The sequence below is a fragment of the Pseudomonas sp. Root71 genome, assembly GCF_001429045.1.
In the GTDB taxonomy this organism is placed as follows: Bacteria; Pseudomonadota; Gammaproteobacteria; order Pseudomonadales; family Pseudomonadaceae; genus Aquipseudomonas; species Aquipseudomonas monachiensis.
Window position 1 is genome coordinate 403,306 of sequence record NZ_LMHY01000012.1, and the last position, 57,671, is coordinate 460,976.

Below are 57,671 nucleotides of genomic sequence, written 5' to 3' on the forward strand. Positions count from 1 at the left end.
CGGATGAAGTCACGATCGATCCAGTCTTCCCACAACAGCAGATGCAAAATCCCATGGAACAGGGCGACATCGGTGCCCGGCAAGATCGCCAGGTGCAGGTCAGCCAGATCGCAGGTGTCTGTGCGACGCGGGTCAATGACGATGACCTTCATCTGTGGCCGGCGGGATTTGGCGGCTTCCAGCCGGCGAAACAGCACCGGGTGGGCGTAGGCCATGTTGCTGCCGACGATCATCACGCAATCGCTCAGCTCCAGGTCTTCGTAGCTGCAGGGCGGGGCGTCGGCACCCAGGCTGCGCTTGTAGCCGACGACTGCCGAGGACATGCACAGGCGCGAATTGCTGTCGATGTTGTTGGTGCCTACCAGGGCACGTGCCAGCTTGTTGAAGGCGTAGTAGTCCTCGGTCAACAGTTGCCCGGAAATGTAGAACGCCACGCTGTCCGGGCCATGCTCGGCAATGGTTGCGGTAAATACACTGGTGGCATGATCGAGGGCGGTATCCCAATCGGTGCGGTGACGGGCCAGGCCTCTACCGAGGCGCAGTTCGGGGTACAGCGCCCGCGCCGTCAAGTCGCCGGTCAGGTGCAGGGTCGAGCCCTTGCTGCACAGTTTGCCGAAATTGGCCGGGTGCGCCGGGTCGCCGCTGACGCCGAGGATGCGCTCGCCGTCGTGCTCGATCAGCACGCCGCAGCCGACCCCGCAGTAACAGCAGGTGGATGCAGTGATCTGGCGGTCCATCAGCCTGCATCCCGCAGGGCCAGCATCACCCGGCCATTTTCCACCCGGGCGAGATGGTGGTGGGCACAGCCGATGTCCGGGGCCAGGGCTTCGCCGCTTTCCAGGTCGATTTGCCAGTTGTGCAACGGGCAGGCCACCCGCTTGCCGTAGACCAGGCCTTGGGACAACGGGCCGCCCTTATGCGGGCAGCGGTCGTCAAGGGCGAACACTTCGTCGTCGCTGGTACGAAAAATCGCGATGTCTCCCTTTGGCCCGGCGATGATCCGCGAGCCCAGGGCATTGATCTCTTCCAGTGCGCAGATATCCAGCCAGTTCATGCCAGCACCTCCAGGTTTTTCACGGGGATGACGTCGAATTCTTTTTTCAGCTGGGGCTGTTCCAGGCGCTCCTTCCACGGGTCCTGTTCGAACGACAGGGAGAATTGCAGGCGATCATTGAGCGCCTTGCGCCGCTCCGGATCTTCCAGCACGGCTTTCTTGATGTGTTCCATGCCGACCCGTTGCAGGTAGTGCACGGTGCGTTCGAGGTAGAAAGCTTCTTCGCGATAGAGCTGCAGGAATGCACCGTTGTATTCGCGCACTTCTTCGGCGGTCTTGAGCTTGACGAAGAACTCCGCGACCTCGGTCTTGATCCCGCCGTTGCCACCGATGTACATCTCCCAGCCGGAGTCCACACCGATAATTCCCACATCCTTGATACCGGCTTCCGAACAGTTGCGCGGGCAACCGGAGACAGCCAGCTTCACCTTGTGCGGCGACCACATGTTGAACAGGTCATGTTCCAGTTCAATGCCAAGTTGTGTGGAGTTCTGGGTACCAAAGCGGCAGAACTCGCTGCCGACGCAGGTTTTCACCGTGCGGATGGATTTGCCGTAGGCGTGGCCGGACGGCATGTCCAGGTCTTTCCAAACCCCTGGCAGGTCTTGTTTGCGAATGCCCAGCAAGTCGATGCGCTGGCCACCGGTGACCTTGACCATCGGCACGTTGTACTTGTCGGCGACGTCGGCAATGCGCCGCAGCTCTGAAGGATTGGTCACACCGCCCCACATCCGCGGGACTACCGAATAGGTGCCGTCTTTCTGAATGTTGGCGTGGGCGCGTTCGTTGATCAGGCGCGATTGTGGATCGTCCCTGGCTTCCCCTGGCCAGGTGGAAATCAGGTAGTAGTTGAGCGCCGGGCGGCAGGTGGCGCAGCCGTTGGGTGTGCGCCAGTTCAGGTAGCTCAGGGTGCCGGCGATGGTCAGCAGGTGCTGCTCGCGGATGGCCTGGCGGATTTGCCCGTGATTGAGATCGCTGCAGCCGCAGATGGCCTTTTCGCTTTTCGGTTTGACGTCCGCCGCGCCGCCCACGGTATTGATCAGGATCTGTTCGACGAGCCCGGCGCAGGAGCCGCAGGAGCTGGCAGCCTTGGTGTGTTTCTTGACGTCGTCGACACTGAACAGCCCGTGTTCCTGAATGGCCTTGACGATGGTGCCCTTGCACACGCCGTTGCAGCCGCAGACTTCGGCGGTGTCGGCCATGCTCATGGCTTTGTCCTGGCCTTGATGTCCTACGTCGCCTAAAGCGTTTTCGCCAAACATCAGATGATCGCGGATCTCGCCAATGGCGTGATTCTCACGGATCTGCCGGAAATACCAGCCGCCGTCTGCCGTATCGCCGTACAGGCAGGCGCCGACCAGCACGTCATCCTTGATCACCAGTTTTTTGTAGACCCCGCCGATCGGGTCCGAGAGGGTGATGGTCTCGGTGCCTTCACCGCCCATGAAGTCGCCGGCGGAGAACAGGTCGATGCCGGTAACCTTCAATTTGGTCGAGGTCACCGACCCCTTGTAGGTGGCAAAACCGAGTTGGGCGAGGTGGTTGGCGCAGACCTTGGCCTGTTCGAACAGCGGCGCCACCAAGCCATAGGCGATGCCGCGGTGGCTGGCACACTCGCCGATGGCATAAATCCGTGGGTCGTAGGTTTGCAGTGTGTCGTTGACCAGAATCCCGCGGCTGCACGGAATGCCGGATTTCTCCGCCAGTTCGGTATTGGGGCGGATGCCGGCGGCCATCACCACCAGGTCGGCGGGGATGATGTCGCCGTTCTTGAATTGCACCGAACCGACCCGGCCGTTGCCCGCGTCGTGCAAGGCCTGGGTTTGCTCGCACAGGCGAAAATGCAGGCCGCGAGATTCCAGCGCGGATTGCAGCAACTGGCCGCTGGTCTTGTCCAGTTGCCGTTCCAGCAACCACTCGCCGATATGCACCACGGTCACGTGCATGCCCCGCAGCATCAGGCCGTTGGCGGCTTCCAGGCCGAGCAGGCCGCCACCGATCACCACGGCGTGCCGATGGGTTTTCGCGGTGTCGATCATGGCCTGGGTGTCGGCGATGTCGCGGTAGCCGATCACGCCTTCAAGGGTGTTGCCGGGAATGGGCAGGATGAAAGGTGTCGAGCCGGTGGCGATCAGCAGGCGATCGTATTCGGCTTCGCTGCCGTCTTCGGCAATGACCCGGCGCTTGACACGGTCGATCTCCACCACCTTGCGGTTGAGCAGCAGCTTGATGTTGTTTTCCAGGTACCAGTCCAGGTCGTTGAGCACGATCTCTTCGAAGGTTTGTTCGCCCGCCAGCACCGGCGACAACAGGATGCGGTTGTAGTTGGTGTGCGGTTCAGCACCGAAGACCGTGATGTCGTACAGCTCAGTGCTCAGTTTGAGCAGCTCTTCCAGGGTCCGGACCCCGGCCATGCCGTTGCCGATCATCACCAGTTTTAGTTTTTTCATCAGGTTCTCCGGGGAGCTCAGGCCTGCCTCATCAGGGTTCAGGCCATGCTCGACAAATTTTGCGCAAACAAAAAAAGGCGTCCCGCTAGTTGCCTAGCGAGGACGCCTTTGTCCTGGTCCCGTTCTCTCGGGAAGTGCAACCTTCGTCGTTGAAGCCTGCGCTGTATGTCTGTTGCAAGAGGTAATGCAGCGGTTATGCCAAGTCGCTCAAAACCCGTGTTTGTTGGCTTTTTCCCCGTTCACAAGGGCGGATACCTGAGGGAATGCACCGATTCAAGGCGCTTTGCCCGCTAATGGAGCGCAACCACCAGCAGCACCAGGTTCAGCAGCAAGGACACCAGCGCCAATGTCCGCCAGACTTTCAGTGGCTCGCGTTCCAGCAAGGGCTTGGGACGCACGCTCAAGCTGCGGCGTTCGCCCTGTTCCATCAGCAGCAGCCATTCTTCCGCCGTTTCGAAACGCTGGTCGGGGGCCGCCGCCACGGCGCGTTCCAGGCTATGGGCGATCCAGTCCGGCAGGTCGGGCCGGTAGCGGCTGGCGTTGACCGGGAGGCCAAACCTGGGGCGTTGGAACGCTTCGATTTCGCCATAGGGATAGTGCCCGGTGAGCAGGAAATACAGGGTCACACCGACGGCGTACAAGTCCTGCCGTGGCGTCGGTACTTCGCCGCGAAAGGCTTCGGGTGCAATGTAACTGGGTGTACCCGGCAGCGCCCAGGGCAGGTCTTGCGAGAGACCGGGGCAGTAGGCCAGGCCGAAATCCAGCAGGCGCAACTCGCCATCGTCCCCCAGCAGCAGGTTCTCCGGCTTGATATCGCGATGCAGGATCTGCCGCCGGTGCAACAGGCCGACCGCTCGCAGCAAGCGTTCGGCGATGTCTTGCCACTGGGGCAACGGCAAGGGGCCGCTTTGCTCATGCCGTTGGGCCAGGGTAGCGCCCGAATATTCTCGCATCACGTAGTACAAATGCTGACGCTGACTGGCGGCATGGACTTCAGGAAAGTGTCGACCGGCCACGCGTTTGAGAAACCATTCCTCCGACAGTAATGCTTGCCCGGCCTGGTGATCGTCGTGCAGGCGCCCGGGCAGGGTTTTCAGCAGCCAGGGTTGTTGCTGGCTGTCGCGAATGCGATAAAGCAGCGATTGCTGGCTCTGTGCGACGATCCCCTCGACCTGCCAGCCCTCGAACGCCTGACCCGGTTTCAGGGCGGGCGGCAGTGGCCATTGCTGCAAGTGCATCAATGCATCGCCAATGCTCGCTTCGCCCAAGGCATCGACCCGTACCAGCAAGGCGCTGGCGTTGTCCTGGCTGCCCGCCAGGTGCGCGGCATTGACCAGGGTTTGCGCAGCGCTGTGCAAGTCCGGTTGGTCCCGCAGGATCGCGGCAATGGCGGTATCGCCCAGGACGGCCCAGACGCCGTCGCTGAGCAGGACGAAGCTTTCATCGGGGCGCAACTCACCGTCGAGAAAATCCAGCACCAGGTGTTGATCGAGCCCCAGTGCCCGTTTCAGCACATGCTGCATGCCCGGCTGGTCCCAGACGTGATCCTCACTGATTCGCTGCAATTGGTCGGCGTGCCAGCGATACACCCGGCAATCGCCGACATGGGCCAGGGTAAAACGCCGGCCACGCAGGACCAGCGCACTGAGGGTGGTCAGCAGCGGTTGTCCGCCGCCATTGGCCTGCAACCAGCGGTTCTGCGCCAGCAACAGACGATCGAGCGCCTGTGCGACGCTCCAGGTTTCCGGCGTGGCGTAGTAATCCAGCGCCAGGGCCTGCAGCGTCGAACGGGCGGCCAGACCGCCATCGACGCACTGGCTGACACCGTCGGCAATCGCGAACAGGTAACCCTTGCTCGCGGCCAGCGCCGGAGCCGGCGTGACCAGGCGCAGGGCATCCTGGTTTTCCTCGCGGGGACCGATGGCACTGGCTTCGGCGAAACTCAGTTGCAGGCTCATCGAGGCCTCAGACCCGCGCAGCCGTCACGGCGGCCGAACCCCAGGTGGTTCTCCAGCGACGTTTCACGCCGTGCAGACCGAACCAGGCCAGGACGCCGAGGCTGGCGAACAACCACAGCGCCAGTTGATAGCTGCCGGTGCTTTGCTTGATCGCGCCCATGCCGGCCGCGAGGGCAAACCCGCCGATACCGCCGGCCATGCCGATCAGGCCGGTCATCACGCCGATTTCCCGGCGAAAACGCTGGGGCACCAACTGGAATACCGCGCCATTGCCTGCGCCCAGACCGAGCATGGTGCAGACGAAAAGTGCCAGGGCGGCGTAGGAACTCGGCAGGTTGAAGCCGACCACGGCAATGCAGGTCGCCGCGACGGTGTACATCGCCAACAGGGTCCGAATGCCGCCAAACCGGTCAGCCAGTGCACCACCCAGGGGGCGCATCAGGCTGCCACCGAACACGCAGGCAGCGGTGTAGTAGCCGGCAGTCACCGGGTTCAGGCCGTACTGGTCGTTGAAATAACCGGGCAGGGCGCTGGCCAGGCCGATGAAACCGCCGAACGTCACGCTGTAGAAAAACATGAACCACCAGCTGTCACGATCACCCAAGGCCTTGAAGTAGTCGGCCATGGATTTGGCTTTTGGCCGCTCGGGGGCATTGCGGGCCAGCCAGGCGAAGACGACCAGGGTCAGGATCAACGGAATCAGGGCAAAGCCGAACACGTTGCTCCAGCCAAACGCCGCCGCCAGCACCGGAGCGATCAATGCCGCGAGGACCGTGCCCGAGTTACCCGCGCCGGCGATGCCCATGGCCTTGCCTTGATGCTGCGGCGGATACCACTGGGAGGCCAGGGGGAGGGCGACGGCGAACGAAGCGCCGGCCATGCCGAGGAACAGGCCCAGCAGCAAGGCTTGCTCGTAGCTGTGGATCCCGAGTTTCCAGGCGCCGAACAGGGCGCAGATCACGATGACCTGGCCGATCAGGCCGGCGGTTTTGGGCGACAGGCGATCAGCCAGCATCCCCATCACGAAGCGCAACACCGCCCCGGCCAGAATCGGCGTGGCGACCACCAGCCCCCGTTGCTGTGTCGTCAGCTGCAGGTCAGCGGCGATCTGCACCGCCAAAGGACCGAGCAGGTACCAGACCATGAAACTCAGGTCGAAATAGAGGAACGCTGCGAACAATGTGGGTGTATGGCCGGATTTCCAGAAGCTTGAATTCATTGCGCACCTCAGCTGTGAAGAGTCTCGAAAGGAGTCATGAGCTTGCAGGTGGGGCGCCGATACGGCCGCACCACCGGCCCCGTGCTCTGGGGCCAAAACGAAAAAACGCCGCCACCCGATCCGCCAAGGGCAAATGAGGTGAGCGACGTCTTTGTCGTAGGTGGGGCAACCGCCGTTGGTTACCTGTAGTGATTACCTAGCCAGATCTGTGCCATATCGGAAATTTGTGTAAAGCAAAAAGATCGCAGCCTTCGGCAGCTCCTACAGGGGAATCTGTGCACCCCGTAGGAGCTGCCGAAGGCTGCGATCTTTTGTTGTTCAACCCAATAATTCACTCATGGCAATAATCTGCTCCGCCACTTGAATCAGCTTCTGCTGGCGGCTCATCGCCTGGCGGCGCATCAGTGTGTAGGCCTCTTCCTCGTTGCAGTCCTTCATTTTCATCAGCAGCCCCTTGGCCAGTTCGATGCGCTTGCGCTCGGCCAATTGCTGGTCGCGGGCATGCAACTGGGCGCGCAAGGCCTGGTCACTCTCGAAGCGTGCCATGGCCACATCGAGAATCGGCTGCAGGCGTTGTGCGTGAATGCCTTCGACGATGTAGGCACTGACCCCGGACTTGATCGCCTGGCGCATCACATCGGGGTCGTGTTCGTCCGTGAACATCACAATCGGGCGTGGCTGGTCGCGCGTCACCAGCACCACTTGTTCCATGACATCGCGGCCCGGTGACTCGGTATCGATCAGAATTACATCCGGACGCACCGTTTCGACGCGTTCGGGCAAGTCGATGGTCAGGCCGGATTCATCGATCACTTCGAATCCGGCTTCGGTCAGGGCGGCCTTCAGGCGTCCGACTTTTTTGGCGGTGTCGTTGATCAGCAGGATACGCAGCATGTTCGTGGTCTCCTGTCAGCGGCTGGCGGATCGGTGCGAGCTGTCGCTCATTGCATGCAGTTTGAAACTGCGGGCATAACCGGCCGGGTCCGAGCCGTCCCAGATTTTGCCGTCGATCAACTGACTGCTGCGCATTTCCCCGGCTGACGAAGCGACGCCGACGGCACGGGCGGCTTCACGGTAGAGGTCCAGTTGCTGGACCTGCCGGGCCACCGCGAGATAGTCCGGGTCATCGCGCAACAAGCCCCAGCGGCGGAACTGGGTCATGAACCACATGCCGTCGGACAGGTACGGCAGGTTGACCTCGCCGTCCCCGTGCAGGCGCAGCGCGTGCGGGTCTTGCCAGCGGTGGCCAAGGCCGTCGGCGTATTCGCCCAGAAGGCGCGGTTCGATGCAGTCCAGTGGTGCGTCAAGGTACTGCGCGGCACTGAGCAGTTGTGCGGTGCTGCGGCGATTTTCGGTGCTTTCTTCGATGAAGCGGCTGGCTTCCAGAATCGCCATCACCAACACCCGGGCGGTATTGGGGTATTGCTCGACGAACGCACGGGTGCAGCCGAGGACCTTTTCCGGATGATCGGGCCAGATGGTCTGGGTCGTGGCCAGGGTGAAACCGAGGTCCTGTTGCACGGCGCTGGCGGACCAGGGTTCGCCGACGCAGAACCCGTCGATACGCCCGGCCCGCAGGTGCGCGACCATTTGCGGTGGCGGCACCACCACGCTGTCGACATCCAGCAGCGGGTGAATGCCCTGGCTGGCGAGCCAGTAATACAACCACATGGCGTGGGTGCCGGTGGGAAACGTCTGGGCGAAGGTGAGTTTTGAGCGAGTTTGGTGCACGTGCCGATCCAGTGCTTCAGGACTGGTCACTCCAAGCGCCTGCAGGCCGTGGGACAGATTGATGCTCTGACCGTTCCGGTTCAGGCCCATCAACACGGCCATGTCGGTCGCGGCCACGCCACCGATGCCCAGGTGAACGGCGTAAATCAGGCCATAGAGGCTGTGGGCGGCATCGAGTTCGCCGCTGACCAGTTTGTCCCGCAGGTTGGCCCAGGACGATTGCCGCTTGAGGTTCAGGGTCAAACCGTGGGGCTGGGCGAAGCCCTGTGTGGCGGCGACAACCACAGAAGCGCAGTCGCTCAGGGCCATGAAGCCGAGATTGATTTCGGTTTTTTCCGGGGCATCGCTGCCATTGACCCAAGCCAGGGGGCCGGCTGACGGTTCGTTCATCGCGTGTTCACCTTGCAAAAAAAACGTCGTCCCGAGTTCTTGCTTGAGCAGGCCGGGGACGACGCCATTGTCTTTGCACACATTCGGTCGTTGGCATGGGTGCTGGTGCCCAGAGTGGTGCAAGGCATATGCCATTATCCGTTGATTTGATCACGCGCCTCGCTTGCCACCCCGTTGCCCGGCTATAATCGCCGCCTCAATTCGCCGCCAATCGAGTCAAATCCGCCCATGTACACCCTGGCCCGTCAGCTGTTGTTCAAACTCTCCCCGGAAACCTCCCACGATCTGTCCCTGGACCTGATCGGCGCGGGCGGGCGTCTTGGGCTCAACGGCTTGCTGTGCAAGGCCCCGGCGAAGCTGCCGGTGAATGTCATGGGCCTGGATTTCCCGAATCCGGTAGGTCTGGCCGCCGGCCTGGACAAGAACGGCGCAGCCATCGATGGTTTCGCCCAGCTGGGTTTCGGTTTTGTCGAAATCGGCACCATCACGCCGCGTCCGCAGCCGGGTAACCCGAAGCCACGTCTGTTCCGCTTGCCGGAAGCCGAGGCGATCATCAACCGCATGGGTTTCAACAACCTCGGTGTCGATCACCTGCTGGCCCGCGTGGCGGCGGCCAAGTACAAAGGCGTGCTGGGCATCAACATCGGCAAGAACTTCGATACGCCGGTCGAGCGTGCCGTGGACGACTACCTGATCTGCCTGGACAAGGTCTATGCCCACGCCAGCTATGTGACGGTCAACGTCAGTTCGCCGAACACGCCGGGCCTGCGCAGCCTGCAATTCGGTGACTCGCTCAAGCAGTTGCTGGCCGATCTGGCCGAGCGCCGCGCGGAACTGGCATTGCGTCATGGCAAGCATGTACCGCTGGCGATCAAGATCGCGCCGGACATGAGCGACGAAGAAACCGCACAAGTTGCGCAAGCGCTGATCGAAACCGGGATGGATGCCGTCATCGCCACCAACACCACCCTGAGCCGCGCAGGCGTCGAAGGCATGGAGCATGGCGAAGAAGCCGGTGGCCTGTCCGGCGCACCGGTTCGTGACAAGAGCACCCACACCGTGCAAGTGCTGGCGTCGGAGCTGGGTGGGCGTTTGCCGATCATTGCGGCGGGCGGCATTACCGAAGGCAAGCACGCGGCCGAGAAAATCGCAGCGGGCGCGAGCCTGGTGCAGATCTATTCGGGCTTCATCTACAAAGGCCCGGCGCTGATTCGTGAGTCGGTAGACGCAATCGCAGCGCTACGCTGAACCCCTGTAGGAGCTGCCGAAGGCTGCGATCTTTTGATTTTAGAAATCAAGGTCAAAAGATCGCAGCCTTCGGCAGCTCCTACAAGGTAATGGGGTATATGGGACAGGCATAAAAAAGGGCTCCATAAAGGAGCCCCTGGGCCGGAGCCCGCCGTCCGGATGGGACGTGCGTGGTTAATTCAGTACAAAGTCAGATTGTCGTGTCGGAGTGTTGTGCCCTGTAATTAGCCGACGGCGTGAAGTTCGTTGAGTCTGTGGATTCCCGCAGTGCCGGTCATACCGTCCCAGTTGTCGCCGCGTCCTTCTCGCCAGCCGTTGATCCAGGCTTGACGTACCGACGGTAGAGTAAATGGGCAAAGCTCACGGGATTTACCACCAACGCCATATTGATATCCGCGCAAAAATGCTCTTTCCAACGGATCACGCTTAAGTCTTCTCATAGGGTGTTGCCCTCACTTGTTGACTGTATTTATCGCGTCGACCTCTATTGAGGTCTGGCAGAAAAACTCTGCCGTTGGGGGCTCGTTGCCGGCGTGACGAGCCAAGGTGTTGGCGTCATTGCGGCGCCAACCTGTATTGAGTTCTAACCAATGCGTCACATCGAGGGAATGATCGTTTTGTCATAAGGACGTAACCGTTCATGTGCTAACGCCATAAGTAACAGAGCAGTTGTAGCGTATTTATTGGCCAAACCCCGGTATGATCGGCTCTGCGCTGGATGATGGGCTTAATCCTTTACTGAGAATGGCTCCCGTTGCCGGGAAGCACTATTCGACGAAGGGTCGACTTATGACATTTTGTTGCATCAACTTTTTTATCTGTCCTTGCATCTAAGCTCATTTAACCCGGGCAGCAGGGGTGGAACGGCACACCTTCGTGCCACGCGGGCGTTCTTCGAGAAAAGCGCCTGATTGAAAACCGGACCGGCAATGCGTTGCGCGGTCACTCAGCTAAAGGTTCTGGAATTCCCATGTCCGATCGTTTCGAACTCTTCCTCACTTGCCCAAAAGGCCTTGAAGGCCTGCTCATCGAGGAAGCCGTCGGGCTAGGCCTTGAGGAAGCGCGGGAGCACACCTCTGCCGTGCGTGGCATGGCCACCATGGAAACCGCTTATCGCCTGTGCCTGTGGTCGCGCCTGGCCAACCGCGTGCTGCTGGTGCTCAAGCGCTTCCCGATGAAGGACGCCGAAGACCTGTACCACGGCGTGCTGGACATCGAGTGGCAAGACCACATGCTCAATGACGGCACCCTGGCCGTCGAATTCAGCGGCCATGGCTCGGGTATCGACAACACCCATTTCGGCGCGCTGAAGGTCAAGGACGCCATCGTCGACAAACTGCGCACCCCGCAAGGCGACCGTCCGTCCATCGACAAGCTCAACCCGGACCTGCGTATTCACCTGCGCCTGGACCGTGGCGAAGCCATTCTGTCCCTCGACCTGTCGGGTCACAGCCTGCACCAGCGCGGCTATCGCCTGCAGCAAGGTGCGGCACCGCTCAAGGAAAACCTCGCGGCCGCCATCCTGATCCGTTCCGGCTGGCCACGTATCGCGGCCGAAGGCGGCGCACTGGCTGACCCGATGTGCGGTGTCGGCACCTTCCTGGTGGAAGCGGCGATGATCGCTGCCGACATCGCGCCGAACCTGCGTCGCGAGCAGTGGGGCTTCACCGCCTGGCTCGGTCACGTCCCGGCGCTGTGGAAAAAATTGCATGAAGAAGCTTCTGAGCGCGCAGCGGCCGGCCTGGCCAAGACACCGTTGTGGATCCGCGGCTACGAAGCTGATCCGCGACTGATTCAACCGGGTCGCAACAACGTCGAGCGTGCCGGCTTGAGCGAGTGGATCAAGATCTACCAGGGCGAAGTCGCAACTTTCGAGCCGCGTCCGGACCAGAACCAGAAAGGCCTGGTGATCTGCAACCCTCCGTACGGCGAGCGTCTGGGCGATGAGGCGAGCCTGCTCTACCTCTACCAGAACCTCGGCGAGCGCCTGCGTCAGGCCTGCCTGAACTGGGAAGCAGCGGTGTTCACCGGTGCGCCGGACCTGGGCAAGCGCATGGGCATCCGCAGCCACAAGCAGTATTCGTTCTGGAACGGCGCCTTGCCGTGCAAGCTGCTGCTGATCAAGGTGTTGCCGGACCAGTTCGTCACCGGCGAGCGTCGTACTCCGGAACAGCGCCAGGTCGAGCGCGAGCAAGCCGCCTATGATCAGGCGCCGAACGAACCGCAAGAACGCAAGTTCAACAAAAATGGCAACCCGATCAAACCGACGCCGGCACCGGCTCCGGTGGTCGAGCAGCCGCGCCTGAGCGAAGGCGGGCAGATGTTCGCCAACCGCCTGCAAAAGAACCTCAAGGCCCTGGGCAAGTGGGTCAAGCGTGAAGGCATCGACTGCTACCGCGTCTACGATGCCGACATGCCGGAATACTCCATGGCCATCGACCTGTATCACGATTGGGTCCACGTCCAGGAATACGCCGCGCCGAAATCCATCGATCCGGAAAAGGCCTCGGCGCGCATGTTCGATGCCCTGGCGGCGATTCCGCAGGCGTTGAACATCGACAAGAGCCGTGTGGTGGTCAAGCGCCGCGAGCGTCAGAGCGGCACCAAGCAGTACGAGCGTCAAGCCGCTCAGGGCAAGTTCGTCGAAGTGAATGAAGGCGGCGTGAAGCTGTTGGTCAACCTCACCGATTACCTGGACACCGGGTTGTTCCTCGATCACCGGCCGATGCGCATGCGGATTCAGAAAGAGGCCGCTGGCAAGCGCTTCCTCAACCTGTACTGCTACACCGCCACCGCCAGTGTTCATGCGGCCAAGGGCGGAGCGCGCAGCACCACCAGCGTCGACCTGTCGAAAACCTATCTGGACTGGGCGCGTCGCAACCTTTCGCTGAACGGTTTCTCCGACAAGAATCGTCTGGAGCAAAGCGATGTGATGGTATGGCTCGACGCCTGCCGTGACGAGTTTGACCTGATCTTCATCGACCCGCCGACCTTCTCCAACTCCAAGCGCATGGAAGGTGTCTTCGACGTGCAGCGCGACCAGGTGCAACTGATCGACCTGGCCATGGCGCGCTTGGCGCCTGGCGGCGTGTTGTACTTCTCCAACAACTTCCGCAAGTTCGAACTGGAAGCCAATCTCGGCGAGCGCTATGCGGTCGAGGAGATCACCGCGCAGACCATCGATCCGGATTTTTCCCGTAATGCCAAGATCCATCGCGCCTGGAAAATCACGGCGCGTTGACACTTGATTTGATTGGATCCACAGAGCCTTGATTTTCAAAGGCTCCTGGATCCCATCAGTGCTGGTCAAGTTAGTGGCTAATGGCTATAACTCAACTCACGACCAAAGGGCTTTCCCGCACCTGGCGTTTTGAGTTGCGTTCTATGTCGTTGCATGCCGTGCGCCCCAGGATCCTGGGTTTTATCAGCGAAGATGCCTCGGCCTGGTTGGTCGCGCTGCTGGTATTGCTGGTCGGCGGGGTGCTCACCGGGTTGCTGGCGTGGTCGACACTTAATCTGTTTCACCATCAATTGCGGCAACGCTTCCAACTGCTGGCCAGTGAACGTTACAGCCGTATCGAAGAGCGTTTCGAAGATCAGGAGCAGCGCCTCGACGGCCTGCGCCGGTTTTTCGCCAATTCCGATTCGGTGTCCCGAGCGGAGTTCGATGGTTACACCCAACCTTTGCTGCTGCGAACCCAGGCGTATTCCTTTGCCCAACGGGTCACTCGTGATGAGCGGGCGGCGTTCGAGCGTCGGGTGCGTGACGAAGGCTTGAGCGGCTTCACCCTGAGAGAACTCAACGCCGCCGGCCAATTGCAACTGGCCGGCGAGCGAGATGAGTACGTAGCGGTGCTGTATAGCCAGACGCAAAGCAAACTCGGAGCACCCCTCGGTTACGACTTGCTGGCCCAGCCGCTACGGCGTGCCACGCTCGATCGGGCCGATCAACATGGCGCCATGGCGGTGTCGCAACCGATGCATCTGGTGAGTATCGAGCCGGCTTATGCGCGTGGTGTGCTGCTGGTTGCACCGGTCATGCAGCGCAACAGTCAGGGCCACAGCGCCATGAAGCCCTTCGGTTATGTCATGGCGGTGATCAGCATGCGCCAGTTGCTGGCGGATGGACTGCCGGAAGCGGGCCGCGACTATCTCTCGGTGCGCATCCTCGATTTGTCGATCGACGAGCAGCACGAGGTGCTGTTCGAGTCGCCCAACCCGCCGGCCATCAGCGACCTGTCGTCCACGCGCCTGTTGCGCATGGCCGACCATGACTATCAAGTCGATATCCAGCCCAGCGCCGCGTTCGTCAAGGCCAACCATTCCTCCGTCACCAGTGTGGTGGTGTTGGGTGGGTTGCTCAGCGTGATGCTCAGTGCCTTGCTGTATGTGTTGGTCAGCCAGCGGCAGCGGGCGTTGAAACTGGTCGAGCAACGCACCCAGGAACTGCGCGACCGAGAGCAGGAACTGCGTGGCACCCATGGTCAGTTGCGTGGCGTGCTGAATGCCGCCACCCAGGTCGCGATCATCGCCACCGACCTGCGCGGCGTCATCAGCACTTTCAATGCGGGTGCCGAGCAGATGCTTGGCTACTCCAGCGCCGAGGTGGTGGGGCATATGACCCTGGAGAGTCTGCACCTGCCCCGGGAACTGGTTGCTCGCTCGGCCGAGTTGAGTGCGCGCTATGGCAAACCGGTGCCGACCTGCCAGGCGATGCTGGTCGAAGGCGACGCGCAGGGCGACCATGAGGCACGGGAATGGACGCTGGTGCGCGGCGATGGCAGCCATTTGATGGTCAACATGCTCGCCACGCCGATGCTCGATGAACAAGGCCTGTGGGTCGGGCACCTGGCGGTGTGCATCGACATCACCGAACGCAAACGGGTCCATGAGGCGCTCGCGGCGCGGGATCTGTTGTTGAAGAAACTCAGCGCCCACGTCCCCGGCGGGATCTACCAATTCAAGATGGAGTTCGACGGGCGTTTCAGCGTGATCTATGCCAGCGACGGCATTCGCGAGATCTACGAGCTCGAACCCGACGTGCTGCTGCTCAATGCCGAAGCGATCTTCACCCGGATTCACCCCAAGGACACCACCCGTGTCCGCGCCTCGATCCGGGCCTCGGCCGACACCCTCAGCCCCTGGCGCGAGGAGTACCGCGTGCAATTGCCACAACGGGGTCTGCGTTGGGTACGTGGCGAGGCCACGCCGGAGGAACTGCCCGGTGGCGGTGTGCTGTGGCACGGCTACATCTCGGACATTTCCGATATGAAGCGGGTGGAAGAAGAGTTGCGCGCGCTGTCGGTCACCGACTCGCTGACCGGTATTCACAACCGGCGTTATTTCCAGGAACGCCTGACCACCGAAATGGCCCGGGTCGAGCGCGGCGGTGGGGATCTGTCGGTGATCATGCTCGATATCGACCATTTCAAGCGCATCAATGACCTGCATGGCCATGCCGTCGGTGATCGGGTGTTGCAGGCCGTGTGCCAACGGATCGGCCACCGGCTGCGTCGCACCGATGTGTTCTGCCGCCTGGGCGGAGAGGAGTTCATGGTGTTGTGCCCGGATAGCGGCGGCGAACATGCCTATATGTTGGCCCAGCAATTGTGGCAAGGCTTGCGCAGCTCACCGATTGAAGGTGTCGGTACGGTCACCGCCAGTTTCGGGATTGCCAGTTGGCGGGTCGGGGAGGGCGCCGATGCCTTGCTGTTGCGCGCGGATTCGGGGGTCTATGCGGCGAAGCAGGCGGGAAGGGATAGGGTTGAGGGGGAGATGAATTAATCTGCGGTGAGCTGAAAAGATCGCAGCCTTCGGCAGCTCCTACAAGGTTATGTGTATACCTGTAGGAGCTGCCGAAGGCTGCGATCTTTTGATTTGCCGGGTTACAACACCGAAGCCGTTTGTGGCACTTTCGGTTGGCGGTACAGGTCCAGCAGCACCTGATCGAGCACCGAAGATGCGCCGAACGGAGCCTTGTCGTTGAGGATCGCCACCACCGCCCAGGTGTTGCCATTGACGTCGCGACTGAAACCGGCAATCGCCCGCACGGTGTTCAGGGTGCCGGTCTTGACGTGGGCTTCACCGCGCATGGCAGTGGTCTTCAGGCGTTTGCGCATGGTGCCGTCGGTGCCGGCAATCGGCATCGAACTGATGTATTCGGCGGAATACGGGCTGTGCCAGGCCGCTTCGAGCATCGAGGCCATTTCCCGGGCGCTGACACGCTCGGCACGGGACAGGCCGGAGCCGTTCTCCATCACCAGGTGCGGCGCGGTGATGCCCTTTTTCGCCAGCCACTGACGCACGACACGCTGGGCGGCCTTGGCGTCGTCACCATCGGCATCGGTACGGAAGCGTTGGCCGAGGCTCAGGAACAACTGCTGGGCCATGGTGTTGTTACTGTACTTGTTGATGTCGCGGATGATTTCCGCCAGGTCCGGCGAGAACGCCCGGGCCAGGACCTTGGCGTCTTTCGGGGTTGGCGCCAGCACATCCCTGCCCTGAATGCTGCCACCCAGCTCTTTCCAGATCGCGCGGACGGCGCCGGCGGTGTAGGTCGCGTGGTCGAGCAGCGACAGGTAAGTCTGCGAGCTGCAGCCTTCACCCAGTTGACCGCCGACCGTCACGGTCACACTGCCGTCGGCCTGTGCCACCGGGTTGTAACGCACGCCACCGGTGCATTGCCTGGAGTTGAGGGCCTTGACCTGGTTGTCGATGCGGATGCTCGCAATCGGCGGTTCCACCGAGACCAGCACCTTGCCCGAGTCATTGCGTGCGACGAAGCGCAGCGCCTTGAGGTTGACCAGCAGCGAGTCGGGTTTGACCAGGAACGGCTTGTTCTCGTCGTTGCCGTCGTCATTGAACTCCGGCAGTTGCGGTTGTACGAAGAAGGTTTTATCCAGCACCAGGTCGCCGGTGACCTGGGTGACGCCGTTGGCACGCAGGTCGCGCATCAGCAGCCAGAGTTTTTCCATGTTCAGCTTCGGATCGCCGCCACCCTTGAGGTAGAGGTTGCCGTTGAGAATGCCGCCGCTCAAGGTGCCGTCGGTGTAGAACTCGGTTTTCCACTGGTGGTTCGGGCCGAGCATTTCCAGCGCCGCGTAGGTGGTGACCAGTTTCATGGTCGACGCCGGGTTGACCGACACGTCGGCGTTGAACACCGTCGGGGTGCCGGGGCCGGTGAGCGGGATCATTACCAGCGACAGGGCGTTGTCCTGCAACTTGCTGGCTTTCAGGGCTTTTTCAACGTTGGGCGACAACGCGGTATTGACGGGAGCGGCGCAAACGGGAAGGGCCAGGGGGAGAAGAAAACCGGCCAACAGCAATGGACGCAAAGATTTGATCATCTGAAATAAAACCCTACAGCCGAGGGGAAAAAAGATGAGGGCATGGAGATAAATTCCCTCAATGGTCATGAAAGTGTCGGCATTATGCCCCAAGGTGTCACAGCTTGTGCCGTGCGCAGGCATTCTGATCGGCTATTTTTTTACCGACGGTAGGCGTGGTGGCCCAGAGAGTCAGGCAATCGGCGGCTTAAACTGCTAAAGTGCCGCCCGTTATTACTTAAGAGGATTGTTCCAATGGCGACTAACCGTTCCCAGCGTCTGCGCAAAAAACTGTGCGTCGATGAATTTCAAGAGCTGGGTTTCGAACTGAACCTGGATTTCAAAGAAGATTTGGCTGATGAAGCCATTGATGCTTTCCTCGACGCGTTCCTCAAAGAAGCCATGGAAGCCAACGGTCTGGGTTATGTTGGCGGCGACGACTACGGTCTGGTTTGCCTGCAGAAGCGTGGCTCGGTCAGCGCTGAACAGCGCGCTGCCGTTGAAGCCTGGCTCAAAGGCCGCACCGAGCTGACCAGCGTTGAAGTCAGCCCGCTGCTGGACGTCTGGTACCCGGAAAAGCCGATCAATCCGGTAGCTTGATGTTCCAGTAAAAACGGCGACCCAAGGGTCGCCGTTTTTTTTGGCCCGGTTTTGTGTATTTCAGGCCTTGCGCCAGTTCAGAATCACCAGCGTCACCACCCCGGCGACAATCCCCCAGAACGCCGAGCCGATGGAAAACAGCGTCAGCCCCGATGCCGTGACCATGAAGGTGATCAGCGCCGCTTCACGTTCCTTCACTTCGCTCATGGCGATGCTCAAGCCGTTGATAATCGAGCCGAACAGCGCCAGCGCCGCAATCGACAACACCAGTTCCTTGGGCAGCGCGGCAAACAACGCCGCGAGCGTCGCACCGAACACGCCGGCGATCCCGTAGAAAATCCCGCACCAGACCGCAGCGGTATAGCGCTTGTTGCGATCCTCATGGGCGTGCGGTCCGGTGCAGATCGCTGCGCTGATCGCCGCGAGGTTGATCCCGTGGGAGCCGAACGGTGCCAGCAGCAAACTGGCGATGCCGGTGGTGGTGATCAGAGGCGAGGCGGGCACCGTGTAACCATCGGCGCGCAATACGGCGATACCGGGCATGTTTTGTGAAGTCATGGCGACGACAAACAGCGGGATGCCGATGCTGATGGTTGCCGCCAGGGAGAAGTGCGGCGTGGTCCAGACCGGCGTGGCCACTTCCAGGTGGAAATCGCTGAAGTCCAGCAGCCCCATGAAGCCTGACAATGCCGTGCCGATCAGCAATGCCGCCAGCACCGCATAGCGCGGCGACAGGCGCTTGACCACCAGATAAGTGACGAACATCCCCAGTACCAGGGCGGTGCGGTGTTGTGCCGCGACGAAAATCTCGCTGCCGATCTTGAACAAAATCCCCGCCAGCAGGGCGGCGGCCAGGGAGGCCGGAATCTTTTTCACCAGTCGTTCGAAGCTGCCGGTCATCCCGCAAATCGTCACCAGCACCGCGCAGGTGATGTAGGCGCCAATGGCCTCGCCGTAAGACACGCCGCCGAGACTGGTGATCAGCAGTGCGGCGCCGGGGGTCGACCAGGCAATGGTGATCGGCGTGCGATAGCGCAGTGACAGGCCGATGGAGCACACCGCCATGCCGATCGAGATGGCCCAGATCCACGAAGAAATCTGCCCGCTGCTGAGGCCCGCGGCTTGCCCGGCCTGGAACATCAGCACCAGGGAGCTGGTGTAGCCGGTCATCATGGCGATGAAGCCGGCGACGATGGCCGAGGGCGAGGTGTCGGCCAGCGGGCGGATTTGCGTGTGGGTGGCGTCGTTCATGACGGTGGTGTTCCTTTTACAGATGAAGATGTCCGCAGCAACGCTGCACTCTGTGGGAGCGGGCTTGCTCGCGAAGAGGACGTGTCAGTCAATATTGATTTAGCTGACAGACCGCATTCGCGAGCAAGCCCGCTCCCACAGGAATTACGTTACGAAGGCGGATTCTGCGAACAAGCCTAAACTCAAAAGTAATAAGGCGTTGCGATACAGCCGAGGCAACATTCAGCCGTACAGTCGTGTTGCCACCTTCCATTGTGTACAATCGCAGTGTTTTTTACGCGATACTTGCCAGCGACCCACTGTGCCGTATTACAGTCGCGGTCAATTCGCCGCAGTTCTTCCGACTCGAGTGCCCATGAACGAACAGTTGCAACCCCTAAAGAAACAACCGCGAGCAGGCAAAGCCGGCCGCAGCGGTACCCAGGACGATATTGTCTACGCGCATATCTTCGAGGCCATCCTCGAACAGCGTCTGGCGCCCGGCACCAAGTTGAGCGAAGAAGCGCTGGGGGAAATTTTCGGGGTCAGCCGCACCATCATTCGCCGTGCCTTGTCGCGCCTGGCCCATGAAGGCGTGGTGCTGCTTCGTCCGAATCGTGGCGCCGTGGTCGCCAGCCCGAGCGTCGAAGAAGCCCGCCAGGTGTTCATGGCCCGCCGTCTGGTGGAGCGAGCGATCACTGAGCTGGCCGTTCAGCACGCGACCGCCGAGCAGATTGCCGAATTGCGCCAGATGGTCAACGACGAACGCGACAGCTTCTCCCGTGGCGATCGTGGCGCCGGCATCCGCCTGTCGGGTGAATTCCACCTGAAACTGGCCGAAGCTGCGAAAAACGCGCCGCTGATCAGTTTCCAGCGCAGCCTGGTGTCCCAGACGTCGCTGATCATTGCCCAGTACGAAAGCGGCAACCGTTCCCATTGCTCCTACGACGAGCACACCCAGTTGATCGACGCCATCGAAAAGCGCGACGCTGAACTGGCGGTGAACCTGATGATGCATCATATGGATCACATCGACAGCAAGCTCAACCTCGACGAGGAAAGTGCTTCGGATGATCTGCATGCGGTGTTCTCGCATTTGTTGCAGACCAAGAAGCCGGGGCGATCGACCGCGAAGCTCTGATAGAAAAAGATCGCAGCCTTCGGCAGCTCCTACAAGGGTGTGCGTACACCTGTAGGAGCTGCCGAAGGCTGCGATCTTTTTTCAGGCAATAAAAATCCCCCGGGCTGAAAAGCGCCGGGGGATTTTTTTATGCCCGCAAAAAAACTAGCGCTGATGCACCAGATTTCCCGCCGCATACGTCTGCTGAACAGTCCGGTCATCCCCCAGGGTCATCAACACAAACAACGTTTCGGCGATGTTGTTGGCCTGCTTCAGGCGATAGCTCAGCAGTGGCGTGGCGTGGTAGTCCAGCACCAGGAAGTCGGCGTCGGTGCCCGGTTGCAGGGTACCGATCCTGTCTTCCAGGCGCAGTGCGCGGGCGCCGCCGAGGGTGGCCAGGTACAGCGACTTGAACGGGCTCAGGCGTGCACCTTGCAGTTGCATCACTTTGTAGGCTTCGTTGAGGGTTTGCAGCAGCGAGAAACTGGTGCCGCCGCCCACATCGGTACCGATGCCGACATTGAGCTTGTGCTTCTCGGCCATCGGCAGGTTGAACAGGCCGCTGCCGAGGAAGAAGTTCGAGGTCGGGCAGAACGAGATGGCCGAGCCGGTTTCCGCCAGTCGCGCGCACTCGTCATCGCACAGGTGCACGCCGTGGGCGAACACCGAGCGCTCGCCGAGCAACTGGTAGTGGTCGTAGACGTCCAGGTAGCCCTTGCGCTCCGGGAACAGCTCCTTGACCCACTCGATTTCCTTGAGGTTTTCGCTGATGTGGGTCTGCATGTACAGATCCGGGTATTCGGTCAGTAACTGGCCGGCCAGGGTCAGCTGTTCCGGGGTGCTGGTCGGTGCGAAGCGTGGGGTGACCGCGTAGTGCAGGCGACCCTTGCCGTGCCAGCGTTCGATCAGCGCCTTGCTTTCGACGTAGCTGGATTCGGCGGTGTCGGTCAGGTAGTCCGGGGCGTTGCGGTCCATCATCACCTTGCCGGCGATCATCCGCAGGTCGAGCTGTTCGGCGGCTTCGAAGAACGAGTTCACCGATTGCGGGTGCACGCTGCCGAATACCAGCGCAGTGGTGGTGCCGTTGCGCAGCAGTTCCTTGATGAAAATGTCCGCGACCTGATCGGCGTGGGCCTTGTCGGCGAACTGGCTTTCGCACGGGAAGGTGTAGGTGTTGAGCCAGTCCAGCAATTGCTCGCCGTAGGCGCCGACCATGCCGGTTTGCGGCAGGTGGATGTGGGTGTCGATGAAGCCGGGGGTGATCAGTGCGTCCTGGTAGTGGGTGATTTCGACGTCAGCCGCCAGGGTCGGCAGCAATTCGCTGGCGTGGCCCAGGGTGCTGATCTGGCCGTTATCCACAACCAGCAAGCCGTCTTCGAAATACTCGTAGGAGGCTTCGATGCCCACGACGGCTGGGTCGGCGATGCTGTGCAGGATGGCGGCGCGGTAAGCTTTGCGAGTCAAAGGCATGTGAGTTCTCAATTGGAGGCTTGACTGCGGCGTGACGCAGGCAGCAGTTTGGCAATCGATCCGGCGCTGGCGGTGTGCTGACCGAAGTTCGCGTTATAGGTGGCGATGATTTCGCCGGCGATGGAGATGGCGATTTCCACAGGCAGCTTGCCTTTGACTTCGCCGATGCCCATCGGGCAGCGCATGCGTTGCACGACGCTGTTGTCGAAACCGCGGTCGCGCAGGCGATGTTCGAACTTCACCCGTTTGGTCTTCGAACCGATCAGGCCGAAGTAGGCGAAGTCGTTGCGCTTGAGGATCGCGGCGGTCAGTTCGAGGTCGAGCTGGTGGTTGTGGGTCATCACGATGCAGTAGCTGCCGGCCGGCAGGTCATCGATTTCATCCACCGGTTCTTCGCTGACGATCTTGCGCACGCCATGGGGGATCTGCTCGGGGAACTCATCTTCCCGCGAATCGATCCAGCGAACCCGGCAGGGCAGGCTGGCCAACAGTGGCACCAGGGCGCGGCCAACGTGGCCGGCACCGAACACGGCGATCTGCGCTTGAACCTGGCCCATCGGTTCGAACAGCAAAACGGTTGCACCACCGCAGCATTGGCCAAGGCTGGCACCGAGGCTGAAACGCTCCAGATGGGTGTCCTGCTTGCCGCTGGCGAGCATCTCGCGGGCGATCTTCATGGCCTTGTATTCCAGGTGCCCGCCACCGATGGTGTCGAAGCTCTGGTTCGCACTGATGACCATCTTCGAGCCAGCGTTGCGCGGCGTCGAGCCGAGCTCTTCGATGATGGTGACCAGCACGCAGGGCTCACCCCGGTTTTGCAGGTCGGCGAGGGCGTCGATCCAGTTGTACATGTTCACCTCGACATCTGTGTGTCTGTTAGTCCGCCATCGCGAGCAAGCTCGCTCCCACATTGGATTTGTACAGGTCCATCAGTCAGCACATAACCCTGTGGGAGCGAGCTTGCTCGCGATAGCCGCACCTCGGTCTTAGAGCGAAGCCATCTCGGTCTCAGCCCCGACAGCTTTTGCCGCCTTCAACTGGCGCATCTGCTCACAGCCCCACAACACTCGCTCCGGGGTTGCCGGGGCGTCGATTTTCGGTTGATGTCTGTAATCGCCCAGGCTCGCCACGGCGTCCTTGATCGCACACCACGAGGCGATACCGAGCATGAACGGCGGCTCGCCCACGGCCTTGGAGTGGAACACCGTGTCTTCCGGGTTCTTGCGGTTCTCTACCAGCTTGACCCGCAGGTCCAGCGGCATGTCCGCCACGGCCGGGATCTTGTAGCTGGCCGGGCCGTTGGTCATCAGCTTGCCCTTGTTGTTCCACACCAGCTCTTCCATGGTCAGCCAGCCCATGCCCTGGATGAAACCGCCCTCGACCTGGCCGATGTCGATGGCCGGGTTCAGCGAGGCGCCGACGTCGTGGAGGATGTCGGTGCGCAGCATCTTGTATTCGCCGGTCAGGGTGTCGACCAGCACTTCGCAGCACGCGGCGCCGAAGGCGTAGTAGTAGAACGGCCGACCACGGGCCTGGCTGCGGTCGTAGTAGATTTTCGGGGTCTTGTAGAAGCCGGTGCTCGACAGCGACACCTGGGCAAAGTACGCCTGCTGGATCAGTGCTTCGAAGGTCAGGATGTGATCGCGGACCCGTACGTGGCCGTTGTGGAATTCCACGTCTTCTTCGCTGACCTTGTACTGGCGCGCCGCGAATTCCACCAGCCGTTGCTTGATGGTTTCGGCAGCGTTCTGCGCGGCCTTGCCGTTCAGGTCGGCACCGCTGGAAGCAGCGGTTGGCGAAGTGTTCGGCACTTTGTCAGTGTTGGTCGCGGTGATCTGCACGCGGTCCATTTCCACCTGGAACACTTCGGCCACGACCTGCGCGACCTTGGTGTTCAGGCCCTGGCCCATTTCGGTGCCGCCGTGGTTGAGGTGGATGCTGCCGTCGGTGTAGACGTGCACCAGGGCACCGGCCTGGTTGAGGAAGCTGGCGGTGAAGGAAATACCGAATTTCACCGGGGTCAGCGCCAGGCCTTTTTTCAGGATCGGGCTGTTGGCGTTGTAGCGACGAATCGCTTCGCGACGCTCGGCGTACTGGCTGCTTTCTTCGAGTTCGGCGGTCATCTCTTCGAGCATGTTGTGCTCGACGGTCTGGTAGTAGTGGGTGACGTTGCGCTCGGTCTTGCCGTAGTAGTTGGCCTTGCGCACGGCCAAAGGATCCAGGGCCAGATGGCGAGAAATGGCGTCCATCACTTCTTCGATGGCGACCATGCCTTGCGGGCCGCCGAAACCACGGTAGGCAGTATTCGACGCGGTGTTGGTCTTGCAGCGGTGACCGTTGATGGTCGCATCGCCCAGGTAGTACGAGTTGTCCGAGTGGAACATCGCCCGGTCGACGATCGACGCCGACAGGTCAGGCGAGCAACCGCAGTTGCCGGCCAGCTCCAGGTTGATGCCGTGCAGGCGGCCGGTGCTGTCGAAGCCGACGTCGTACTCGACATAGAACGGGTGACGCTTGCCGGTCATCAGCATGTCTTCGACCCGTGGCAGGCGCATCTTGGTCGGCTGGCCGGTGAGGTGCGCGATCACCGCGCACAGGCACGCCGGGCTGGCCGCCTGGGTTTCCTTGCCGCCGAAACCGCCGCCCATGCGACGCATGTCGACGACGATCTTGTTCATCGACACGTCCAGCACTTCGGCCACCAGCTTCTGCACTTCGGTGGGGTTTTGCGTGGAGCAGTAGACGATCATGCCGCCGTCTTCGGTCGGCATCACCGAAGAGATCTGGGTTTCCAGGTAGAAGTGCTCCTGGCCGCCGATGTGCAGCGTGCCCTGGATGCGATGTTCGGCAGTGGCCAGCGCCGTGGCCGAATCGCCGCGTTGATGGGTGTGGCTGTCGAGTACGAAGTGGCGCTTGCGCAGGGCTTCGACCACGTCCAGCACAGGTTCCAGGTCTTCGTATTCGATGATCGCGGCCATGGCCGCCTTGCGCGCGGTTTCCAGATCTTTCGCCGCCACGGCGATCACCGGTTGACCAACGAACTGCACAGTGTCGATGGCCAGCAGCGGATCGCCCGGTAACAACGGGCCGATGTCTTTCAGGCCCGGTACGTCTTCGTGGGTGATGGCGATGCGCACGCCTTCGAAGGCGTAGCAGGGCGAGGTGTCGATGCTGATGATCCGGGCGTGGGCGCGGTCCGACATGCGCGCATAGACGTGCAACTGGTTCGCAAACTCCAGGCGGTCGTCGATGTATTGCGCCTCACCGGCCACATGCTTGGCGGCGCTGTCGTGCTTGACGCTGCGGCCGACACCGGTGGTCAGGTCCTTGGCGAACAGTTCAGCCAATTCGGCTTGGGTCTTCTCTACGGCGTGATGATTAGACATAAGCGGTCACCCGGGTCTCGATGTGCGGTGTTTGCAGTTCGATGAAGTATTTGCGCAGCAGGTTCTGCGCGCTGAGCAGGCGATATTCCTTGCTGGCGCGGAAGTCCGAGAGCGGCGTGAAGTCTTCGGCCAGGGCAGCGCAGGCGCGTTCGACAGTGGCGTTATTGAATGGCGAGCCGAGCAACGCGGCTTCGCAGGCAGCGGCGCGTTTCGGGATGGCCGCCATGCCGCCGAAGGCGACGCGGGCTTGAGCGACGATGCCGTTTTCCAGGCGAATGTTGAAGGCGGCGCAGACTGCCGAGATATCGTCGTCCAGGCGCTTGGAAACCTTGTAGGCGCGGAACAGTTTATCGACGCTGGCGCGGGGCACGATGATCTTCTCGATGAACTCGCTTTCCTGGCGCGCCGTGACGCGGTAATCGATGAAGTAATCTTCCAGCGCCAGGGTGCGGCGGGTCTCGCCTTTGCACAGCACGATCTGCGCGCCGAGGGCGATCAGCAGGGGCGGCGAGTCACCAATCGGCGAGGCGTTGCCGATGTTGCCGCCCAGGGTGCCCTGGTTGCGGATCTGCAAGGACGCGAAGCGGTGCAGCAATTCACCGAAGTCCGGGTACTCGGCGTTCAAGGCCTCGTAGCAATCGGACAGGGACGTGGCGGCGCCGATTTCCAGGCGATCGTCAAAACGGTCGATGCGCTTCATCTCGGCGACGTTGCCGACATAGATCATCACCGGCAGGGTGCGGTGGAACTGCGTGACTTCCAGCGCCAGGTCAGTGCCGCCGGCCAGCAGGCGGGCCTGTGGATAAGCGTCGTAGAGATCGGCCAGGTCGGCCACGGTCAGCGGCACCAGGCAGCGTTTGTCGCCGCTGTTGAGTTCGCCGATATCGGTCGGGGTAATGGCTTTGAGGCGTGCGATGGTGTCGGCCTCGCGGGCGTCGAACTGGTCCGGTTGCTTGGCGCAGCAGGACTGCTCGGCGGCTTCCAGGATCGGCCGGTAGCCGGTGCAACGGCAGAGGTTGCCGGCCAGTGCTTCGTGGGCCTTGGCATGATCCGGTGCATCGCTGTTCTTTTGCAGGGCAAACAGCGACATCACGAAGCCGGGGGTGCAGAAGCCGCATTGCGAGCCGTGGCACTCGACCATGGCTTTCTGCACGCTGTGCAGTTCACCCTTGTGCTTGAGGTCTTCGACGCTGATCAGTTGTTTGCCGTGCAGGGACGACACGAAGGTCAGGCACGAGTTGAGGCTGCGATAGCGAATGTGTTCGCGGCCGTCATCATCGGTCTGCAATTCGCCGACCACCACGGTGCAGGCGCCGCAGTCACCGCTGGCGCAGCCTTCTTTGGTGCCGGGCTTGCCGACATGGTCGCGCAGATAATTGAGCACGGTCAGGTTCGGGTCCAGGGCGTGCTCGCTACGGAGTTCCTGGTTTAGTAAAAACTGGATCACGGAAGGCCTCGCAGACTCATTATTGTTGTTAACCGATAGGAACTGAATTTAGCAGGTCTGACTTTTCGGTCAATGGTTTTCTGACTTAAAGGTCAGGAAATTACAATTTGTCGATCAACCACCTGTTCCTTAATTATTGTCGCTGGTTCGATAGCCTGCCTTTTTGCTTGAATTTGCTTGAATCGTGCCAAAAACCTCCGGGCAGGCACTCCGCCCTGACGCAGCAATTGCGCTACACTGCGCCGCTTGTACAGATCAAAGAGTTTGAAGGACAACCATGACGTTCAAGGCGCCGGACAGCCTCGCCGAGCAAATCGCTCACCACCTCGCCGAACGCATCATTCGCGGCGAAATGAAGCCCGGGGAGCGCATCCAGGAACAGAAGGTCACGCTGGCCCTCAATGTCAGTCGTGGTTCGGTCCGCGAGGCCTTGCTGATCCTCGAGCGTCGCCATTTGATCGCGATCCTGCCGCGACGCGGTGCCCACGTTACCGAGCTCACGCCACACAAGGTGCAGAGCCTGTGCACGCTGATGAGCGAGCTCTATATCCTGCTCGGCAACTCAGTGGCCAGCGGCTGGAAAACCCAGGCCGACATGGCGCCTTTCGTACAGATCCAGCAACGCCTGACGGCCAGCTACGAGCGTCAGGACATCCGCACGTTCGTCGACGACAGCTTCAATGTGATGCGCGCCGCGTACCCGTTCGCCAACAACCCGTACTTGCAGGAGACCGTCGAGAATCTGCAGCCGGCCATGAGCCGTGCGTATTTCCTCGCGCTGGACCTGCGCAAAGCGTCGATGAGCGAATTCCTCGAGCTGTTCGAACGCTTGCTCGCTGCTGTGCTGGCCCGTGACTTTGTGCAGATTCGTGAAGTGCTGACGGCTTACGCCCAGCGCAGTTGCGATCTGGTGATCTCAGCACTGACGGACGCCTGAGGGTGCGGCTCAAGTGCATCAAGCTGGCGGGGTTCAAGTCCTTCGTCGACCCGACCACGGTGAACTTCCCCAGTAACATGGCGGCGGTGGTCGGGCCCAATGGCTGCGGCAAGTCGAACATCATCGACGCCGTACGCTGGGTGATGGGCGAGAGTTCGGCGAAGAACCTGCGCGGCGAGTCGATGACCGACGTCATCTTCAACGGCTCCACCAGCCGCAAGCCGGTGAGCCAGGCGAGCATCGAACTGGTGTTCGACAACTCCGACGGCACCTTGCTCGGGGAGTACGCCGCCTACGCGGAAATCTCCATTCGCCGCAAAGTGACCCGCGACAGCCAGACCACTTATTACCTCAACGGCACCAAATGCCGGCGCCGCGACATCACCGACATCTTCCTCGGCACCGGGCTTGGCCCGCGCAGCTACTCGATCATCGAGCAGGGGATGATCTCCAAGCTGATCGAGTCCAAGCCCGAAGACCTGCGCAACTTCATCGAAGAAGCCGCGGGCATCTCCAAGTACAAGGAACGCCGGCGCGAGACGGAAAACCGCATCCGCCGCACCCACGAAAACCTCGAGCGCCTGACCGACCTGCGCGAAGAGCTTGAGCGGCAGCTCGAACGCTTGCACCGCCAGGCCGAGGCCGCCAAGAAGTATCAGGAATTCAAGGGTGAGGAGCGTCAGCTCAAGGCCCAGCTGTCGGCCCTGCGCTGGCAGGCGCTGAATGATCAGGTCGGCCAGCGTGAAGCGATCATCGGCAACCAGGAAGTTTCTTTCGAAGCCCTTGTGGCCGAACAGCGCAATGCCGATGCGAGCATCGAGCGCCTGCGTGACGGGCACCACGACCTCTCGGAGCGCTTCAACCTGGTGCAGGGGCGCTTTTACTCGGTCGGCGGCGACATCGCCCGGGTCGAGCAGAGCATCCAGCACGGTCAGCAGCGTTTGCGCCAGTTGCAGGATGACCTGAAAGAGGCCGAGCGCGCGCGCCTGGAAACCGAATCGCACCTGGGTCACGACCGCACGTTGCTGCTGACCCTCGGCGAAGAGCTGGACATGCTCACCCCGGAGCAGGAAGTCACCAGCGCCGCCGCCGAAGAGGCCGCCGCCGCGCTGGAAGAGTCCGAAACCACCATGCACGGCTGGCAGGAGCAGTGGGATACGTTCAACCTCACCGCCGCCGAGCCGCGCCGTCAGGCCGAAGTGCAGCAGTCGCGGATCCAGCAGCTGGAAACCAGCCTCGAGCGCCTGGCCGACCGCCAGAAGCGTTTAGGCGAAGAGCGCGCCTTGCTCTCGGCGGACCCGGAAGACGCGGCGATCATGGCGCTCAGCGAGCAGCTCGCCGAATCCGAAGCGACCCTTGAGGATTTGCAGACCAGCGAAGAAGCCCAGGTCGAAAAGCTCGAGCAGTTACGTCAGGAGTTGCAGCAGGCGCTGACCGCGCAGCAGCAGGCACAAGGCGATTTACAGCGCCTCAACGGTCGGCTGGCCTCCCTCGAAGCCTTGCAGCAAGCCGCGCTCGATCCGGGCACCGGCACCGCCGAATGGCTGCGCGAGCAGAATCTTGCGAATCGCCCGCGCCTGGCCGAAGGCCTGAAGGTTGAGGCCGGTTGGGAGCTGGCGGTGGAAACCGTGCTCGGCGCCGACCTGCAAGCGGTGCTGGTGGATGATTTCAACGATTTCGATCTGTCGGGCTTTGCCCAGGGCGATCTGCGTTTGCTCAGCCCGGCCAGCGATGGCGTCCGGATGCCGGGCAGCTTGCTGGACAAAGTCGAGGCGCAACTCGATCTGTCGCCATGGCTGGGGCAGGTCAAGCCGGTCGACAGTCTGGAACAGGCCTTGGCCTTGCGGGGGCAATTGGCTGCCGGGCAGAGCCTGATCAGTCGTGACGGTTACTGGGTCGGACGGCATTTTCTGCGGGTGCGTCGGGCCAGTGAGGCGGAAAGCGGCGTGCTCGCCCGGGGGCAGGAAATCCAGCAACTGGGCCTTGAGCGTGAAGAGCGCGAAGCCGCTGTCGAAACCCTGGAAACCCGACTGCAGAATCTCAGGGCGCAGCAGCGTCAGCAGGAAAACGGTCGCGAACATTTGCGCCGTTTGCTGCAGGACGAAGCGCGTCAGCAAGGTGAATTGAAGGCGCAATTGTCCGCCGGCAAAGCCAAGGCCGAACAATTGACCCTGCGCCGTACCCGTCTCGACGAAGAGCTTGTCGAACTCGATGAGCAGCGCGCGCTGGAACACGAAAACATCGGTGAGGCGCGCCTGCAATTGCAGGAAGCCCTCGACAGCATGGCGCAGGACACCGAGCAGCGTGAGTTGCTGCTGGCCCAGCGCGACAGCCTGCGCGAGCGCCTGGATCGTGTGCGTCAGGAAGCGCGGCAGCACAAGGATCACGCCCACCAGCTGGCGGTGCGCCTGGGTTCGCTCAAGGCGCAGCATGATTCGACACGCCAGGCGCTGGAGCGTCTGGAGATGCAGTCCGAACGCCTGACTGAAAAGCGCGAGCAACTGAGCCTCAATCTGGAGGAGGGCGAAGCACCGCTGGAAGAGCTGCGCCTGAAGCTCGAGGAGTTGCTCGACAAGCGCATGACCGTCGACGAAGAACTCAAGACCGCGCAGATCGCCCTTGAAGACGCCGACCGCGAATTGCGCGACGCCGAGAAGCGCCGTAGCCAGGCTGAACAGCAATCGCAGTTGATTCGCAGCCAGCTCGAAACCCAGCGCATGGAATGGCAAGCCCTGACCGTGCGCCGCAAGACCTTGCAGGACCAATTGCTGGAAGACGGCTACGATCTCCACGGCGTACTCGCGACCTTGACGGCCGAGGCCAGCGAGAAGGATGCCGAGGAAGAGCTCGAGCGCATCGCCGCCAGGATCCAGCGTCTGGGCGCGATCAACCTGGCGGCCATCGATGAGTACCAGCAACAGTCGGAACGTAAACGTTATCTGGATGCCCAGAACGACGATCTGGTGGAAGCCCTTGAAACCCTTGAGAACGTGATTCGCAAGATCGACAAGGAAACCCGCAACCGTTTCAAGGATACCTTTGATCAGATCAATGGCGGTTTACAGGCGCTTTTCCCAAAAGTTTTCGGTGGCGGCCGCGCATATTTGGAACTGACGGGCGAAGATTTACTCGATACAGGGGTAACAATCATGGCGCAGCCGCCCGGAAAGAAGAACAGCACCATCCATTTGCTCTCCGGCGGCGAAAAAGCCCTGACCGCATTGGCCCTGGTTTTTGCGATCTTCAAATTGAACCCGGCGCCGTTCTGCATGCTCGATGAGGTTGACGCGCCACTGGATGACGCTAACGTTGGACGCTACGCGCGATTGGTAAAAGAGATGTCACAGACAGTGCAGTTCATCTATATCACCCACAACAAGATCGCCATGGAAATGGCCGAGCAACTGATGGGGGTGACGATGCACGAACCCGGTTGTTCACGCCTGGTGGCGGTGGATGTCGAGGAGGCGATGGCGATGGTGGACGCCTGAGTCGTAGTTGTAGGAAAGAGGCTTTACGGTGTGTAGGACTCTTTTCCTGGCTTCGACTTGCTGGCCAATCGACATATTCGCGTCAGCCAAGGCGGTAGACGGTGTAAAGTTGCCTTTGGTCGTGCTAGTTTAATGTCAATTTTTCGTATGCGTGGGCAAAACGCCTGTCAGAACATAGAGTTGGCGCCACGTTTTAAAGCGGTTTGCAGGTTGTAAACCCCTTATTTTTCAGCATTTTTTATAGAGGCACGGGATTACATGGAAATCGGTCTGCGCGAGTGGCTGATCGTCATCGGCATTATTGTCATTGCCGGTATTCTTTTCGATGGCTGGCGCCGTATGCGCGGCGGCAAGGGAAAACTGAAGTTCCGTCTTGATCGAAATCTGTCCAATCTGCCGGACGAGGACAGCAGCGCCGAGTTGCTGGGCCCGCCGCGCGTGCTGGATGCACATAAAGAGCCGCAACTGGATGAGCAGGACCTGCCTTCGGTGAGCATGCCGGCCCGCGAGCCTCGCGAGTCGGGCTCCAAGCGCGGCAAGCGTGGCCACAGCGAGCCTTCCCAGGGCGACATGAACCTCAGCCTGGATCTGGACGGTGGCCCGAGCTTCAGCAGCCGCGACGACGATTTCCCGGACGACACCAAGTCCGCGCCAGCGGTCAACGACAAGGATCAGCCGCAAGCCGAAGAAGTGCTGGTGATCAGCGTGATCTGCCGCGACGCTGCCGGCTTCAAGGGCCCGGCGCTGTTGCAGAACATTCTGGAGAGCGGGTTGCGTTTCGGCGAGATGGACATTTTCCATCGTCACGAAAGCATGGCCGGTAACGGTGAAGTGCTGTTCTCCATGGCCAACGCGGTCAAGCCCGGCGTATTCGACCTGGACGACATCGACCACTTCAGCACCCCGGCAGTGAGCTTCTTCCTCGGTCTGCCAGGCCCTCGCCATCCGAAGCAAGCCTTCGACGTGATGGTGGCAGCGGCACGTAAATTGTCCCAGGAACTCAACGGCGAACTGAAGGACGACCAGCGCAGCGTACTGACCGCCCAGACGATCGAGCATTACCGTCAGCGCATTGTCGAATTCGAACGCCGCGCCCTGACCCAGAAACGTTGATTGAAATGGTTATTCCCGCGCGGTGCGCGGGATGATCGGCAAAACAGATTGAGCAGCCTCGGCTGCTCTTTTGCTTTATGAGAGAACACCCATGACCGCCGCCAAGAACCGTATTTTAGAGCTGCGCGCTGAGCTGGATCAGCACAACTATCGTTACCACGTGCTCGACGAGCCGAGCATTCCGGACGCCGAATACGACCGTTTGTTCAACGAGCTCAAGGCGCTGGAAGCGGCCAATACCGAACTGATCACCAGCGACTCGCCAACCCAGCGAGTGGGCAGCGCCGCGCTGTCGGCGTTTACCCAGGTGCGTCACGAAGTACCGATGCTCAGCCTCGGCAACGCCTTCGAAGAAACCGACATGCGCGAGTTCGATCGCCGGGTGACCGAAGGCCTGGACCTGCCGGCCGGCGATCTGTTCGGTGGCGGCGCAACCGTCGAGTACAGCTGCGAGCCCAAGCTCGATGGCCTGGCCGTCAGCCTGCTGTATCAGGATGGCATCCTGGTGCGCGGCGCCACCCGTGGCGACGGCACCACCGGCGAAGACATCAGCGTCAACGTGCGCACCGTACGCAACATCCCGCTCAAGCTGCACGGTACTGGCTGGCCGGCGACCCTGGAAGTGCGCGGCGAAGTGTTTATGTCCAAGGCCGGTTTCGAGCGGCTCAACGCCACGCAACTGGAAGTCGGCGGCAAGACCTTCGCCAACCCGCGTAACGCGGCGGCAGGCAGTTTGCGCCAGCTGGATTCGAAGATCACCGCCAATCGCCCGCTGGAGTTCTGCTGCTACGGCATTGGCCAGGTGTCGGCGGACATTGCCGATACGCACATCGGCAATTTGCAGCAGCTCCAGGCCTGGGGCATGCCGATCAGTCATGAGTTGAAGCTGGCGCACGGTATCGCCGAGTGCCTGGATTACTACCGCGACATCGGTGAGCGTCGCAGCGCGCTGCCGTATGAAATCGACGGCGTGGTGTTCAAGGTCAACAGCATTGCCTCCCAGCGCGAACTGGGCTTTCGCGCCCGTGAGCCGCGCTGGGCCATCGCCCATAAATTCCCGGCGATGGAAGAACTCACCGAACTGCTCGATGTGGAATTCCAGGTCGGCCGCACTGGGGCGGTGACGCCGGTGGCGCGTCTGAAACCGGTCAAGGTCGCTGGTGTCACGGTGGCCAACGCCACACTGCATAACATGGACGAAGTCGCGCGCCTGGGCCTGATGATCGGCGACACGGTGATCATCCGCCGCGCCGGTGACGTGATTCCGCAGGTGGTGCAAGTGGTCATGGAGCGCCGTCCGGAAAACGCCCGGCCGGTGCAGATTCCGGAACAGTGCCCGGTGTGCGGTTCCCATGTCGAGCGCACGCAACTGATCAAACGCAGCAAGGGTCGCGAGACGGTCAGCGAAGGTGCGGTATATCGCTGCGTCGGTCGTCTGGCCTGCGGTGCGCAGCTCAAGCAGGCGATCATCCATTTCGTTTCCCGTCGCGCCATGGACATCGAAGGCCTGGGTGAGAAGAGCGTCGAGCAACTGGTCGACGAAGGCCTGGTCAGCTCGCCGGCCGATCTGTACGCCCTGACCTTTGAGCAGATCGTCGATCTGGAAGGCTTTGCCGAACTGTCGAGCAAGAACCTGCTCGGCGCCATCGAAGACAGCAAGAAGCCGGGCCTGGCGCGGTTCATTTACGCCCTCGGGATTCCCGATGTCGGCGAAGAGACGGCCAAGGTCCTGGCGCGCTCCCTGGGTTCGCTGGAGCGGGTGCAGCAGGCCTTGCCGCAGGTACTGACGTACTTGCCGGATGTTGGCCTGGAAGTCGCGCACGAGATCCACAGCTTCTTCGAGGACGCGCATAACCGGCAGGTGATCGCTGATTTGCTCAAGCATGGCCTGCAGATTCAGGATCAGGGCGAGTTGGGTGCCGAGTTTTCGGCGAGCACCACCCTGGGCGGTTTCCTCGACAAGCTGCATATCCCCCTGGTCGGGCCGGGCGGGGCGCAGAAACTGGCGGACAAGTTCGGTTCGTTGCAGGCGGTGATTGGCGCGGATTGGCTGGATATGCGCCAGGCGCTGCCGGAGAAACAGGCCAATTCGGTGCGCGAGTTTTTTGCGGTCGAGGACAATCGCCAGCTGGCCGAAGCGGCGGAGAAGCAACTTGCCGATTTCGGCATGCATTGGCAGAGCGAGAAGAAAGTCGTCGAAGGTTTGCCGCTGGCCGGGCAGACCTGGGTGCTGACCGGCTCGCTGGAGCTGATGAGCCGCGATATCGCCAAGGACAAACTCGAAAGCCTCGGCGCCAAGGTCGCCGGCTCGGTGTCGGCCAAAACCCATTGCGTGGTGGCAGGGCCGGGTGCCGGTTCGAAGTTGACCAAGGCCAATGAGCTGGGGCTGAAGGTGCTGGATGAAGAGGCGTTTGTGGTGTTCTTGAAAGGTCACGGTATTCAGGTTTGACGCCCAGGATCGCAGCCTGCGGCAGCTCCTACAGGAGAACGCATTTCTCTGTAGGAGCTGCCGCAGGCTGCGATCTATTGATTTTTCCCACAATAAGCATGGGAACGATCATCTCTCGGGAATGATCTAGTCTCTGCAAGCCTCAGGGAGAGATCGCCATGTACCCGTTCTTCGAGCAGCTCAGCTCGCGCATCGCCGCGCCGTTCACGGTCGAAAATTCGCGCAACAGCAAGGTCTGGTCCTGTCGTTGCGGGCAGTCGCTGTTCTTTCGCAACAGCCAGTGCCTGGCCTGTTCGGCGGCATTGGGTTATCAGCCGGAGCGCAGTCGCCTGTCTGCGCTGCAACCGGGTGTGCAGGCGGACACCTGGCTGCTGGATGCCGATCCCGGGGCTGGCCTGTTTCGCCGCTGTGCCAACCTCGACTCCCCGGCGGCCTGTAATTGGTTGCTGCCGGCCAATGACCATGACGTCTTGTGCATTGCCTGCAGCCTCAATCGCACCATTCCTGATCTGTCGATAACCGACAACCACGAGCGCTGGCGCAAGGTGGAAACCGCCAAGCGACGTCTGGTCGCGCAACTGCTCAGCCTGGGGTTGCAGGTGACTCCCAAAACCGTCGATGAAGACACGGGCCTTGCCTTCGACTTCATCGGCGTGGACCTCGAAGGCAAACCGCCTACCACCGGACACGCCAATGGCCTGGTCACCCTGGATATCAAGGAAGCCGACGATGCCCACCGCGAACAGGTGCGAGTGCAAATGCACGAACCCTATCGCACGCTGCTCGGGCATTTTCGTCACGAAGTCGGGCACTACTACTGGGATCGATTGATCGCCAATGGCCAATGGCTTGAGCCTTTTCGCGGAGTGTTCGGCGATGAGCGCGCCAGCTATGCCGAAGCCCTCGAGCGCCATTATCGGCAGGGCGCACCGCTCGACTGGCAGCAGCACTACGTCAGCGCCTACGCCACCATGCACCCGTGGGAAGACTGGGCCGAAACCTGGGCGCATTACCTGCACATGATGGACGCAGTGGATACCGCGCTGGGGTTTGGCATGAGCGCCCGGGAAATGGACTTCGACTATCAGCCGTTTCCGCTGGATACCCTCTACGATCCGCGGCATCCCGACGGCGCGGCGTTCCTGTCGTTCGTCAATGCCTGGATAGAACTGGCGGGCATGCTCAACGAATTGTCACGCAGCATGGGGCAGCCGGATTTCTATCCGTTCGTCCTGCCGCCAGCGGTCATTGCCAAGCTGCACTTTATTCACCTGGTGATTCAGCAGGAGGGCGGCAGGGCGGACGAGGTGTTGGCGCAATAGGATCAAAAGATCGCAGCCTGCGGCAGCTCCTACAGGTGTACGCCGATCCATGTAGGAGCTGCCGCAGGCTGCGATCTTTTAAGGCCAGCGCATGTCCTTGAAGCAGCTCATATTTTTTAATATCCCCGAACGGTTGTAACTTCGTCTCAGATAGGTACAATGGCGCGGCTCGCCGACAGGTGAGCGTCGTTATGGTGACCCCATCGGTCCCCCCGCAACGATTACCCGTGAACCTGGTCAGATCCGGAAGGAAGCAGCCACAGCGGGAACATTGTGTGCCGGGGTGTGGCTGGTGGGGTTACCACCTTAACGCCACGCGAGTGTTCTCTCGCGTTATCTTTCTGAAATCAGACTTTCGCTAGCTGCCAGGATCTTGTCCGGGGCGGTTTTTTGTCGTTTGCGGTTTATCCACAGCCGCAGGCTCGCCACCGATATACAGCCGAACAATCGCATCGATCTCCCCGGACATCTTCATCCGCCCCAGGGTGCGCAGGATGCTCTGCACCGGGATCTTCGGGTCGTTGCGAACGTAGCAACCGATATGGTTTTCCTGCAGCACTGCCACGCCCTGCAGTTGCTGCTCCGGCAACAGGCGGTGATTGAACCAGTCCAGGCTCCATTGATTGCTGACGGCATAGTGATTGCGGCCGGCCAGGAGCTTTTCCAGCACTTGTTCCTGATTGCGTGCGTCGTCGCGCTGCAGTTGGCCGGTGTCGAACAGCGGCTGCAGGGTCGGGTAGTTGTAGCCCAGCACGGTGCCAATGGACTGTTGCGGCAAGTCGGCGGGTTTGACCGCGCCGGGCGGCGCATGCAGGGTGATCAACACGTCCGGTTGAGTGAAGAGCGGGATGCTCCAGAGATAATCATCAGGCTGATCGGGCAGCCACGATTGCGTGACATAACAGCGGACATCGACCTCGCCTTGCTCCATGGCACTTTGTATGCGCCGGCGCGGCAATACATGGAATTCGGCCGGTACGCCGACCTGGGTCGCGAGGCTGAGCATCATGTCATACAGGATGCCCTGGGTCGGTTTGCCCCGTTCAAGCTGCACCATGGGCATGCTCCAGCTGTCGGGTATCACGAAGCGCAGCGGTGCTTGCGCAGCCACGCCGTCCAGGCTGATCAACAGCAATGCCCCCAAGGCCAGCCGCATAAACACTCCGTTAATAGCCCCCGATGTGCAGCTTAGCCACAATACACGAGCGCACCGGATGCAATTTGTCCCTTGCTCCGCTAGCATTAGCCGCTTCTGCTTCCTTCGCTGCGACGGTTTTCGATGAGTTATCAGGTTCTTGCACGTAAATGGCGCCCGCGCTCGTTCCGCGAAATGGTCGGCCAGACCCATGTGCTCAAGGCTCTGATCAATGCCTTGGACAGCCAGCGGCTGCACCACGCCTACCTCTTCACCGGTACCCGTGGGGTCGGCAAGACCACCATCGCGCGGATCATTGCCAAATGCCTTAACTGCGAGACAGGTATCACTTCAACCCCCTGTGGCGAGTGTTCGGTGTGTCGCGAAATCGACGAAGGCCGCTTTGTCGACCTGATCGAGATCGACGCCGCGAGCCGCACCAAGGTCGAAGATACCCGCGAATTGCTCGACAACGTGCAGTACGCCCCGAGCCGTGGGCGCTTCAAGGTCTACCTGATCGACGAAGTGCATATGCTCTCGAGCCATTCCTTCAACGCCCTGCTCAAAACCCTTGAAGAGCCGCCCCCCTACGTCAAGTTCATCCTGGCGACCACTGACCCGCAGAAACTTCCTGCAACGATTCTGTCGCGGTGCCTGCAGTTCTCCCTGAAGAACATGACGCCGGAACGCGTGGTCGAGCATTTGACCCACGTACTGGGCGTCGAGAACGTGCCGTTCGAAGACGATGCGCTGTGGTTGCTGGGCCGTGCCGCCGACGGGTCGATGCGTGATGCCATGAGCCTGACCGACCAGGCGATTGCCTTCGGTGAAGGCAAGGTCATGGCCGCCGACGTGCGGGCGATGCTCGGGACCCTCGATCACGGGCAGGTCTACGACGTGCTGCATGCGTTGATCGAAGGCGATGCCAAGGCGTTGCTCGAAGCCGTCCGCCACCTGGCCGAGCAAGGCCCGGACTGGAACGGCGTGCTTTCGGAAATTCTCAATGTGCTGCACCGCGTTGCCATCGCCCAGGCCCTGCCGGAAGGTGTCGACAACGGTCACGGCGACCGTGACCGGGTGCTGGCGCTGGCCCAGGCGTTGCCGGCCGAAGACGTGCAGTTCTACTACCAGATGGGCCTGATCGGTCGCCGCGACCTGCCGCTGGCGCCGGATCCCCGGGGTGGTTTTGAAATGGTGTTGCTGCGGATGCTGGCGTTCCGGCCCGCAGACACCGCGGATGCCCCGAGGCAACCGCTAAAGCCAGTGGGGATCAGCCAGGCCACAGTTGATTCCGCAAACTCAGTGGCTGCCGCGCCGGTTGTTGCGCCGGTAGTCGCTGCGGCCGTTGCGCCTGCGCCAGTGGCAGCCCCAGCGCCTGCACCGGAACCGGAACCGGAACCGGTTGTGCCGGTCGTTGTGCCAGAACCTGCGCCGGAACCAGCGCCTGCGCCTGTGGTTGAAGTGGCCGTGGTCGAAGAGGTGGTCGACCTGCCGTGGAATGACCCGGTCGAGCCGGCGCCCATTCAGCAACCGGCGGTGGAGCCGGTGCTGGAAACCGCCAGCGAACAACCCGAATTGCCGCCGATGCCGTTGCCGACGCCGGACAGTGTGGTGCCGGACGCTCCGGAATGGGCCGCCGCGCCGATCCCGGAACCCTCGGTGGCCACCGTCGATGCCGCGACGCCGGGCATGGACCTGGATGACGAACCGCCGCTGGACGAGGATTACATCGAGCCGGACATGGATTCGGCCTACAGCTACCTCGACGAACTGGCCAGCGAGCACGCCGCCGACCCGGCTCCGGAGCCCGAACCCGAGCCCGCGGCAATGCCGGCTACCGGCCTGGCCCTGCAATGGCTGGAACTGTTCCCGAAATTGCCGATCTCCGGCATGACCGGCAGCATCGCCGCCAACTGCACGCTGATCGCGGTGGATGGCGACAATTGGCTGATGCACCTGGACCCGGCCCACAGTGCCTTGTTCAACGCCACGCAACAGCGCCGTCTCAACGATGCGCTGAACCAGTATCACCAGCGCACGCTGACCCTGAGCATCGAGCTGATCAAGCCCGAGCAGGAAACCCCGGCACAAGCGGCTTCGCGCCGCCGCGCCAACCGTCAGCGCGAGGCGGAGGAATCGATCCACGGTGATCCGTTCATCCAGCAAATGATGCAGCAGTTCGGTGCGGTGGTCCGTAACGATACTATTGAACCTGTCGACGCCCTGGTCACTCAGGGCTAATAACTGAAGGCGCCCGGCCGCATGGGCCGGGCGCTGTTTTAATCCAAGTACTTTTGAGGTGATTACCATGATGAAAGGTGGCATGGCCGGCCTGATGAAGCAGGCGCAGCAGATGCAGGAAAAAATGGCCAAGATGCAGGAAGAACTGGCCAACGCCGAAGTCACCGGTAAGGCCGGTGGCGATATGGTCACCGTGGTGATGACCGGTCGTCATGACGTCAAGAGCGTGACCATCGACCCGAGCCTGGTCGAAGGCATGAGCGAAGACGACAAGGAAATGCTCGAAGCGGTCATCGCCTCCGCGGTCAACGATGCCGTGCGCAAGATCGAAGCCAACAGCCAGGACAAGATGGGCAGCATGACTGCCGGCATGCAACTGCCGCCGGGCATGAAGCTGCCATTCTGATTCGCCTTCAGGCGGCAGATGAGTTACAAAAATGCCAGGCATAGCGCCTGGCATTTTTGTTTCTGGCTGACAGATATGTGTGGCTGACATGCCGCCATCGCGGGCAAGCCCGCTCCCACAGGTTTTGTGAACGCCGCAAATCTTGTGGGAGCGGGCTTGCCCGCGAAGAAGTCGCCTCGGTTCACCTGAATAAACATCGAACGCCATACCGCCACAAAGGTCTGCTCCCTATATCACTGAACCTCATCGATCACAGGAGACGCTGCCATGTCCGACCCCATGACCCTCAATCAACGTATTGTCCTGGCCTCTCGCCCGGTGGGCGCGCCAACGCCGGAAAACTTCCGCATGGAACGGGTGGCACTGCCGGACCTGGCCGATGGTCAGGTGCTGCTCAAGACCATTTTCCTGTCGCTGGACCCGTATATGCGCGGACGTATGAGTGACGCGCCTTCCTACGCCGCGCCGGTGGAAATCGGCGAAGTCATGACCGGGGGCGCTGTCAGCCGGGTCGAGCGCTCGCTCAATCCGAAGTTTCAGGAAGGTGATCTGGTGGTCGGTGCCACCGGCTGGCAAAGCCACAGCATCAATGACGGTCGCAGCATCATTCCTATTCCCACGCTGCCAAGCCCTTCGATGGCCCTTGGGGTACTGGGTATGCCGGGCATGACCGCGTACATGGGCTTGATGGACATCGGTCAGCCGAAGGCCGGCGAAACCCTGGTGGTTGCAGCGGCGTCCGGCGCGGTGGGCTCGGTGGTCGGCCAGGTGGCGAAGATCAAGGGGCTGCGCGTGGTGGGTGTGGCGGGTGGGGCGGACAAGTGCCGTTATGTGGTCGACGAGCTGGGCTTCGACGCCTGCATCGACCACAGGAGCGCGGACTTTGCCGACGAACTGGCGCAAGCCTGTCCCAAGGGCATCGACATTTATTATGAAAACGTCGGCGGCAAGGTATTCGACGCCGTGGTGCCGTTGCTCAATCCCAAGGCACGGATTCCGCTGTGTGGCTTGATCGCTTCCTATAACGCCCATGAGGCGCCGAGCGGCCCGGATCGCCTGCCACTGTTGCAGCGCACACTATTGACCAAGCGAGTGCGCATCCAGGGCTTCATCGTGTTCGATGACTATGGTGATCGCCAGCCGGAATTCCTCAGTGCCATGGCGCCCTGGGTACGCGATGGCAAGGTGAAGTTCCGCGAAGATGTGGTCGATGGCCTGGAACAGGCGCCCGATGCGTTCATCGGCCTGCTGGAAGGGCGCAACTTCGGCAAACTGGTGGTCCGGGTTTCCCGGGACTGAGTAATTCACGCTGCAATTTGACGCTCAACCGAGGCGCGGGTATAAACCGCGTCTCGTTGTTTTGTCGGACTTTTCCACCATGAGCTTCAGCCCTTTGATTCGCCAACTGATCGACGCCCTGCGAATTTTGCCAGGCGTGGGTCAGAAAACCGCCCAGCGCATGGCGTTGCAGTTGCTCGAGCGTGATCGCAGCGGCGGCTCGCGCCTGGCGCTGGCCCTGAGCCAGGCCATGGAAGGGGTCGGTCACTGCCGCTTGTGCCGTACGCTGACGGAAGATGACCTGTGCCCGCAATGCGCCGATACCCGTCGCGACGACACCTTGCTCTGCGTGGTGGAAGGGCCGATGGACGTCTATGCCGTGGAGCAGACCGGTTTTCGCGGGCGCTATTTCGTGCTCAAGGGCCATCTGTCGCCGCTCGACGGCTTGGGGCCGGAAGCCATCGGCATTCCCCAGTTGATGGCGCGGATCGAAGAGGCCGGCACGTTCGCCGAAGTCATCCTGGCCACCAACCCGACCGTGGAAGGTGAAGCCACGGCGCACTACATCGCCCAATTGCTCAGCAGTAAAGGCCTGATCGCCTCGCGCATCGCCCACGGCGTACCGCTGGGTGGCGAGCTGGAGCTGGTGGATGGCGGGACGCTGGCGCATTCGTTTGCGGGGCGTAAGCCGATTTCGTTGTAATCGCATCAAGCCGAAAAGATCGCAGCCTGCGGCAGCTCCTACAGAAAGACACCGATCCCCTGTAGGAGCTGCCGCAGGCTGCGATCTTTTGATCTTCTATCTGTCTCTTGTAAACCAAGCAAGCGCTCGGTTAACTTCACTGACCCCTTCAGTGGAGCTCGCCGATGTCTGCCTTTCAGGAATACTTCGACCCCAGCCACCAATTGGTCCGCGACAGCGTCAGACGTTTCGTCGAGCGCGAGATTCTTCCTGATATCGAGCAGTGGGAAGAGGCCGAAAGTTTTCCTCGCGAACTCTACCTCAAGGCCGGCGCCGCGGGGATTCTCGGCATTGGCTACCCGGAGGCTTACGGAGGCAGCCACGAAGGAGATCTGTTCGCCAAGGTTGCCGCCAGTGAAGAGTTGATGCGCTGTGGCTCTGGCGGGCTGGTTGCCGGCCTGGGGTCGCTGGATATCGGCTTGCCGCCCATCCTCAAGTGGGCCCGGCCCGATGTACGGGATCGTGTGCTGCCCCAGGTGCTGTCGGGAGAGAAGATCAGCGCCCTGGCAATCACTGAGCCCGGGGGCGGCTCCGACGTCGCCAACCTGCAAACCCGTGCTGTGCGCGACGGCGATTTCTATCGGGTCAGTGGCAGCAAGACTTTTATCACCAGCGGTGTGCGTGCGGATTTCTATACGGTTGCGGTGCGAACGGGCGAGCCAGGTTTCGGTGGCATCAGCCTGTTGCTGATCGAGAAGGGCACGCCAGGTTTCACCGTAGGACGGCAGCTGAAGAAAATGGGCTGGTGGGCGTCAGACACCGCTGAGTTGTTCTTCGATGATTGCCGAGTGCCTGTAGGAAACCTGATCGGTGCCGAGAACATGGGCTTTGCCTGCATCATGGGCAATTTCCAGAGCGAGCGCCTGGCCCTGGCGTTGATGGCCAACATGACCGCACAACTGGCGCTGGAAGAGAGCCTGAAGTGGGCGCGCCAGCGCGAAGCTTTTGGCAAACCGATCGGCAAGTTTCAGGTGATCAAGCATCGCCTCGCCGAGATGGCGACCGCGCTGGAGGTGTCCCGGGAATTCACCTACCGCCAGGCGGCGAAGATGGCGGCGGGGCAGGGCGTGATCAAGGAGATTTCCATGGCCAAGAATTTTGCGACGGATACCGCAGACCGAATCGTGAACGATGCGGTGCAGATACTCGGTGGGCTGGGTTATATGCGCGAGAGTCTGGTGGAGCGGCTGTACCGCGACAACCGGATCCTGTCGATTGGCGGCGGGACGCGGGAAGTGATGAACGAAATCATCAGCAAGCAGATGGGGCTGTAATGCAAAAGATCGCAGCCTTCGGCAGCTCCTACAGGATCAAAGCCATCCCAATGTAGGAGCTGCCGAAGGCTGCGATCTTTTGATCTTTGTTACTTATCAGTCAACGCAAACTGCGTCAGGCAGAACGTAGGAATGCCCATGTCTTCCAGGCGCTGCGAGCCACCCAGCTCCGGCAGATCGATAATCGCCGCCGCTTCATGCACCCGGGCGCCCATGCGGCGGATCAGGTTGGCGGCGGCGATCAGCGTGCCGCCGGTGGCGATCAGGTCATCGAACATCACCACCGAATCCCCTTCGCACAGGCTGTCGGCATGCACTTCCAGGAAGGCTTCGCCGTATTCGGTCGCATAGCCCTCGGCCAGTACGTCAGCTGGCAACTTGCCTTGCTTGCGGAACAGCACCAACGGCTTGTTCAACTGATACGCCAGTACCGAACCGATCAGGAAGCCACGGGCGTCCATCGCGCCGATGTGGGTGAAGTCAGCCTCGACGTAACGGTGGGCGAAGCTGTCCATCACCAGGCGCAGGGCCGTGGGCGACTGGAACAGCGGGGTGATGTCGCGAAAGATCACACCCGGTTTCGGGAAGTCGATGACAGGGCGGATGAGGGATTTGATGTCGAAGGAGTCGAAGACCATCGTGGTGTCCTGGCAGGGCTGCAAACGGCGAAGTATAACGGCGGCTGAACCCTTTCGCTCAGCCGCAACGTTTTGTTTCAGCCTTCCAGTGAGCCACCGGCCAGAGCGCACAGCTGGATCGGGTCGATAATCCGGATTTCCTTGCCTTCTGCCGCAATCAGTTCGTTTTGCTGGAAACGGGTAAAGACCCGGGACACGGTTTCCACTGCCAGGCCCAGGTAGTTGCCGATTTCGTTGCGCGACATGCTCAGGCGGAACTGATTGGCGGAAAAACCCCGGGCGCGGAAACGTGCCGAGAGGTTGACCAGGAAGGTGGCGATGCGTTCGTCGGCGGTCTTTTTCGACAACAGCAGCATCATCTGCTGGTCGTCACGGATCTCGCGACTCATCACCCGCATCAGCTGACGGCGCAACTGCGGCAATTGCAGGGCCAGTTCGTCGAGGCGTTCGAAAGGGATTTCACACACCGAGGTGGTTTCCAGGGCTTGTGCCGATACCGGGTGCTTTTCGGTGTCCATGCCCGACAGGCCGACCAGTTCGCTGGGCAGGTGGAAGCCGGTGAGCTGTTCTTCACCACTGTCGCTCAGGCTGAAGGTCTTGAGGGCGCCAGAACGGACTGCGTAGACAGAATCGAAGGTATCGCCCTGGCGAAAGAGAAACTCGCCTTTTTTCAGCGGCCGGCCGCGTTTGACGATTTCGTCCAGCGCATCCATGTCTTCCAGATTCAGCGAAAGTGGCAGGCAAAGAGGGGCCAGGCTGCAATCCTTGCAATGGGCTTGATTATGAGCGCGCAGTTTTACTGGCTCGGACATTTCTTCAATCCTTGTGGGAAATCACACATAAGACGTAAGGGTAACTCACCATAGGATATCGAGGCCAGTCTGAGGCGCTTGCTTGCAGAATTAGATTACCCGCGAAAAGCGCTGGCGGCTGTGTTGTTCCAGATACGCGTCGAACACCATGCACACCGAGCGCACCAACAGTCGCCCGGCGGGCAGGATGGTGATCCGGTCGCGATCGAGTTCGATCAGCCCGTCTTTGGCCATGTCTTGCAATTGCGGCCAAAGATCGCCGAAGTAGCCTTGGAAATCGATGTTGAAGGCCTGTTCGATCGCGGAAAATTCCAGGCTGAAATTGCAGATCAGTTGCTGGATGACCGCACGCCGCAGCCGGTCATCGGCATTGCACAGCAGGCCGCGGCTGGTGGCCAGTTGTGACGTGGCAAGGACGTTCTGATACTCGGTCAGGTCGCTGCTGTTCTGGCAGTACAGGTCACCAATCTGGCTGATCGCCGACACGCCGAGGCCGATCAGATCGCAATGACCATGGGTGGTGTAGCCCTGGAAATTGCGTTGCAGGGTCGATTCTTCCTGGGCAATCGCCAGTTCATCGTCGGGCAGGGCGAAGTGGTCCATGCCGATGTAGCGATAGCCGGCGCCGGTCAGTTGCTCGATGGTGCGCTGCAGCATTTCCAGTTTCTGCGCGGGTGTCGGCAGTTCATTGCTGTTGATGCGCCGTTGGGGCATGAAGCGTTCCGGCAAGTGGGCGTAGTTGAACACCGATAACCGGTCCGGTTGCAGGTTGATGACCTCTTCGACGGTGCGGGCGAAATTCTCCGGTGTCTGTCTCGGCAGGCCGTAGATCAGGTCGATATTGATCGAACGAAACTGCAAGGTACGGGCGGCATCGATCACCGCGCGGGTTTCTTCCAGGCTTTGCAGGCGATTGACTGCGCGTTGCACCGCCGGGTCGAGGTCTTGCAGGCCGATGCTGACCCGGTTGAAACCCAGTTCGCGCAGCAGGCCCATGGTCGACCAGTCGGCCTCGCGCGGGTCGATCTCGATGCCGTAGTCGCCGGAGTCGTCGTCCAGCAAATTGAAGTGTTTGCGCAAATGCGCCATCAACTGCCGCAGTTCGTCGTGGCTGAGAAAGGTCGGCGTGCCGCCACCGAAGTGCAGTTGCTCGACTTTCTGCGTAGGGTCGAGGTGGCAGGCGATCAACTGGATTTCCTGTTCCAGGCGCTGCAAATATGGCTGAGCCCGCCCGCGATCCTTGGTGATGACCTTGTTGCAGGCGCAGTAATAGCAAATGTTCGCGCAGAACGGCACGTGCACGTACAGCGACAACGGGCGTTGGGCCTTGCGGCTGTCGCGCAGGGCATGGAACAGGTCGAAGGTGCCGATCTGGCTGCTGAATTGCACGGCGGTCGGATACGAGGTGTAGCGTGGTCCCGCCAGGTCATAACGGCGGATCAGATCGGTGTCCCAACGAATGGCGTCGAGCATCATGCGGGCATTCCCCCCGGATAGGCTGGCAGTGTCAGCCACTTTATGCGAAGGCGGGGTGGGGCATCTTGATTTACATCAAGATCAAAAGATCGCAGCCTGCGGCAGCTCCTACATGGGTCGCGTACACCTGTAGGAGCTGCCGAAGGCTGCGATCTTTTGCTTCTAGTGCCCCATCAACCAATGCTGATGCGGCCCCGGCAGTGTCCAGAGACCGAACAGCATCACCAGCAATCCGCCCGCCATCCGCACACTGCGCTTGCGCAACACTGCGGTGACGCGCTCTGCAGCCAGGCCGGTCGCCAGCAAAACCGGCCAGGTGCCGAGCCCGAACGCGAACATCAACAAGGCACTGTCCAGTGCGTTGCCCTGGCTGGCCGACCATAGCAAAGTGCTGTAGACCAGACCGCACGGCAGCCAGCCCCAGAGCGCGCCCAACAACAACGCACGGGGAACGTTCGACACCGGAAGCAAGCGGTTGGCGACTGGCTGGATATGCCGCCACAGGCCGCGACCGAGGCTTTCGATACGGGTCAGGCCGCTCCACCAGCCGGCCAGGTACAGGCCCATGGCAATCAGCAGCAACCCGGCGAGAATACGCAGGAACATCGCCGCCGGGCTGCTGGCCACGGCCCATCCGGCCAGACCGATCAACAGTCCGGCGCAGGCATAGCTCAGGATCCGTCCCAGGTTGTAGGCCAGCAGCAGGCGAAAGCGCCGGCTGCGTTGTTCCTTGGGAATCGCCAGGGTCAGCGCGCCCATCAAGCCGCCGCACATGCCCAGGCAATGGCCGCCGCCGAGCAAGCCGAGGATCACCGCAGACACCAGCAGAGGCGCCAATTCAAGCATGGGGCGGGGCCTTGTCGTCCGTTTTGGCCGGTTGGCCGCTGGCCTCATCGACGGCGGCGGTGTGGTTCGGGTCCTGGTCGTCGAACAGGATGCTGTGGGCCGGGCCGTCGAGGTCGTCGTACTGACCGCTGTCCACCGCCCAGAAGAAGATATAGACGGCGATGGCCACGATCAGCAATGCAGCGGGGATCATCACGTATAGAGCAGGCATCTGGACTCCATGCCCGCGCGGCTCAGGCCGGCAGCGGGCGGGTTTCTGGCGTGGTGCTGGCGGCGGGCGCGCTCGGCATGCGAGTCAGGCGCAGCGCGTTCAACACCACGGTCAACGAACTGATCGACATGCCCACCGCCGCCCATACCGGCGTGATCCAGCCGAGGGCGGCGAAGGGCAACATGAGGCCATTGTACAGCCCGGCCCACAACAGGTTCTCGATAATGACCCGACGGGTGCGCCGCGCCAGGCTGAAGGCTTGTACCAGCGCGTCGAGGCGGTTGGACAGCAACACGGCATCGGCACTGGTTTTCGCCAGGTCGGTGGCCGAGCCCATGGCGACGCTGATATCCGCAGCCGCCAGCACCGGCACGTCATTGACCCCGTCCCCGAGCATCAACACCTTGCGACCTTCCTTGTGCAGTTGTTGCAGGACCTGCAGTTTATCGTCCGGACGCAAGCCGCCACGGGCTTCATCGATACCGAGTTCCGCCGCCACGCTGGCGACCATCGGCGAGCTGTCGCCGGACAACAACAGCGTGCGCCAGCCCCGCGCCTTGCACGCGGCCAACAGCGCGGGCGCATCGGCCCGCAAGCGATCATCGAGGACCAGCCAGGCCAGCGGTCCCTGGCTGTCGCCAAGCAGCAGCCATTGGCCGGCTTCTTCGGGCATCGACGGCACCACGGCGCCGCTGAGTTCGCAGACGAAACGCGGTTGGCCGATGCGCAGGCGGCGCCCGTCAACCAGCCCCTCCAGGCCAAGGCCCGGTGTGCCGTGGACTTCTTCGGCAGCCATCGGCGCACGACCGAAAGCGCGGGCAATCGGGTGCTCGGAGCGGTTTTCCAGGGCGGCGGCGAGGCCCAGGCATTGATCGCTGTCGAGCGCTCCGAGGGGGCGGATCGAGCGTAACGCCAGGCGACCTTCGGTGAGGGTGCCGGTCTTGTCGAAAATCACTGTGTCGATCTGGTTCAGGCCTTCCAGCACATGACCACGGGTCAGCAACAGACCGAGTTTGTGCAGTGTGCCGGTGGCAGCGGTGAGGGCGGTCGGCGTGGCCAGCGACAAGGCGCACGGGCAGGTCGCCACGAGCATCGCCAGCACGATCCAGAAGGCCCGCGATGGGTCCAGTTGCCACCACAACAGGCCAATCGCGGCAGCTGCGATCAGCGACAACAGCAGGAACCATTGCGCGGCGCGGTCGGCGATTTCCGCCAGGCGCGGCTTTTCGGCCTGGGCACGATCGAGCAGGCGAACGATGGCCGAGAGGCGAGTGTCCTGGCCCAGGGCCTGGACCTCGACGGTCAGTGCGCCTTCGACGTTCATTGTGCCAGCGGTGACCGCGTCGCCCAGGGTACGGGGTTGCGGCAGGTATTCGCCGGTCAGCAGCGACTCGTCGACACTCGACTGGCCGTCGAGGATCTTGCCGTCAGCCGGGAGAATGGCGCCCGGATGAACCAGCACCTGATCGCCAATACGCAATTCACTGAGCAGAATGCGTTCGCTCTGGCCATCGGCTGTCAATCGCAGGCACGAGGCGGGCAGCAGATTAACAAGCTGTGCGGTGGCGGCGGCGGTGCGTTCGCGGGCGCGGCGTTCCAGATAACGCCCGGCCAGCAGGAACAGGGCAAACATGCCGACGGCATCGAAATACAATTCGCCGACCCCGGTGATCGAGGTCCAGATCCCGGCAATGTAGGCGCTGCCGATGGCCAGCGACACCGAAACGTCCATGGTCAGGTGACGGGTGCGCAGATCGCGCATGGCGCCTTTGAAGAACGGCGCGCAGCTGTAGAACACAATCGGGGTGGTGAGGAACAGCGCGACCCAACGCAGGATAGTGTGCAGTTCCGGGCTGAGGTCGATGTTGAATTCAGGCCAGGTGGCCATGGTTGCCATCATCGCCTGGAACCACAGCAACCCGGCCACGCCGAGCTGGCGCAGGGCCAGGCGGTTTTCGCTGGCCAGTTGTTCGCAGGCTTGGTCGGCCTGATACGGGTGTGCGGCGTAACCGATGTGGCGCAGCTCGCTGAGGATCTGGCTCAGCGGCAATTGCCCGTCGGCCCAGCGCACGTGCAGGCGATGGTTGGACAGGTTCAGGCGCGCTTCGTCCACCGCCGGCAAGGTGCGCAGGTGTTTTTCGATCAGCCAGCCGCAAGCCGCGCAACTGATGCCTTCCATCAATAGTGTGGTTTCGGCGAGTTCACCGTCGTGGCGAACGAAGGGTTGCTGGACATCGGCACGGTCGTACAGCGCCAGTTCGTCCACCAGTTGCACCGGCAACGCTTCGGGGTTGGCCGAAGCTTCGCTGCGGTGCTGGTAATAGCTTTCCAGGCCGCCGGCAACAATGGCCTCGGCCACGGCCTGGCAACCCGGGCAGCAGAATTCGCGGGTTTGCCCCAGGACCGCAGCGGTGAAGCGGCTGCCGGCCGGGACGGGGAGCGCGCAGTGGTAGCAGGGGGTTGGGGTAGTCATCAAATATTCCGTAGGAGCTGACGAGTGAAACGAGGCTGCGATCTTTCTGGATTGATTAAAATGCAAGATCAAAAGATCGTCCGAACGCGGCCCGAGCCTTCGGCAGCTCCTACAGGTCTTCGGCACCTTGCAGCGGTTCGTCACCCAGCAGCAGGTCCTTGTCATGGCTGACCATTTCTTCTTCGAACATGCGCCAGATGTGCTCGTCCTGGGTGCCGAGCAATTCGACAAAACGCCGGCCTTCGACCTTGTCGCCCAACTGGCCGATGTAGCGGCCCTGTTCGGTTTCGCTGCGGGTCAGGGTGATCTTGCGATCCTTTTCCGGCTGGGTCGGCGAGATCAGGTTCAGCTCCAGGGTGCCGGGCTGACTGTCACCGCTCAGGCGCAGGTCAACCTCGCCGGTCATGCCGTCGAGATGAACGCTGGCGCGCATTTTCAGGGTCTGGGCCAGCAGCTCGCGGTCGAGGGAGCGGTTGATGCCTTTGCCGGCCTCGTAGTAGTTGTCGTTGACCAGGTTGTCCGGGTTCTTCACCGCGATGGTCACCATGGACAAGGTCAGGGTCACCGAGCAGGCCAGGATCCCGATGATGATCCACGGCCAGAGGTGCTTGTACCAGGGACTTGCGGCAGTTGCTGCGGGCATGTTCAGTTCTCTCAACGATTCTGTGGGCCGATGAACCGGCTCTTGGCTTCAATGCGGACGCTGTCGTCATCGGCGTCCTTGAGGATGAATTTCACCTCGTTGGTGCTCGACGGCAGTTTTTCCGGTGCGACGGACAGTTCGGCAGGCTGGCTGACGATCTCGCCGGCCGCGACCTTGATCTCGCGTCGACCCTGCAATTTGAGATCCGGCAGGCCGGAGGCTTCGAGCAGGTAGGTATGGTCGCGCTGGTCCTTGTTCATGATTTTCAGGCTGTAGACGTTTTCGATCCGCCCTTCGGCGTTCTCGCGGTACAGCACGCGGTCCTTGCTGACATCGAAGCCCACCAGCGCACGCATGAAGAATGCCGTCACCAGCAAGCTGATCATCGCCAGCAGCACAATGGCATAGCCAATCAGGCGCGGACGCAGTTTATGGGTTTTCTGCCCGGACAGGTTGTGCTCGGTGGTGTAGCTGATCAGCCCGCGCGGGTAATCCATCTTGTCCATGATGGCGTCGCAGGCATCGATGCAGGCGGCGCAACCGATGCATTCGATTTGCAGGCCGTCGCGGATATCGATACCCGTCGGGCAGACCTGGACGCACATGGTGCAATCGATGCAGTCACCCAGGCCCTGGGCCTTGTAGTCGATGCCTTTTTTACGCGGGCCACGGCCTTCGCCACGGCGCGGGTCGTAGGAAACGATCAGGGTGTCCTTGTCGAACATCACGCTCTGGAAGCGTGCGTACGGGCACATGTAGATGCACACCTGTTCGCGCAACCAGCCGGCGTTGCCGTAAGTGGCGAGAGTGAAGAACCCGACCCAGAAGTACGACCAGCCATCCGCCTGGCCGGTGAAGAATTCGAACACCAGTTCGCGGATCGGCGAGAAGTAGCCGACGAAGGTCATGCCGGTGACGAAACCGATCAACAGCCACATGGTGTGCTTGCTGAGTTTGCGCAGGAGCTTGTTGGCGCTCATGGGCGCCTTGTCGAGCTTGATGCGTTGGTTGCGGTCACCTTCGGTGACTTTTTCGCACCACATGAAGATCCAGGTCCAGACGCTTTGCGGGCAGGTATAACCGCACCAGACCCGTCCGGCGTACACGGTAATGAAGAACAGGCCGAAGGCGGCGATGATCAACATGCCGGACAGCAGAATGAAGTCCTGGGGCCAGAAGGTGGCGCCGAAAATGAAGAACTTGCGCTCCGGCAGGTTCCACCACACGGCCTGGTGACCGCCCCAGTCCAGCCATACAGTGCCGAAATACAGCAGGAACAACAGGGCTCCGCCGGTCATCCGCAGGTTGCGAAACAGGCCGGTGAAGGCGCGGGTGTAGATTTTTTCCCTGGAGGCGTAGAGGTCGACGCTATTGTTCGCATTCTTTGTGGGTGGAGTGACGTCGTGTACCGGAATCTGGTTGCTCATCATTGCATCCCACGGCAGTGGAAAAATGCCTCGGTCAGTACGTGCCGACCGCGGTCAAAAAGGAGTGTTGCAGTGGCGCAATGATACGCCTCTCGCTCTAGCCTGCGGGTGCGACCTTTGGTCACGTTTGGCAAAATCATTTGATGGTGTAATGACTTGAATCAATTGACTTGAGAATTATGGACGGTTTTGCGCATGTCGCCGGTCATTCGGTCCACGGGTAGAAGCGTTACTACTGTGTGCGGCGATCGACAACCTCGAAGTAGGTGCCGGGCATTACCATTGGTCGAAACCATTGGACACTGCCGAACAAACAAAAGGGCCCCGCCAATTCACATTGGCGGGGCCCTTTTTTGTTGCTTCAAGCGTTTGCCTTACTCGGCGTCCGCTGCCTTCTCGCCGTGAGACAGGCTGTAGACGTAAGCGGCCAGCAGGTGAACCTTGTCGTTACCTTGCAGCTGCTCTTGCGCAGGCATCTGGCCCTGACGGCCGTAACGGATGGTCTGCTGCAGTTGAGCGAAGCTCGAACCGTAGATGAACGCTGCCGGGTGAGTCAGGTTAGGTGCGCCCATCGCCGGGGTGCCTTTGCCTTCCGGACCGTGGCACGCCACGCAGTTGGTAGCGAACAGTTTCTGCCCGGCAACCGGGTCGGCCTTGGCGCCTTCCGGAAGCTTGCGGCCATCGAGGTTGGTCAGGACAAACGCGGCCACGTCGGCCACGCCTTGCTCGCCAATCACTTCAGCCCACGCAGGCATCACCGCGTGACGGCCGCCCATGATGGTGGTCTTGATGGTTTCCGGCTCGCCGCCCCAGCGCCAGTCGGCGTCGGTCAGGTTCGGGAAGCCATAGGCGCCCTTGGCGTCGGAACCGTGGCAAACCGAGCAGTTGGAGGCGAACAGGCGGCCACCCATCTTCAGGGCTTGCGGGTCCTTGGCCACTTCTTCGATTGGCATGGCCGCGAACTTGGCGAAGATCGGACCGAACTTGGCGTCCGACCTGGCCATTTCCTTTTCCCACTCGTGAACGCCGGTCCAGCCGGTCTGGCCGTTGGCGAACGCGGTCTGCTTCTCGTTATCGAGGTAGTTGTAACCCGGCAGCAGGCCTTTCCAGTTGCCCAGGCCCGGGTACAGCACCAGGTAGCCGAGGGCGAAGATGATGGTGCCCACGAACAGCATGAACCACCATTTCGGCAACGGGTTGTCGTACTCCTCGATCCCGTCGAAGGAGTGACCAACCGTCTCGTCGGTTTGCTCGGCGCGCTGACCCTTGCGGGTGGACAGCAGCAGCCAGGTCAGGGCGAAGATGGTGCCGAGACTGAGGACTGTGACGTACAGACTCCAGAATGTAGTCATTCTTTGTTACTCCTAGAAGCTTGCTCGACGTGCTTGATGGCTTCGGGATCATCCGCGAAAGGCAGCAAGGTAGCGTCTTCAAACTCCGACTTGCGCTTGGGACTGAACACCCACAGTGCCAGTCCGATGAAGGCCACCATCACGACAACGGTGCCCAGGCCACGAATCATCCCGATATCCATCCAGATCACCGTTTGCTTTTGATGATGGTGCCCAGGCCCTGCAGATAGGCCACCAGCGCGTCCATTTCGGTTTTGCCCTTCACAGCATCCTTGGCGCCGGCGATGTCTTCGTCGGTGTAAGGGACGCCGAGCGTGCGCAAGACTTCCATTTTCTTGGCGGTGTCTTTGCCGTCGAGCTTGTTTTCCACGAGGAACGGGTAGGCCGGCATTTTCGACTCGGGCACTACGTTGCGCGGGTTGTACAGGTGCGCACGCTGCCAGTCATCGGAGTAACGACCGCCGACACGGGCCAGGTCCGGACCGGTCCGCTTGGAACCCCACAGGAACGGGTGGTCCCAGACGCTTTCACCGGCGACCGAGTAGTGGCCGTAGCGTTCGGTTTCAGCACGGAACGGACGGATCATCTGCGAGTGGCAGCCGACACAACCGTTGGCGATATAAACGTCCCGGCCTTCCAGTTCAAGGGCGGTGCGGGGCTTCATGCCCTCGACCGGCTTGTTGGTGACATCCTGGAAAAACAGCGGAACGATCTGGGTCAGGCCGCCGATGCTGACGGCGATGACCATGAAGAAGGCCAGCAGGCCAATATTCTTCTCGACTGCTTCATGCTTCATCAGTGAGCTCCAACTACGGCAATCTGTTCGGCGGCTTTGGCTTCAGCCGGGTTCGAGGCGCGTACGGTACGGAATACGTTGTAGGCCATGAACAGCATGCCGGTGGCGAAGAACGCACCGCCCAGGGCACGGACGATGAAGCCCGGGTGGCTGGCTTGCAGCGCTTCGACGAACGAGTAGGTGAGGGTGCCGTCATCGTTGATTGCACGCCACATCAGGCCCTGGGTGATGCCGTTGACCCACATCGAAGCGATGTAGAGCACGGTACCGATGGTCGCGAGCCAGAAGTGGGTGTTGATCAGGCCGGTGCTGTGCATCTGCGCACGACCGAACAGTTTCGGGATCATGTGGTAGACCGCGCCGATCGAGATCATTGCAACCCAGCCCAACGCGCCGGCGTGTACGTGGCCGATGGTCCAGTCGGTGTAGTGCGACAGGGAGTTCACGGTCTTGATCGCCATCATCGGCCCTTCGAAGGTCGACATGCCGTAGAACGCCAGGGAGACGACCAGGAAGCGCAGGATCGGGTCGGTGCGCAGCTTATGCCAGGCGCCCGACAGGGTCATCATGCCGTTGATCATGCCGCCCCAGCTTGGCGCCAGCAGGATGATCGACATCGCCATGCCCAGGGACTGAGCCCAGTCCGGCAGTGCGGTGTAGTGCAGGTGGTGCGGACCTGCCCAGATGTACAGGGTGATCAGCGCCCAGAAGTGCACGATCGACAGGCGATAGGAGTAGATCGGGCGTTCGGCCTGTTTCGGCACGAAGTAGTACATCATGCCCAGGAAGCCGGTGGTCAGGAAGAAACCCACGGCGTTGTGGCCGTACCACCACTGGATCATCGCGTCCGTCGCACCCGAGTAGGCCGAGTAGGACTTGAACAGGCTGACCGGCAGCGACATGTGGTTGACGATGTGCAGCATCGCGGTCACGACGATGAACGCGCCGTAGAACCAGTTACCCACATAAATGTGCTTGGTCTTGCGCTTGACGATGGTGCCGAAGAACACCAGGCCGTAGGTGACCCAGACAATGGCCAGCAGAATAGCCAGGGGCCATTCCAGTTCCGCGTATTCCTTGGTGGTAGTGAAACCCATCGGCAAGGTAATGATCGCGCCGACGATCACCGCTTGCCATCCCCAGAAGGTGAAGGCGGCGAGGCTGTCGGAAATCAGTCGCGTTTGGCAGGTTCGCTGCACGACGTAATAAGAAGTGGCAAACAGTGCACATCCACCGAAGGCGAAAATCACCAGGTTGGTGTGCAGCGGGCGCAGGCGTCCAAAGCTCGTCCATGCCAGACCGAAGTTCAACTCCGGCCAGACCAGTTGCGAGGCAATGAAGACACCGAGCCCCATGCCAAGGATCCCCCAGACCACCGTCATGATGGCGAACTGGCGGACTACCTTATAGTTATAAGCAGTCGGACTGATTGCTGTGCTCATTCTAAGGTTCCACGGTTTGGGTGTTTTATTAGGATTAAAAATCGGCCGCAAGTATGGAGAAAGCAAGGGGTCATTGCAACGCGCCATGACCTGGGTCAATGCTTTCAAAAGCTGATTCTGCGGCCTTTCCATGCGCCGCGTAAGGACAAATTTGCCCGCGGGCAAAACGTCCCGGCGGACTGATCAGGCGAGGGGGTCAGGTCGGATGTAACGGGGTGTGTTCAAACGCAACGTTTGGCTGACCGGAGGCAACTGGCGCGACAGCCGGTATCTACCAGCCTTTGCGGCCTGTTCATCGGGCAGATTCGTCGAACACATCGTTCAGGGTCGACCTGGAACCGGCACCGGCCAGTCCGCATCGGGGGAAGCTTAGACCCGAATCCGGTGATCCGAAAGAAAGTCTGCGGGAGGGTGCGACAATGGGTCGCAAAGGGGCAGGGAACTGCCGCATCCGGGAGAATGCGGCAGCAGAGCGGTCGGGATTTATTTGCGGTTGTCTTCAGCCTGCAGGCGCTCGGTATTCAAACCGTGGGACAGGCTGTACACATACGCGGCCAGCAATTGCACCTTGTCATTGCCCAGCAGTTCGTTCTGCGCCGGCATATGGCCCTGGCGACCATGCCGAATCGTCTGCTCAAGCTGCGTCAGGCTTGTACCGTAAATGAAGCCGGCCGGGTGCGTCAGGTTCGGCGCGCCCATGGCTTCAGTGCCCTGGCCGTTTGCGCCATGGCAGGCGACGCAGGTGGTGCTGAAGGCTTGCTGTCCGGCTTGCAGGTCGACTTTGCTGTCGGCGGGCAGCGGCAGGCCGGCCAGATCATGGCGCACATAAGCGGCGACGTTTTTCACACCTTCCTCACCCAGGACTTCACCCCAGGCCGGCATCATCGCCATCCGGCCACCCATGATGGTGGTCTTGATGGTTTCTGCGCTGGCGCCCCAGCGCCAGTCGCTGTCGGCCAGGTTGGGGAAGCCGAATGCACCCTTGGCGTCCGAGCCGTGGCACACCGAACAGTTGGAGGCAAACAGGCGGCCGCCCATTTTCAGTGCCTGCGGGTCCTTGGCCACTTCTTCCACGGGCATCGCCGCGAATTTGGCGAAAATCGGTCCGAACTTCGTGTCAGCCTTGGCCATTTCCTTTTCCCATTCATGCACCCCGGTCCAGCCGTTTTCGTAGCCGGGGAGGATGCCTTTCCAGTTGCCCAGGCCGGGATAAAGGATCAGGTAGCCGACGGCAAACACCAGGGTGCCAACGAACAGCATGAACCACCATTGCGGCAGCGGGTTGTCGTACTCCTCGATGCCGTCGAAGCTGTGGCCCATGGTCTGGTCGACACTGCCCTTGGTTTCGCCCTTGCGGGTGCTGAGCAGCAACCAGGTCAGGCCGATCAGGCTGCCGATGGTCAGTACGCAGATCCACGTACTCCAGAAGGTGGTCATGGCCGGGTACTCCTTGTTGCTGATTCTTCAGTGATGTCGGGTTGTGGCTCGTCGGCGAAGGGCAGCAGGCGCGCTTCGGCGAATGCCGGGCCGCGCTTGCCGTTGAATACCCACAACGTCAGGCCGACGAAGGCCACGAACACCACGACGGTGCCGAGGCCGCGGATCATTCCAGTGCTCAATTCAAACATTGCTCACCTCTTGCTCTTGATGGCAGTGCCGAGCACTTGCAGGTAGGCGACCAGTGCATCCATCTCGCTCTTGCCCTTGAGGGAAGCGACGGCCCCGGTAATGTCCTCGTCGGTGTACGGCACGCCCAGGGTGCGCATGGCCTTGATCTTGGTTTCGGTATGACTGCTGTCGAGCTGATTGGCCACCAGCCACGGGTAGGCCGGCATCTTTGACTCCGGCACGACATTGCGCGGGTTGTACAAGTGCGCGCGGTGCCAGTCATCCGAGTAGCGCGCGCCGACCCGCGCCAGGTCCGGTCCGGTGCGTTTAGAGCCCCACAGGAAGGGGTGATCCCACACGCTTTCACCGGCCACCGAGTAGTGACCGTAGCGTTCGGTCTCGGCGCGGAACGGCCGGATCATCTGTGAGTGGCAGCCGACGCAGCCTTCGCGGATGTAGATGTCGCGACCTTCCAGTTGCAGTGCGGTGTAGGGCTTCATGCCTTCCACCGGTTTGTTGGTCACGTCCTGGAAGAACAGCGGGACGATCTGGGTCAGGCCGCCGATGCTCACCGCCAGGATCATCAGCAGCAGCAACAGGCCGACGTTTTTCTCGATAGTTTCGTGTTTCATGGCGGACTCCTCAGGCCATCTGCGCGGCAGCGGCGACTTCGGCAGGCTGCGAGGCCCGCACGGTGCGCCAGGTGTTGTAGGCCATCAGGAACATGCCGCTGAGGAAGATCGCGCCGCCCACCAACCGCACGACGAAGCCTGGGTGGCTGGCCACCAGGGTTTCGACGAAGGAGTAGGTCAGCGTGCCGTCTTCGTTCACCGCACGCCACATCAGGCCCTGGGCGATGCCGTTGACCCACATCGAGGCGATGTAGAGCACGGTGCCGATGGTGGCGAGCCAGAAGTGCGCGTTGATCAGG

Annotated in this window: 46 protein-coding genes and 1 other RNA gene (2 of these 47 only partly in view); 16 read left to right on the forward strand and 31 right to left on the reverse strand. The window is 61.3% G+C overall.

Features of this window, described 5'->3' with window-relative positions:
- The 7 genes from ASD95_RS11930 to ASD95_RS11960 all read right to left on the reverse strand — a co-directional run.
- A protein-coding gene (locus ASD95_RS11930) for a nitrate reductase (protein WP_056721914.1) crosses the window boundary here: on the reverse strand, window positions 1–737 show its 5' portion. 1,981 nt of this gene lie to the left of the window's left edge; only the first 737 of its 2,718 coding nucleotides appear in the window; its start codon is at window positions 735–737; the stop codon falls past the left edge of the window.
- Window positions 737–1,054 (reverse strand): nitrite reductase small subunit NirD, encoded by a 318-nt coding sequence (gene nirD / locus ASD95_RS11935; RefSeq protein ID WP_046042889.1) that lies wholly within the window; start codon window positions 1,052–1,054, stop codon window positions 737–739. The genes ASD95_RS11930 and nirD overlap by 1 nt, the downstream gene beginning before the upstream one ends.
- On the reverse strand, window positions 1,051–3,504 hold the full coding sequence (gene nirB / locus ASD95_RS11940; protein WP_056721916.1) for a nitrite reductase large subunit NirB: 2,454 nt from the start codon (window positions 3,502–3,504) through the stop codon (window positions 1,051–1,053). The genes nirD and nirB overlap by 4 nt, the downstream gene beginning before the upstream one ends.
- Window positions 3,505–3,794: 290 nt before the next feature.
- Complete coding sequence (locus tag ASD95_RS11945) at window positions 3,795–5,462, reverse strand: bifunctional protein-serine/threonine kinase/phosphatase (protein WP_056721918.1); 1,668 nt, start codon at window positions 5,460–5,462, stop codon at window positions 3,795–3,797.
- 7 nt (window positions 5,463–5,469) lie between these two features.
- On the reverse strand, window positions 5,470–6,681 hold the full coding sequence (locus tag ASD95_RS11950) for a nitrate/nitrite transporter (RefSeq protein ID WP_056721919.1): 1,212 nt from the start codon (window positions 6,679–6,681) through the stop codon (window positions 5,470–5,472).
- Between the two features lie 318 nt (window positions 6,682–6,999).
- Window positions 7,000–7,575 (reverse strand): ANTAR domain-containing response regulator, encoded by a 576-nt coding sequence (locus tag ASD95_RS11955; RefSeq protein WP_008048624.1) that lies wholly within the window; start codon window positions 7,573–7,575, stop codon window positions 7,000–7,002.
- Window positions 7,576–7,590: 15 nt separating this feature from the next.
- Window positions 7,591–8,802: a CmpA/NrtA family ABC transporter substrate-binding protein gene (locus tag ASD95_RS11960; protein WP_056722302.1), complete on the reverse strand. Its 1,212-nt coding sequence runs from the start codon at window positions 8,800–8,802 to the stop codon at window positions 7,591–7,593.
- Between the two features lie 228 nt (window positions 8,803–9,030).
- Between ASD95_RS11960 and ASD95_RS11965 the strand changes: the two genes are divergently transcribed.
- On the forward strand, window positions 9,031–10,050 hold the full coding sequence (locus ASD95_RS11965; RefSeq protein WP_056721922.1) for a quinone-dependent dihydroorotate dehydrogenase: 1,020 nt from the start codon (window positions 9,031–9,033) through the stop codon (window positions 10,048–10,050).
- Between the two features lie 224 nt (window positions 10,051–10,274).
- Here ASD95_RS11965 and rmf read toward each other — a convergent pair whose 3' ends face one another.
- Window positions 10,275–10,490, reverse strand: coding sequence for a ribosome modulation factor (rmf, locus tag ASD95_RS28600; RefSeq protein ID WP_003223300.1), 216 nt, complete (start codon window positions 10,488–10,490; stop codon window positions 10,275–10,277).
- Window positions 10,491–11,020: 530 nt separating this feature from the next.
- On the opposite strand from rmf, the gene rlmKL reads away from it, so the two are divergent.
- Both rlmKL and ASD95_RS11975 read left to right on the forward strand, forming a co-directional pair.
- The gene (rlmKL, locus tag ASD95_RS11970) at window positions 11,021–13,291 is read left to right on the forward strand and encodes a bifunctional 23S rRNA (guanine(2069)-N(7))-methyltransferase RlmK/23S rRNA (guanine(2445)-N(2))-methyltransferase RlmL (RefSeq protein WP_056721923.1); all 2,271 of its coding nucleotides are present in this window, start codon (window positions 11,021–11,023) and stop codon (window positions 13,289–13,291) included.
- A 143-nt stretch (window positions 13,292–13,434) separates the two neighbouring features.
- Window positions 13,435–15,834, forward strand: a complete 2,400-nt coding sequence (locus ASD95_RS11975; protein WP_056721925.1) for a sensor domain-containing diguanylate cyclase — start codon at window positions 13,435–13,437, stop codon at window positions 15,832–15,834.
- A 101-nt stretch (window positions 15,835–15,935) separates the two neighbouring features.
- Here the strand turns inward: ASD95_RS11975 and dacB are convergent, their stop codons facing one another.
- Window positions 15,936–17,396 carry a D-alanyl-D-alanine carboxypeptidase/D-alanyl-D-alanine endopeptidase gene (gene dacB / locus ASD95_RS11980; RefSeq protein WP_056721926.1) on the reverse strand — a complete coding sequence of 487 codons (1,461 nt, stop codon included), beginning with the start codon at window positions 17,394–17,396 and terminating at the stop codon, window positions 15,936–15,938.
- Between the two features lie 234 nt (window positions 17,397–17,630).
- On the opposite strand from dacB, the gene ASD95_RS11985 reads away from it, so the two are divergent.
- A complete protein-coding gene (locus ASD95_RS11985; RefSeq protein WP_007971486.1) occupies window positions 17,631–17,975 on the forward strand; it encodes a YggL family protein in 345 nt (114 codons plus the stop codon).
- A 60-nt stretch (window positions 17,976–18,035) separates the two neighbouring features.
- Here ASD95_RS11985 and ASD95_RS11990 read toward each other — a convergent pair whose 3' ends face one another.
- The gene (locus ASD95_RS11990) at window positions 18,036–19,226 is read right to left on the reverse strand and encodes a benzoate/H(+) symporter BenE family transporter (RefSeq protein ID WP_056721928.1); all 1,191 of its coding nucleotides are present in this window, start codon (window positions 19,224–19,226) and stop codon (window positions 18,036–18,038) included.
- A 355-nt stretch (window positions 19,227–19,581) separates the two neighbouring features.
- Here ASD95_RS11990 and ASD95_RS11995 point away from each other — a divergent pair, with 355 nt between their 5' ends.
- Window positions 19,582–20,346 carry a GntR family transcriptional regulator gene (locus tag ASD95_RS11995; RefSeq protein ID WP_008050187.1) on the forward strand — a complete coding sequence of 255 codons (765 nt, stop codon included), beginning with the start codon at window positions 19,582–19,584 and terminating at the stop codon, window positions 20,344–20,346.
- A 144-nt stretch (window positions 20,347–20,490) separates the two neighbouring features.
- Here ASD95_RS11995 and guaD read toward each other — a convergent pair whose 3' ends face one another.
- The 4 genes from guaD to xdhA all read right to left on the reverse strand — a co-directional run bounded on the left by guaD (window position 20,491) and on the right by xdhA (window position 26,628).
- Window positions 20,491–21,795, reverse strand: coding sequence for a guanine deaminase (guaD, locus tag ASD95_RS12000; RefSeq protein ID WP_056721930.1), 1,305 nt, complete (start codon window positions 21,793–21,795; stop codon window positions 20,491–20,493).
- Between the two features lie 8 nt (window positions 21,796–21,803).
- A complete protein-coding gene (gene xdhC / locus ASD95_RS12005; protein WP_056721932.1) occupies window positions 21,804–22,646 on the reverse strand; it encodes a xanthine dehydrogenase accessory protein XdhC in 843 nt (280 codons plus the stop codon).
- Between the two features lie 135 nt (window positions 22,647–22,781).
- A complete protein-coding gene (xdhB, locus tag ASD95_RS12010; RefSeq protein ID WP_056721934.1) occupies window positions 22,782–25,181 on the reverse strand; it encodes a xanthine dehydrogenase molybdopterin binding subunit in 2,400 nt (799 codons plus the stop codon).
- Window positions 25,174–26,628, reverse strand: a complete 1,455-nt coding sequence (xdhA, locus tag ASD95_RS12015; protein ID WP_056721935.1) for a xanthine dehydrogenase small subunit — start codon at window positions 26,626–26,628, stop codon at window positions 25,174–25,176. The genes xdhB and xdhA overlap by 8 nt, the downstream gene beginning before the upstream one ends.
- 277 nt (window positions 26,629–26,905) lie before the next feature.
- On the opposite strand from xdhA, the gene ASD95_RS12020 reads away from it, so the two are divergent.
- From ASD95_RS12020 to ffs, 6 genes are all read left to right on the forward strand, one after another.
- Entirely contained in the window at window positions 26,906–27,565 is a 660-nt protein-coding gene (locus ASD95_RS12020) for a GntR family transcriptional regulator (protein ID WP_056721937.1), read from the forward strand.
- Between the two features lie 2 nt (window positions 27,566–27,567).
- Window positions 27,568–31,056 carry a chromosome segregation protein SMC gene (smc, locus tag ASD95_RS12025; protein ID WP_056721939.1) on the forward strand — a complete coding sequence of 1,163 codons (3,489 nt, stop codon included), beginning with the start codon at window positions 27,568–27,570 and terminating at the stop codon, window positions 31,054–31,056.
- Window positions 31,057–31,314: 258 nt separating this feature from the next.
- Complete coding sequence (gene zipA, locus ASD95_RS12030; protein WP_056721941.1) at window positions 31,315–32,169, forward strand: cell division protein ZipA; 855 nt, start codon at window positions 31,315–31,317, stop codon at window positions 32,167–32,169.
- 91 nt (window positions 32,170–32,260) lie between these two features.
- Window positions 32,261–34,618, forward strand: a complete 2,358-nt coding sequence (gene ligA / locus ASD95_RS12035; protein WP_056721944.1) for an NAD-dependent DNA ligase LigA — start codon at window positions 32,261–32,263, stop codon at window positions 34,616–34,618.
- A gap of 158 nt (window positions 34,619–34,776) precedes the next feature.
- A complete protein-coding gene (locus tag ASD95_RS12040) occupies window positions 34,777–35,940 on the forward strand; it encodes a zinc-binding metallopeptidase family protein (RefSeq protein WP_056721946.1) in 1,164 nt (387 codons plus the stop codon).
- A gap of 201 nt (window positions 35,941–36,141) precedes the next feature.
- Window positions 36,142–36,238, forward strand: an RNA gene (ffs, locus tag ASD95_RS28610) — signal recognition particle sRNA small type.
- Window positions 36,239–36,298: 60 nt separating this feature from the next.
- On the opposite strand, the gene ASD95_RS12045 is transcribed toward ffs, so the two are convergent.
- On the reverse strand, window positions 36,299–37,096 hold the full coding sequence (locus tag ASD95_RS12045; RefSeq protein WP_056721948.1) for a substrate-binding periplasmic protein: 798 nt from the start codon (window positions 37,094–37,096) through the stop codon (window positions 36,299–36,301).
- 123 nt (window positions 37,097–37,219) lie between these two features.
- On the opposite strand from ASD95_RS12045, the gene dnaX reads away from it, so the two are divergent.
- From dnaX to ASD95_RS12070, 5 genes are all read left to right on the forward strand, one after another.
- The gene (gene dnaX / locus ASD95_RS12050; RefSeq protein ID WP_056721950.1) at window positions 37,220–39,316 is read left to right on the forward strand and encodes a DNA polymerase III subunit gamma/tau; all 2,097 of its coding nucleotides are present in this window, start codon (window positions 37,220–37,222) and stop codon (window positions 39,314–39,316) included.
- A 67-nt stretch (window positions 39,317–39,383) separates the two neighbouring features.
- Window positions 39,384–39,722 (forward strand): YbaB/EbfC family nucleoid-associated protein, encoded by a 339-nt coding sequence (locus ASD95_RS12055; protein ID WP_007971455.1) that lies wholly within the window; start codon window positions 39,384–39,386, stop codon window positions 39,720–39,722.
- Between the two features lie 267 nt (window positions 39,723–39,989).
- A complete protein-coding gene (locus ASD95_RS12060; protein WP_056721952.1) occupies window positions 39,990–41,021 on the forward strand; it encodes an NADP-dependent oxidoreductase in 1,032 nt (343 codons plus the stop codon).
- Window positions 41,022–41,100: 79 nt separating this feature from the next.
- Complete coding sequence (recR, locus tag ASD95_RS12065) at window positions 41,101–41,703, forward strand: recombination mediator RecR (protein ID WP_008050204.1); 603 nt, start codon at window positions 41,101–41,103, stop codon at window positions 41,701–41,703.
- A 164-nt stretch (window positions 41,704–41,867) separates the two neighbouring features.
- A complete protein-coding gene (locus tag ASD95_RS12070; protein ID WP_056721954.1) occupies window positions 41,868–43,016 on the forward strand; it encodes an acyl-CoA dehydrogenase family protein in 1,149 nt (382 codons plus the stop codon).
- Window positions 43,017–43,105: 89 nt separating this feature from the next.
- Here the strand turns inward: ASD95_RS12070 and ASD95_RS12075 are convergent, their stop codons facing one another.
- The 16 genes from ASD95_RS12075 to ccoN (ASD95_RS12150) all read right to left on the reverse strand — a co-directional run.
- Window positions 43,106–43,654, reverse strand: coding sequence for an adenine phosphoribosyltransferase (locus tag ASD95_RS12075; protein ID WP_027921719.1), 549 nt, complete (start codon window positions 43,652–43,654; stop codon window positions 43,106–43,108).
- Window positions 43,655–43,731: 77 nt separating this feature from the next.
- A complete protein-coding gene (gene fnr / locus ASD95_RS12080; protein ID WP_056721956.1) occupies window positions 43,732–44,466 on the reverse strand; it encodes a fumarate/nitrate reduction transcriptional regulator Fnr in 735 nt (244 codons plus the stop codon).
- A gap of 90 nt (window positions 44,467–44,556) precedes the next feature.
- The gene (gene hemN / locus ASD95_RS12085; RefSeq protein ID WP_056722304.1) at window positions 44,557–45,939 is read right to left on the reverse strand and encodes an oxygen-independent coproporphyrinogen III oxidase; all 1,383 of its coding nucleotides are present in this window, start codon (window positions 45,937–45,939) and stop codon (window positions 44,557–44,559) included.
- A 165-nt stretch (window positions 45,940–46,104) separates the two neighbouring features.
- Window positions 46,105–46,788 carry a sulfite exporter TauE/SafE family protein gene (locus ASD95_RS12090; RefSeq protein ID WP_056721957.1) on the reverse strand — a complete coding sequence of 228 codons (684 nt, stop codon included), beginning with the start codon at window positions 46,786–46,788 and terminating at the stop codon, window positions 46,105–46,107.
- On the reverse strand, window positions 46,781–46,999 hold the full coding sequence (gene ccoS, locus ASD95_RS12095; RefSeq protein ID WP_056721958.1) for a cbb3-type cytochrome oxidase assembly protein CcoS: 219 nt from the start codon (window positions 46,997–46,999) through the stop codon (window positions 46,781–46,783). The genes ASD95_RS12090 and ccoS overlap by 8 nt, the downstream gene beginning before the upstream one ends.
- 22 nt (window positions 47,000–47,021) lie before the next feature.
- The gene (locus ASD95_RS12100; RefSeq protein WP_056721960.1) at window positions 47,022–49,472 is read right to left on the reverse strand and encodes a heavy metal translocating P-type ATPase; all 2,451 of its coding nucleotides are present in this window, start codon (window positions 49,470–49,472) and stop codon (window positions 47,022–47,024) included.
- Between the two features lie 109 nt (window positions 49,473–49,581).
- Window positions 49,582–50,115 (reverse strand): FixH family protein, encoded by a 534-nt coding sequence (locus tag ASD95_RS12105; RefSeq protein ID WP_056721963.1) that lies wholly within the window; start codon window positions 50,113–50,115, stop codon window positions 49,582–49,584.
- Between the two features lie 11 nt (window positions 50,116–50,126).
- Window positions 50,127–51,542, reverse strand: a complete 1,416-nt coding sequence (gene ccoG / locus ASD95_RS12110; protein ID WP_056721965.1) for a cytochrome c oxidase accessory protein CcoG — start codon at window positions 51,540–51,542, stop codon at window positions 50,127–50,129.
- A gap of 374 nt (window positions 51,543–51,916) precedes the next feature.
- A complete protein-coding gene (gene ccoP / locus ASD95_RS12115; protein ID WP_056721967.1) occupies window positions 51,917–52,894 on the reverse strand; it encodes a cytochrome-c oxidase, cbb3-type subunit III in 978 nt (325 codons plus the stop codon).
- Complete coding sequence (locus ASD95_RS12120; protein ID WP_003175465.1) at window positions 52,891–53,076, reverse strand: CcoQ/FixQ family Cbb3-type cytochrome c oxidase assembly chaperone; 186 nt, start codon at window positions 53,074–53,076, stop codon at window positions 52,891–52,893. The genes ccoP (ASD95_RS12115) and ASD95_RS12120 overlap by 4 nt, the downstream gene beginning before the upstream one ends.
- A 5-nt stretch (window positions 53,077–53,081) precedes the next feature.
- On the reverse strand, window positions 53,082–53,690 hold the full coding sequence (ccoO, locus tag ASD95_RS12125) for a cytochrome-c oxidase, cbb3-type subunit II (protein WP_009042961.1): 609 nt from the start codon (window positions 53,688–53,690) through the stop codon (window positions 53,082–53,084).
- Window positions 53,690–55,132, reverse strand: coding sequence for a cytochrome-c oxidase, cbb3-type subunit I (gene ccoN / locus ASD95_RS12130; RefSeq protein WP_056721968.1), 1,443 nt, complete (start codon window positions 55,130–55,132; stop codon window positions 53,690–53,692). The genes ccoO (ASD95_RS12125) and ccoN (ASD95_RS12130) overlap by 1 nt, the downstream gene beginning before the upstream one ends.
- Window positions 55,133–55,615: 483 nt before the next feature.
- Entirely contained in the window at window positions 55,616–56,569 is a 954-nt protein-coding gene (ccoP, locus tag ASD95_RS12135; RefSeq protein ID WP_056721969.1) for a cytochrome-c oxidase, cbb3-type subunit III, read from the reverse strand.
- Window positions 56,566–56,760, reverse strand: coding sequence for a cbb3-type cytochrome oxidase subunit 3 (locus ASD95_RS12140; protein WP_056721971.1), 195 nt, complete (start codon window positions 56,758–56,760; stop codon window positions 56,566–56,568). Before ASD95_RS12140 ends, ccoP (ASD95_RS12135) begins: the two co-directional genes overlap by 4 nt.
- 3 nt (window positions 56,761–56,763) lie before the next feature.
- Complete coding sequence (gene ccoO / locus ASD95_RS12145; protein WP_008020035.1) at window positions 56,764–57,372, reverse strand: cytochrome-c oxidase, cbb3-type subunit II; 609 nt, start codon at window positions 57,370–57,372, stop codon at window positions 56,764–56,766.
- A gap of 10 nt (window positions 57,373–57,382) precedes the next feature.
- Window positions 57,383–57,671, reverse strand: partial view of a cytochrome-c oxidase, cbb3-type subunit I gene (ccoN, locus tag ASD95_RS12150; RefSeq protein WP_056721973.1) — the final stretch only. Its footprint extends 1,136 nt past the window's final position; only the last 289 of its 1,425 coding nucleotides appear in the window; its start codon lies beyond the right edge, outside the window — the gene reads right to left on this strand; the stop codon is at window positions 57,383–57,385.

Coding starts and splice junctions, on each gene's coding strand:
- nirD (WP_046042889.1), bottom strand. CDS start 1,054: ATGAACTGGCTGGATATCTGCGCACTGGAAGAGATCAATGCCCTGGGC.
- nirB (WP_056721916.1), bottom strand. CDS start 3,504: ATGAAAAAACTAAAACTGGTGATGATCGGCAACGGCATGGCCGGGGTC.
- ASD95_RS11945 (WP_056721918.1), bottom strand. CDS start 5,462: ATGAGCCTGCAACTGAGTTTCGCCGAAGCCAGTGCCATCGGTCCCCGC.
- ASD95_RS11950 (WP_056721919.1), bottom strand. CDS start 6,681: ATGAATTCAAGCTTCTGGAAATCCGGCCATACACCCACATTGTTCGCA.
- ASD95_RS11955 (WP_008048624.1), bottom strand. CDS start 7,575: ATGCTGCGTATCCTGCTGATCAACGACACCGCCAAAAAAGTCGGACGC.
- ASD95_RS11960 (WP_056722302.1), bottom strand. CDS start 8,802: ATGAACGAACCGTCAGCCGGCCCCCTGGCTTGGGTCAATGGCAGCGAT.
- ASD95_RS11965 (WP_056721922.1), top strand. CDS start 9,031: ATGTACACCCTGGCCCGTCAGCTGTTGTTCAAACTCTCCCCGGAAACC.
- rmf (WP_003223300.1), bottom strand. CDS start 10,490: ATGAGAAGACTTAAGCGTGATCCGTTGGAAAGAGCATTTTTGCGCGGA.
- rlmKL (WP_056721923.1), top strand. CDS start 11,021: ATGTCCGATCGTTTCGAACTCTTCCTCACTTGCCCAAAAGGCCTTGAA.
- ASD95_RS11975 (WP_056721925.1), top strand. CDS start 13,435: ATGTCGTTGCATGCCGTGCGCCCCAGGATCCTGGGTTTTATCAGCGAA.
- dacB (WP_056721926.1), bottom strand. CDS start 17,396: ATGATCAAATCTTTGCGTCCATTGCTGTTGGCCGGTTTTCTTCTCCCC.
- ASD95_RS11985 (WP_007971486.1), top strand. CDS start 17,631: ATGGCGACTAACCGTTCCCAGCGTCTGCGCAAAAAACTGTGCGTCGAT.
- ASD95_RS11990 (WP_056721928.1), bottom strand. CDS start 19,226: ATGAACGACGCCACCCACACGCAAATCCGCCCGCTGGCCGACACCTCG.
- ASD95_RS11995 (WP_008050187.1), top strand. CDS start 19,582: ATGAACGAACAGTTGCAACCCCTAAAGAAACAACCGCGAGCAGGCAAA.
- guaD (WP_056721930.1), bottom strand. CDS start 21,795: ATGCCTTTGACTCGCAAAGCTTACCGCGCCGCCATCCTGCACAGCATC.
- xdhC (WP_056721932.1), bottom strand. CDS start 22,646: ATGTACAACTGGATCGACGCCCTCGCCGACCTGCAAAACCGGGGTGAG.
- xdhB (WP_056721934.1), bottom strand. CDS start 25,181: ATGTCTAATCATCACGCCGTAGAGAAGACCCAAGCCGAATTGGCTGAA.
- ASD95_RS12020 (WP_056721937.1), top strand. CDS start 26,906: ATGACGTTCAAGGCGCCGGACAGCCTCGCCGAGCAAATCGCTCACCAC.
- zipA (WP_056721941.1), top strand. CDS start 31,315: ATGGAAATCGGTCTGCGCGAGTGGCTGATCGTCATCGGCATTATTGTC.
- ligA (WP_056721944.1), top strand. CDS start 32,261: ATGACCGCCGCCAAGAACCGTATTTTAGAGCTGCGCGCTGAGCTGGAT.
- ASD95_RS12040 (WP_056721946.1), top strand. CDS start 34,777: ATGTACCCGTTCTTCGAGCAGCTCAGCTCGCGCATCGCCGCGCCGTTC.
- ASD95_RS12045 (WP_056721948.1), bottom strand. CDS start 37,096: ATGCGGCTGGCCTTGGGGGCATTGCTGTTGATCAGCCTGGACGGCGTG.
- dnaX (WP_056721950.1), top strand. CDS start 37,220: ATGAGTTATCAGGTTCTTGCACGTAAATGGCGCCCGCGCTCGTTCCGC.
- ASD95_RS12055 (WP_007971455.1), top strand. CDS start 39,384: ATGATGAAAGGTGGCATGGCCGGCCTGATGAAGCAGGCGCAGCAGATG.
- ASD95_RS12060 (WP_056721952.1), top strand. CDS start 39,990: ATGTCCGACCCCATGACCCTCAATCAACGTATTGTCCTGGCCTCTCGC.
- recR (WP_008050204.1), top strand. CDS start 41,101: ATGAGCTTCAGCCCTTTGATTCGCCAACTGATCGACGCCCTGCGAATT.
- ASD95_RS12070 (WP_056721954.1), top strand. CDS start 41,868: ATGTCTGCCTTTCAGGAATACTTCGACCCCAGCCACCAATTGGTCCGC.
- ASD95_RS12075 (WP_027921719.1), bottom strand. CDS start 43,654: ATGGTCTTCGACTCCTTCGACATCAAATCCCTCATCCGCCCTGTCATC.
- fnr (WP_056721956.1), bottom strand. CDS start 44,466: ATGTCCGAGCCAGTAAAACTGCGCGCTCATAATCAAGCCCATTGCAAG.
- hemN (WP_056722304.1), bottom strand. CDS start 45,939: ATGCTCGACGCCATTCGTTGGGACACCGATCTGATCCGCCGTTATGAC.
- ASD95_RS12090 (WP_056721957.1), bottom strand. CDS start 46,788: ATGCTTGAATTGGCGCCTCTGCTGGTGTCTGCGGTGATCCTCGGCTTG.
- ccoS (WP_056721958.1), bottom strand. CDS start 46,999: ATGCCTGCTCTATACGTGATGATCCCCGCTGCATTGCTGATCGTGGCC.
- ASD95_RS12100 (WP_056721960.1), bottom strand. CDS start 49,472: ATGACTACCCCAACCCCCTGCTACCACTGCGCGCTCCCCGTCCCGGCC.
- ASD95_RS12105 (WP_056721963.1), bottom strand. CDS start 50,115: ATGCCCGCAGCAACTGCCGCAAGTCCCTGGTACAAGCACCTCTGGCCG.
- ccoG (WP_056721965.1), bottom strand. CDS start 51,542: ATGAGCAACCAGATTCCGGTACACGACGTCACTCCACCCACAAAGAAT.
- ccoP (WP_056721967.1), bottom strand. CDS start 52,894: ATGACTACATTCTGGAGTCTGTACGTCACAGTCCTCAGTCTCGGCACC.
- ASD95_RS12120 (WP_003175465.1), bottom strand. CDS start 53,076: ATGGATATCGGGATGATTCGTGGCCTGGGCACCGTTGTCGTGATGGTG.
- ccoO (WP_009042961.1), bottom strand. CDS start 53,690: ATGAAGCATGAAGCAGTCGAGAAGAATATTGGCCTGCTGGCCTTCTTC.
- ccoN (WP_056721968.1), bottom strand. CDS start 55,132: ATGAGCACAGCAATCAGTCCGACTGCTTATAACTATAAGGTAGTCCGC.
- ccoP (WP_056721969.1), bottom strand. CDS start 56,569: ATGACCACCTTCTGGAGTACGTGGATCTGCGTACTGACCATCGGCAGC.
- ASD95_RS12140 (WP_056721971.1), bottom strand. CDS start 56,760: ATGTTTGAATTGAGCACTGGAATGATCCGCGGCCTCGGCACCGTCGTG.
- ccoO (WP_008020035.1), bottom strand. CDS start 57,372: ATGAAACACGAAACTATCGAGAAAAACGTCGGCCTGTTGCTGCTGCTG.